The sequence below is a fragment of the Euryhalocaulis sp. genome (genome assembly GCF_013911995.1).
In the GTDB taxonomy this organism is placed as follows: domain Bacteria; phylum Pseudomonadota; class Alphaproteobacteria; order Caulobacterales; family Maricaulaceae; genus Euryhalocaulis; species Euryhalocaulis caribicus.
In genome coordinates this window covers 1-51,115 of record NZ_JACESD010000017.1, presented here as the reverse complement: position 1 = coordinate 51,115, position 51,115 = coordinate 1, and the positions used below count along the sequence as shown (strand labels likewise).

The following is a 51,115-nucleotide window of genomic DNA, read 5'->3' as shown; positions in this document are numbered from 1 at the left end:
CGATATCGACGCCCGTCAGATCGAACGGATGAAATCTCTGCTGGCCGGTCAGCAGGACGCTTTTGCGCGTGATCGCCACCGCCCGCTGAACGAGCGCAAGGCGGACCTTGAGGCCGTCCAGACCCTGACCGCCGCCCATGCCGGCGAAATCGCTGACGCCATAGCCAGCGATTACGGCGTCCGCTCGAAAGCGGAGACACAGCTGGGCGAGATCGGCTTCGTTCTGGCGTCCGCCAAGCACGCGCTGAAGAATCTGGATAAATGGGCGAAGCCGCAAAAGGCCTCCGTCCCGATGACGCTGGCCCCCGGCAAGGCCTATGTCCGGCGCGAGCCGAAGGGCGTGGCGGGCATCGTTTCACCCTGGAATTATCCCTACCAGCTGGCCATCGCGCCGCTGATCGCCGCGCTGGCCGCCGGGTGCCGCGCCATGATCAAGCCCAGCGAATACACGCCCGCGACGGCGGAGCTGATGAAGCGCCTGCTGGGCGAGCGATTTTCCGAAGATCAGGTGGCGGTGGTCACGGGCGGGCCGTCCGTGGGGGAGGCCTTTACCGCCCTCCCCTTCGACCACCTCTTCTATACCGGCTCCACCCATGTCGGCCGGATCGTCGCCAAAGCGGCGGCGGAAAACCTGACGCCGGTGACGCTGGAACTGGGCGGAAAATCGCCGGCCATCGTCACCGAGTCCTATGAGACGAAGGACCTCATGAAGCCGCTGGCCTGGGGCAAATTCTTCAATGCCGGCCAGACCTGCGTGGCGCCGGACTATGTGCTGGTCCCCAATCGCCGGGTCGAGGAAATCGGGGAGGCGCTGATCGCGACGGTTTCGGACTTCTATCCGGACCTTTCCAGCGATGACGACTACACGGCCATCGTCTCCCAAAAACATTATGACCGCCTCAGCGGCATGATCGAGGAAGCGCGGGCCGCCGGCGCCCGGATTCTTCAGCCCGAACATGACGCCGAGGCCGCAAAGGCGGCGCGCAAGATTCCTCCGACGGTCATCCTGAACCTGCCCGAAGACAGCCCGCTGATGCAGGAGGAAATCTTCGGTCCGGTCCTGCCGGTCCTTGGCTATGAGCTGCTGTCCGGGGCCATCGATTTCGTGAATGGCCGCGACCGGCCGTTGGCCCTCTATGTCTTCTCGAAAGAAAAGAGCCAGTCCCGCCGCGTGCTGGAACAGACGATGTCCGGCGGGGCCTCCGTGAACGCCACCATGCTGCACCTGTCGGTCGAGGACATGCCCTTTGGCGGCGTCGGAAAGAGCGGCTATGGTGCCTATCACGGCGAACGCGGCTTTCTGGAATTCACGCATGAGCGGTCCGTGTTCGAAGCGCCGGTCTGGCATCCTTCGCGCCTGATCGCGCCGCCTTACGGCAAGATGTTCGACTTCATCGCGGGCCTGCATAAGCGCTGACGCGGCGCTTCCGGCACGCCCGCCCTAACGGTTCGGGGAGGAACCCATGGGACGCGCCCTGCTCTGGCTTTTCGCGATCCTGATCGTCATTTGCGCGGTCTGGTATCTGTGGCCCGCAAAGGCCGATCCCGCTTATTGGGATGAGCCGGAACCGCCGGAAATGACCGGCGTGCTGGAGCCGCGCGGCCGTCTTGCCCAGGCCGAACAGATCGGCGCGGGCGCGGTTATGAGTTCAGAGGATATCGCCATTGGTCCCGACGGCGCGGTCTATGCCGGGCAACCGGACGGACGGCTGGTGCGCTTGCGTCCGGGTTCCGACACGGTGGAAACCGTCGCCGATGTCTCCAACTATCCGGTTCTGGGCCTGCAATGGACGCCGGAGGGCGATCTGGCCGCCATGGCGCCGGACGGGCTTTACCGCGTGAATGTCGCAACCGGCGAGAGCGAACTTCTGACCAACGCCTATGACGACGAACCCTTCGGCTTCGGCGACGATCTGGATGTGGCGGACGACGGGACGATCTATTTCACCGACGCCACATCGAAATGGGGCGCGGGATCGGAAAGCGGCCCGGACTACGTGATGGACATGGTGGAGAACCGGCCCTGGGGCGCGCTTTACGCCTATCATCCGGATACCGGCGAGACGGCGCTGTTGTTGGATGACCTCTATTTCGCCAATGGCGTCGCCATGGCGGCGGACGGACGCTCGGTCTTCGTGGCGGAAACATTCCGCTATCGCATCCAGCGATACTGGCTGGATGGCCCGAACGCCGGCGCGGCGGAGATAATCGCCGAAAACCTGCCCGGTATTCCCGACGGCGTGATGAGCGACCGGCAAGGCAAGCTCTATGTCGCCATGGACACCCAGCGCTCGCCCGTCCTCGCCTTCCTGCATGAAAACCCGTTTCTCACGAAGATGATCACCAAGCTGCCGCGCGGCCTGTGGCTGCGCGCAGGGCCGTCCAGCGGATTCGTGCTGGTGATGAACGAGGAGGGAGACTACCTGGATTCCTATCATGACCCGGACGGCCGCTTCGGCATGATCGCCAACGCGGTTCCTGAAGGCGAATATATCTGGATCGGCTCGCTCACCGCCCCGGTCATTGGAAGATACCGCGCCCCCGACCGCCAGTAACGCCGGCGCAGGCTGAAGAACGCTCCAGTCCTGCAAGGCGAGTTTTGCGAATATACAACCTGTATATTTAACCGCTTTAAAACACGTCTCCCTTATAGATCCGCGCTATTCAGGCCCGGTTGGATACGATGATGCTGGCGCGGTTTTTCAATGATCCGGCGATTGCCGATGCGGCCACGGGGTCCAATTCCCTTTGGATAAGCCGGCTATTGCTGGTGGCCATCCTGGCCCCGCTGGTTGGCCTTTCATTGGGCTGGCAATCCATGGCCATCTGGCTTGCCCTGATCATACCCATCGAAATCTATTCCAAATGGGCTTCCGACACGCTGCTGAAGGCCTCTCCCGCAACGTTCAGAACGCGCATGTTTTTTCTGGCCGCGGCGGTGGCGGCGGTTTCCGCCTGGCTGACCCTCAGCCTCATGCTGTGGTTTACCGATACGCCCGCCTACCAGATGGCGGCGGTCTGCTTGTGGGCGGGCACCCTGATCTATGTGCAGGGCTTCATGCACGGCTCGCATGTCACGCTGCTGGCCGGGGGCGGGCCGACGACCCTTGTCCTGATCGGCGCGCCGCTTGTGGATCCGCCTTTTTCCGGCGTCGAACAGGTCATGCTGATGAGCATGCTGATCCTGATGACCGGCTTCGCATGGCGGGCCTCTCAGGTTTATTACCGGACGCGCCAGGATTTGCGTGAAACCACCCACTCGCTGGAAGACCAGAAGCGCGCCGCCGAACAGGCGAGCGACGCAAAATCCGCCTTCCTCGCCACAATGAGCCATGAAGTTCGCACGCCCTTGAACGGCATTCTCGGCATGGCGCGGCTGCTGGAGCGCGGCGCGGAAGACCCGGCGCAACAAAAACAGATCAGCACCATCATAGCGTCCGGCAATCTCCTTACCGCTGTCCTCAACGACGTGCTGGACCTGTCGCGGATCGAAGCCGGCCGGATGGAAATTTCACCGGTCGAAGCCGATCTCGAAGCCACGCTCGCCCAGGCGGTTTCCCTTTTCGAAGGCGCGGCGCGCGAGAACGGGGTGACGCTTTCGCTGGACGTCGACGAAACCTTGCCCCGTCAAATCGTCTTCGATCCGCTGCGCGTGGGGCAGTGTGTTTCCAATCTTTTGTCGAACGCGGTGAAATTCACGGAGACCGGCTCGATCACGGTCAGCGCCAGATCGCAGCCCGCCGAAGCGGAGGAAGACGGCGATTTGCGGGTATTTGTCGCGGTCACTGACACGGGCATCGGCATCAGCCCGGAAATGGCCGAGCGGCTTTTCACGCCCTTCACCCAGGTCGACAGCTCCATATCCCGGCGTTTTCAGGGCTCCGGACTGGGGCTCTCCATTGTCCGGCGGCTGGCGAACCTGATGGGCGGCGACGCGAGCGTTGAAAGCGCGGCCGGCCAGGGCTCCAGTTTCTGCATCGATTTCCTCGCCCGTCACGGCGCGGCCCTGCACGAGGCCGCCAATGACGAGGCGGAGCTGTCGCAATACAGATCGCGCGTGCGCGAGAAGCGCGTTCTGGTGGTGGACGACAACGCCGTGAACCGTCAGGTCGCCTCGATATTCCTGGCCGATTTCGATTGCGAGATCATGGAGGCGGAGAACGGGCAGGACGCGCTGGACCTGCTGGCGGACGGTCCGTTCGATCTTGTTCTTCTGGATGTCCACATGCCGGTCATGGACGGCTTCAAGACGGCCTCCGCCATTCGCGAATCGCAAGAGGCCTGGTCGCAAATTCCCATCGTCGCCCTGACTGCGGACGCGATGACCGGCGACCGGGACAAATGCCTGCAGAACGGCATGGACGCCTATGCCAGCAAGCCGCTGGACCCGCGCCAGATGCTGGGCGCGATGGTTTCCGCCATGGAAAGCCGCCGCGGCGACGCTCCGCGGCCCGCCTGACCCGGACGCTTCCCGGCTGATGTATGCAGGATGAACCGGGGTTTCAGGGCCGGCTCACGCCCGGCCCTCTAAAACGCCTCCATGGTCACTAAACAGGACAATGGAGCGGCCCCGATGAAACACGGACTTCTGATTGCCGGCGCAGCGGCGCTGACGGCCCTGGCGGGCGCTGCGGGCGCGGCCCCGGCCAATCTCGCCTCCGCCCCCGATGGCTGCGCGATTCAGGTGGAACGCAACGCAAAGGGCGTTTCCCTGCGCGCCTCCGCCGATCGCGGCGTTACCGGCGAATATGAGATGATCGCCGACATCTATACGCCCACCGGCTCGACCTCCGCCCGTCTGACCGGCGATTTCGGCGGCTATGGCTGGCGCCGCGGCGGGCTCAGCCGCATCGATGTGGAGCGCGAGAACAGCTTCCGCGCGACGCTGCGCGTCTATGCCCCCGATGGCGGCCTGATCTGTCAGGACGTCATGCGCGGCAACGCGGCGCGCGTGGTGCGGTCCGATCTGCGCTCGCGCAGCGGCTTTCCAGGCGAGGGCCGCCGCTTCTAGTTTCCACGGATCAAAATAGCCGTTTTCGGGTTTTACCTGCGGGGGACGCGCAATCTCCCCCGCAGCAAGCCGCCGGAGAATAACATGACCAGCCCGCTATCCGCCCAGCCGCTCCTCTGCCTTCTCGCCTTTGGCGTTATCGGCGCCACGGGCTGCGATCCCGACCGCGCCGCCCCCGCGGCAGAGACGGAGACGGCCATGACCCAGGACAATTCCGACCGCCCCACAACGACGGCCGGCGAAGGCATCCGGCAGAATGAAGACTCCGCCGAGACCACCGCGCCGGATAGCGATGAAACCGCCGGAACGCCGCAACTGACCGCGATCGGGCAGGAGCCGGGCTGGTCGCTGACCATCGGCGCTGAAGAGGCGGAATTGCTGACCGATTACGGCCAGAACCGCGCCACTTTCAAAGCGCCGGCGCCAGAGCCCGTCAATGGCGGCGTCCGCTATGCGCTTTCCGATGACGTCGTGGCCACGGTCCGGGACACGCTCTGCCAGGATCCGATGAGCGGCATGAACTATCCAAAATCGGTCACGGTGGAGACGCCGGACCAGACGCTTGAGGGGTGCGGCGGCGCGCCGGAAGACCTGCTGACCGGCCCGGAATGGGTGGTCGAGGATATCGCGCAGGGCGGCATTATCGACTCCTCCCGCGTGACGCTGAATTTTCAGGAAGAAGGCCGGGTCAGCGGCATGGCCTCCTGCAACACTTATAACGCCTCATATTCGATCACGGGCGAAGGGCTGAGCTTCGAACGCGCCATGTCGACCAAGAAGGCCTGCGCCCCGGCCCTGATGAATCAGGAAAACCGCTTCCTGACCGCGCTATCCGGCATCGACCGTTTCGAGATTTCGGAGACCGGCGCGCTGGTGCTCTATTCCCGCGATACGCCGGCGATCACCGCCCGCCGCTAGGCGAATGTCTTGTCCGCCATGCGCCGGATGAAGCTTTCCGTCTCTTCCGGCGCGGCAGCCAGCGGCATGTGGCCGGTTTCCGGCAGGGTCACGATTTCGATTTCCGGCAGCGCCGCGCGTAACGCGTCCAGATGGGTTTGCGCGTCCAGAACGCGGTCCTGCGCCCCATAGAGAACCCCGGCGGGAACCGATATCTCGCCATAGCGCGGCGCGATCCCCGGCAAGTCCATCGGCACGGCGTGCAGATCGGTGGAGGTGGCGTAGAACGCGTCCGGCCGCAGCGACAACAGCCCCCCGCCCTTCACTCCGAAATCCGCAGGCGGCCTGTCCGGCGCGAACACCAGCGCCAGCGTCTTCGCGCCGCGCCGTATCGCCATCGGAACGGCGATGGTCTCCGCGATCAGGCGGCGGATAAGCGGGCTTGAAATATCGATGCTCCTGAACATCGGCGGCGCTTCGTCCTGCGGCTCGACCAGGGGCGAGACGAGCGCCAGTCCGCCAATCCGTTCGGGGTGATTGACCGCCAGGGTCAGCGCCACGGCGCCGCCCAGCGAATGCCCGACGATCAGCGGCTTCTCGATGCCTTCCTTTTCAACAAATTCGGCGATCATGCGCGCCTGTTCGGGAATCCGCGCCAGATCGTCCCGGTCCCGCGTGGAATAGCCGCAACCGGGCCGGTCAACCGCGATGACGCGGTAATCGGCCGCCAAGGGCTTGGCCGTGGCGTAAGTGAAATTGTGCAGATTGCCCGACAGGCCGTGGATCATCACGACGGGCCGCCCCTCCCCCTTTGACAGCCAGTGAATGCGTCCGCCTTTCACATCGGTGAACTGCCCCGCAGGCGGCATCCCGGCCTCAACCTTGGCCGCCATGCGCCGGGAAAACAGAAACAACCCCAGCAGCGGCAGGGCGATTATCGCAATCAGTATCGCCAGAACGATCAGAAAGGCGGTCATGGGCGTCTCCGTCTAAATTCTTTCCGCGCGGCGATTGATCAGGGACCAGTAGCCGCCGGGGCTCAGCCGCTCGAACAGGGCCGCCAATTTTGCGTCCCGTCCGACCAGCACGCGGGGTTTGCGCTTTTCAACAGCCTTCAGGATGATTTCGGCGGCTTGCGGCGGCGGCATGGTCAGCAGACGGTTCGCCTGTTCCCGCCGCGCCGCGATCTCTTCCCCGCTCGCTCCGGCCGGGACACGGGCGCTATTGGCAATCTGCGTGGCGACGCCGCCCGGATGCACGGTGGTCACGCCGACAGGCGATCCCGCCAGCTCATGCCGCAGCGCATCCGAAAAGCCGCGCACCCCGAACTTGCTGGCGCTATAGGCGGTCTGGCCGGCCGGGGCGATGACGCCGAAAATGCTGGAAATATTGGTGATATGCGCGGCGTCCGCTTCCCGCAGCAGAGGCAGGAAAGCGCGCGTCATGCGCACCACGCCCCAGAAATTGATGGCGAACAGCCACTCGAAATCCTCCGGCGCAATCTCTTCGAACATCCCGCCGACAGCGACTCCGGCATTGTTAAACAGCAGATGCGCCCCGCCATGTTCGTCCCTCACCGCCTTGGCGAACGCCGCGATGGCGTCGGGTTGGGAGACATCGATCGCGTGAAGGGTGATCCGTCCCTCCCCCGGCAGGGATTTCCGCACCGCCTCCAGACCGGCCATATTGATATCGGCCAGCGCCAGATGACAGCCGCGCGCGGACAGCGCCCCGGCCAGTCCCGCGCCAATGCCGCTGGCCGCCCCCGTGATCACGGCTGTCCGGCCCGCAAAGTCCATCCGGCCGCTCATTCCGCCGCCTTCGCGGGAGCATTGTCCCGGCCCGTCATTGCATCGCCCGCTTCCCCGAAATGCACTTCCCCGTCTTCCAGCTTGCCATAGCGGATCGCCAGCATGTCCTGGATATAGTTCTGATAGGCCCGCCACGGCGGACGCGCGCCCTGTTTCGGAAACTCGGCGATGGAGCGCTGTACATAGCCCGACGAGAAATCCAGAAGCGGCTCCGCTTCCAGATCCGGCGGCGCGACGGGTTCTACATAGTCATAGCCCTTGCGTTTCATGTGATTGAGCAGACGGCAGACCCGCTCGCACGTCAGGTCCACTTTCAGCGTCCATGACGCGTTGGTGTAGCCGAAGGCCAACGCCAGGTTCGGCATCCCGCTCAGCATCATGCCGCGATAGGCGAACGAATCCTTCGCCACGAACGGCGCGCCGTCGACGCTGAAATCGACGCCGCCCAGCAGCAGCATCTGCAGGCCGGTGGCGGGGATAATGATGTCCGCTTCCACCACTTCCCCCGATTTCAGCTTCAGCCCGTCCGGCGTAAACCGGTCGATATGGTCAGTCCTGATGGACGCCTTTCCGTCTTTCAGCGCCTGGAAGAAATCGCCGTCCGGCGCCAGGCAGAAACGCTGGTCCCAGGGATTATAGCTCGGGTTGAAATGCGTCCCGACATCGGCGCCCTCGCCCAGCTCCTTCTCGATCGCCTTCATCACCTGACGTTTCACGAATTCCGGAAAACGCTGGGAGAGCTGGTAAAAATAGATGGTCAGCAGCACGTTCTTGGCCCGGGTCAGGCGATAGGCCAGCCCGCCCGGCAAGACTTTGCGCAATCCGTCGGCGATACGGTCCCGCATCGGCCGCGCCGCGATATAGCTGGGCGACCGCTGCACCATCGTCACGTGCGCCGCCGTTTCCGCCATGGCGGGGACCAGCGTCACCGCCGTCGCGCCGCTGCCGATGATCGCCACCCGTTTGCCGGCGTAATCCAGATCCTCCGGCCAGTGTTGCGGATGCACGATGCGGCCCGTGAAATCCTCCATCCCCTCGAACGCGGGCAGATAGCCCTTGTCGTAGCGATAATAGCCCGAACACATCATCAGGAAGCCGCATGTATAGACGGCGCGCTCGCCGCCCGCCCCGCGCTCCACGGTGACGGTCCAGCGCGCCGACTTGCCATCCCAGTCGGCGGACACGACGCGATGCCGGTAGCGGATATGGCTTTCGATATCGTGGCGCTCGGCCGTGTCCTTCACGTAGTGGCGGATGGCCGGGCCGTCGGCGAACACCTTGCCGCTGGTCCAGGGGCGAAAAGCGTAGCCGAACGTGTACATGTCGGAATCGGAGCGTATGCCCGGATAGCGGAACAGGTCCCAGGTTCCGCCCATCGCCTCGCGCGCTTCCAGAATGGCGTAGCTACGGTCCGGGCAGCGTTTCTGCAGGTGATACCCCGCCGCAATGCCCGAGACGCCGGCCCCCACGACCAGCACGTCGAAATGCTCTTCGGCCATAATCTCCACTTTAAAGGCGGATCTGACGCCGCCTCTCCCTCACGTCAGCGTAAGCATGCGCCCGCCGAATGCGAGGGGCAAAACCGCGCGGCCCGCGTTTTCTTTTGGTTCAGCTGTTCGCCCCTTTGCGCTACAAGCGTGTTGAGCGCCGCCATCGCCATTCCCGAGTCATCATTCTTGGTCGTCTCCGCAATCATTTCCGCGCTAGTCGTGCTGGGCGCCCTTGGCGCGGCGGCCCTGGCGCTGACACGGCTGGCCGGGCCGCGTAACGGCGCGGCCTTCGTGGCCGGTTATCTGATTGCGTTTCTCGCCATCACCGCCGCCTTCACGGAGGCCGTGGGCCGGATTTCCTTTACCCGGCCCGCCTATGTCGCCGCCGCGCTGGCGCTGCTGGCCGCCGGTCTCGCCACACTCTATTTTTTGCGGGGGCAGGCGCGCTTACCCAGGCCCAGCCTTCCCTCCCCCGGCGCCATTCCCGCCATTGTCTGGCCGTTTGCAGCGGCGTGGATCCTGTTACTGCTCTATGGCGCTTACGCGCAGATCGTGACGCCCGCGAGCATCGGGGATGCGTTGCGCTATCATTTCGCCGCCCCCGTCAGCTGGGCGGCGATGGACCAGATCGCCTATGCCCCGGAAGCCGATTTTAGGATCAATCACTTCCCCCACGTCACGGGATTGCTCTGGGGCTTGCCGCTGGTCCTGACCGGCAGCGACATTCTCTCCGGCCTGTTTCCATTGCTATGCGTTTTCGCGCTCTGGCCCGCGGTGACCTATTTCATCGCGCGCAGTTTCGGCGCGGACGCCGCGCCGGCTTTCATTCTGTCCGTCACGGCCTCGTCCGCGCCGCTGGTCCTGTTGCAGGGCATGAATCACGGGGCCGATATTCTGTTCTGGGCGGCGTCCCTGACGGCCATCTTCACCGCGCTCCGTCAGGATCAGTTCAGACTGAACTGGATCATCTTCGCCGCCGCCGCGGGCCTTGCGCTGGGGACCAAGAGTTTTGGCGTCGTGACCGTCGCCTTCGCCGCCCTCATATGGTTCGTCCAGCGCATCCGGCTCAGCGATCAGACCGGGCGCTTTGCCGCGGTCGGCTCCGAAACGCTCGCCGCGGGCGCTGTCATACTCGTGATTGGCGGCGCGGTCTATCTGGCGAACCTGACAGGCTTCGGAAACCCGCTCTATCCTTATGACTTTCCCATAACGTTCGGGGCGAACCCGCTGCCGGAACAATTCTATGACAAGGGGGTCATCAGCACAGAGGCGTCCCATTGGAACGCGTTTCTGGCGATCGTGAAACTGGCCCCGCACCTGCTGCTGTCGCTTCCGCCCCTGGACCGGGATTTCATGGCGAATTCGGGCGGTTTCGGCGTCCTTGCGCCGGTGCTGACGCTGTCCTTCGCGGCGGCCACCGCCGTGTTCCACGCAAGGACCGGCTTCCGGGGACAGCCGGAAGCCGGGCGTTTTTATATTTTCGCCGCCGCCATCCTGGCGGCCAACGCCATCCTGATCACGCAATGGGGGTTTCAGGTCGCCCAGGAAGCCGCCGACAATTACTCGTCCGTGGGCCGCTATCAGGTGTTCTGGCTGGCGCTGCTGGCGGCGGGGCTGGCGCTGATGGTCACGAAGCTGCCGCGGGCGCGCCCCGGGCTCTATGTGCTTCTGGGCATTTGCATTCTTTATAACGCCCAGATCGTGACCCGCGGCCACGCGGTCTCTCTCGACTTTATAGACCGCCGTCTGGACGCGTTTCCGGACCGCACCGCGCAGGGCCTGCAGAACGAATATATGTCAGCCATGGTCATCCAGCTGCTGAAGCAGTTTCCGGAGGCCAATCTGCTTCTGATCAATTCCGGGGAGCACACTTACAGCTTTCATTTTCCGTCTTTCGAGCGGCGGGTCTTCGTGTCTCCCCTCAACAGCCCCAGCAAGAACATCCTGCGCCCCCGGTCCGGCGACCGCCGTATCTATGATGCTATTCTCGGCCGGGCGGAAATACCGGAGCAATGTGTCGGCATCGTCGCCCGGGCGCATCACATCGCCGGCCGCAACCCGTACCGCGCCGCCAATTACGCGCTGATCGACCAGACGGTTTTTGAAAACCGGGTCCGGTTCATTTTTGAATATCGCGGGGCGGCTTTCCTCGGCCAGGACACGCGTTTCCGGCTCATTCACACAACAACGCACCGCCGTCACCCGGCCAATGTCTATGAAGTCAGGGAAGACGCCGCGCCGCTCTGGCGCAGATTCGCCGATTGTCTGGAGAGCGGGCCAGACGCTGATCTTCAGTGAGGAAAATGGTGCCCGGGGACAGAATTGAACTGCCGACACGCGGATTTTCAATCCGCTGCTCTACCAACTGAGCTACCCGGGCCCCGTCGCGAATCCCGTTTGAGGGACAGCGTTCGCATGGGCGAGAGGCGCGCTTATAGGCGAGGCGAAAAGCCAAGCCAAGACCGCGCGGCGCCTAATTTCCATCCTCTTCCGTTTCGAGGCGGCTGCGCGGGTCCACAGGCTCCCCCGGTATGGCGTATTTGCCCTTCAGCCAGCGGCCAAGGTCGACGTCCGCGCAGCGGCGCGAACAAAACGGCTTGTAGCTCTTGTCGGCGGGATCGCCGCAGATCGGACAGGCGGGACTGGCTGTTTTACGGGGCATGCGGACCTTTTCTTATCGTTGCGGCAGGCTGACATCATTCTCGAAGCTGGAGGCGCTGTGCGTCCTGAACGCCAGGCTCGCCTCCGCCGGCGGCTGGATGCCGCCCTCATGCAGCTCCCCGCGCACCAGGCGCATCCCGAATTCGCCGATATCGGCGTCGCGCGTCGGCGCGCATTCGGCGCTGGCGGCGTGCATGGTGATCACCCGCCGGCGGCGCTCTGACCGGTTGCCAAGGCTCTTGTGCCAAGTGCGGGAATTGAACAGCACCGCATCCCCGGCCTTCACTTCCAGCACTCTCGCGCCTTCGGCCTCGTCCGCGCCCGGAATATGGAAACTGCCCATATTCACCAGCCCGTCCGGATATTCGTGCGCCGCCACCCCGTTCTTGTGAGACCCCGGCACCACGACCAGCGTGCCGTTCGACTCATCGGCGTCATCCAGCGGAATCCAGCAGCCCAGCACTTTCTCGTGCGGGCCGAACGGAAAATAAAAGGCGTCCTGATGGAAGGGATGCACCGCGTCGGCCACCATGGGCGGCTTGTAGATCATCATCATCAGGAAGGCGATCAGGTCCGGCCCCAGCAAGTCCTCCACCGGGTCCAGAAGCTTCGGCGTATAAGTGAAATCGCGGAAGGTCTGGTCGAACCGGTCCGGGTTCATCAGCTTCCACAGCCCGTCTTCGGGGTCTTCCGGCGCCGGAACAACCCCCTTGGCGATACGCACGTCGCGCATGATGCGGGACTTGGCCTCCGGCGGATATTCGCCGTGCGCCACCGCGCGGGCGCGCGCCTTGTAGGTCTCGATCTCGTCCGCAGAAAGCACGCCGGGGATGACGATATAGCCATCCTCCCAATAACCGGCGATCTGTTCAGCGCTCAGCACCTTGCCGTCTTCCATGATGTCCTCCCTCCCTAGCGGAGTTTCACGTCCGCCCTGTCGCGCGCGGCCTCCGGATCGTTCTCGATCACGAAGCGCGGGCCGAGTCTCTCGGTCATCGCGGCGCGCCAGCCGATTGTATCGCGCTTCAGCCAGCCAATCACCTCCGGCGCTGCGCGTAGCGTCAGTTGCGCGCCGCGATTGGCCGCCCCTTCCCGCTCCAGCGCCCGCAGCGCGGCCAGCGCCGCGCTCTCCACGCTCAAGGCCCCGTCCTCGTTCAGCATGATCTCCGCCAGCGGCCGTTCGGCCCGCTCGCGCGCGATTTCCATGATCCCGAAGCGCGACAGCCCGGCGAACTCCACCCGGCGCGGATCGTTCGCGAACGCCTTGCGCATGGCCGCGTCCGCCTCCTTGCGGGCCGGGCGCGGCAAATGCGGCAGGTCCACGGCCAACAGGCCGCCCAGCCCGCGCAACCGCGTCTGGAAAGCGATTTCCGCGGCGGCGTCGACAATCAGCGATTTGGTCGCGCGCGCCTTGCCGCCCTTCATTTCGCGTCCGCCGGAATCCACATCAATGGCGGTCAGCGCCCGCGTCGGCTCGATCCAGAGCGTCCCCCCGCCGGGGATCGCCGCCCGCGCGCCCAGGGCCGCATGGATCGTGTCGTCAATATCCGTCCGGTCCACGATTTCCGCCTGCCGGACGACAATCTCGTCCTCCGGAAAACGCGCGCCCCAGCTCGCCTCGCCGGACAACAGCTCCGGGGCGTTCGCGCCCGGCTCCGCCAGCGCCTCGAACACCATCAGCGGGCCTTTATCCGCGTGCGCCTCGGCCCGCACGCGCGCCTCCACGGCAGCGCCCTCGGTCACGTCTTTTCGGTCTTTCGAGAGCGGCATCCAGCCCGCAGGCCCCACGCCCAGTTCCACGAAGGCCCCGCCCCGCGCCCGGTCGATGCTGGCGACGCGGACGCGATAGCGAACCCCGGCGGCGGCGAAGCGGCCCGCCTCGCTCCAGCGGTCAACATGAATCTCGGCAATGCGGCCGCCTTCGATCAGGGCGGTGCGGGTCTCGCCCACCGCCGCGTCGATCAGCAACTCACGCATCGCCGTCATCGCCGGCAAGAATCGGATAGCCCCGCCCGCTCAACAGGCTGGCGGTCTCGTATAGCGGCAGGCCCACCACCGCCGAATGAGATCCATTGATATGGGTGACGAACATTTCGGCCATGCCCTGCACGCCATAGCCGCCCGCCTTGCCCCGCCATTCCCCGCTTTTCAGATAGGCGGCGATTTCGGCCTCGGTCAGGCGCTTGAACTTCACCTGCGTCTCGACACAGCGTTCAGACGCCGCGCCATCGGGCGCGATCAGGCAGATGGCCGTGATCACCGTGTGGCGGCGGCCCGACATCAGGGTCAGGAAGCGGCGCGCCTGCGCCTCATCTTCCGGCTTTTCCAGAATCCGCCGTCCCACCGCCACGACCGTATCTCCGGCCAGGGTGAAAGCGCCCTCTTCCGCCACGGCCCGCGCTTTCTCGCGCGCAAGCCGCTGCGCATAGGGGCGCGGCAGCTCAGCCCTGGCGGGCGTTTCATCAATGTCGGCTGGGCTGATCCGGTCCGGCGTGACGCCGATGCGGGCCAGCAGCTCCGCGCGACGCGGGCTGGCGCTGGCCAGGATCAGGGGCGCGTCCGCACGCATGCCGACGCGCGGCTTACTTGAAGCGATAGGTGATGCGCCCCTTGGTCAGGTCATAAGGCGTCATCTCGACCAGCACCTTGTCGCCGGCCAGCACGCGGATGCGGTTCTTGCGCATCTTGCCCGCCGTGTGGGCGATGATCTCGTGGTCGTTTTCCAGTTTCACCCGGAAGGTCGCGTTGGGCAGAAGTTCGACAACCTCGCCCGGAAATTCCAGCAATTCTTCTTTCGCCATGCGGCTCCTCTAACTCGGTAATTTTGCGTATTTGCGCCTGTATATGGCGCCTCAAAGCGGATTCGTCGATAGATCGGCGAAGCGCGCTGCAATCCGGCGGTCCAGATCGTCCCGCAGGGCGCGGAACGCCTCCAGCCGCCGCTCGCGCGATCCGGCCTCCATCGTGGGGTCGGGAATGGGCCAGAATTCAGTCTCGACCGACAGGCCCTTGGTGATTTCCTTCGCCCGCAGGTCGGCTTCCTGCGTCAGGCTGATAATCAGGTCGAAATTATTCTCTTCCAGGTCCTCGAACGCCTTGGCCTCGTGCCCGCTCATGTCCACGCCCAGCTCGTCCATCACGAATTCGGCGAAAGGGTCGGCCATGCCCGCCATGACGCCGCAGGATTCCACGTGCAGCCATTTGCCGAACCGCCGCCGCGCCAGCGCGGCCGCCATCGGCGAGCGGATGGAGTTCATGTTGCAGGCGAACAGCACGGCGGCGGGTCTGGAAGCGCTCATGTCACCACGCCCCGGCGCGACAGCGCGCAGATCAGCGTGAACAGCCGCCGCGCGGTGTCGAAATCCACCTCGACCTTGCCCGAAAGCCGCTCCTGCAACAGCTCCGACCCCTCATTGTGCAAACCCCGGCGCCCCATATCGATCGCCTCGATCCGGGAGGGGGCGGCAGTGCGGATCGCTTCGTAGTAGCTTTCGCAGATCATGAAATAGTCCTTGATGACGCCGCGAAAGGGCAACAGCGAAAGAACAAAGGTATGGACCGCCTCGCCTTCGGGCCGGCTGACCGCCATGACCAGCCGCTGGTCGGCCAGCGACAGATCCAGCTCGTAAGGGCCGGCGTCGCTGTCTTTGGGCTTGAAGCTGTTTTCTTCCAGCAAGTCATAGATCGCCACGCGCCGCTCATGCTCCGCGTCAGCGCTGGAGGCGGCCAGCGACGCCTTGTCCAGCCGCACCGCGACCAGCTTGTGCTCCGCGCTATCGCTCATGAACGCCTAGTCATCGGCGTGTTCGGGCGCGCGCCGCGTCGGCCAGGGCGCTGAGACATCGGCCAGCAGCGCATCGATACATTCTACCTCCAGCCGCATTTCACCGCCGCCGGAAAAGATCAGGCGCAAGGCCCCGCCCGGCGCTTCGCCCGGCTCGAACTCGATGGCCAGCAGCTCGACCACCGCCTCGGCGGCGTCGCGTTTCAGGTTTCTGGCCTTTGTATCCATCACGTCGTGGAAGCGCACGGCGCTGCGGACGCGCTGCTTGCGCCCCTGCTCCGCCGCTTCCCACTGGAAACGGTTGAACTCGGCGGTGAAATGACGCTCGGTCCGGTCATAGCGAAAATCGCCCAGCCGTCCGATCGCATCCTGAAGCGCGGCGGAGATGATCTTCAGATCCTCCGCATCCTCGGCCTTCAGCTTCAGCGGCTTGGGTTTCGCCATGGAATATCCTGTCCCTATTCGCCCGGGGCGCGCCGCACCTCGGCGCCCACCCGGCCCAGCTTTTCTTCCAGCCGCTCAAAGCCGCGGTCAAGATGATAGACGCGATTCACCTGCGTCTGCCCCTCGGCGACCAGCCCCGCAATCACCAGCGAAACCGAGGCCCGCAAATCCGTCGCCATGACCGGCGCGCCGACCAGGCTTTCCACGCCGCGCACCACCGCTTCGTTGCCATCGACGCGGATATTGGCGCCCATGCGGTTCAGCTCCGGCGCATGCATGAAGCGATTCTCGAAGATGTTTTCGCGGATGACCGAAGCCCCGTCGGCAATCGTCATCAAGGCCATGAATTGCGCCTGCAGATCGGTCGGAAACCCCGGATAGGGCTGGGTCGCCATATCGACCGAGTGCGGCCGGGCGGACGGATCGCGAGAGATCGTTACGCTGTCCCCGTTCAGCCCGATTTCCGCCCCCGCCGCTTCCAGCAGCGGCCACAGGGCGTGCAGATGCTCTTCCCGCACGCCGGTCAGGCGCACCTTGCCGCCGGCCGCGGTTGCGGCGATGGCGAACGTGCCCGTTTCGATCCGGTCCGGCACCACGGCGTAGGTCCCGCCCGACAGGCGCTCCACGCCCTCGATCCGGATCGTGGACGTGCCCGCGCCTTCGATCTTCGCGCCGAAACTGTTCAGGAAATCGGCCAGATCGACGATTTCCGGCTCCCGCGCCGCGTTCTCCAGAACGCTCTCGCCCTTGGCCAGCGCGGCGGTCATCATGGCGTGCTCGGTCGCGCCGACGGAAACGAACGGGAAGTTCACATGCCCGCCCCGCAGCCCGTCCGGCGCGAAGGCGTGGACATAGCCCGCTGACAACTCGATAGCCGCACCAAAGCGGCTGATCGCCTGCAGGTGCAGGTCCACCGGCCGCGCGCCGATGGCGCATCCGCCGGGCAGGGAGACTTCCGCCTTGCCCGCGCGCGCCAGAAGCGGACCCAGCACGTTGAAGCTGGCGCGCATCTTCCGCACCCGGTCATAGGGCGCCACGGTCGAGGTAATATGCGGCGCGTGAAGATGGGTGACATTGTCGCCCTCTTCATCCACCGCCATTCCCAGATCGCCCAGCAGATCGGCCAGAAAGCGCGTGTCGCGCAGCCGCGGCATGTTGGTCAGCGTGACCTTTTCGTCGGTCAGCAGCGCCGCCGCCATCAGCTTCAACGCCGAGTTCTTGGCGCCGGAAATCGGAATGTCGCCGTTCAGCGGCTTGCCGCCGCCAATGATAATGGAATCCATGATGCTCCGCGGGCGTTACGGGTTGAGAGTTTCGGGCCTTATGGCGTGATGAGGCGAAAACACAACGGCCAAGTGAAGGCGCGGTTCAGGCGTCTTTGCGGTTTTTTTCCTTTACCGCCTTGGACGCCTGCTTCCGGCGGCGGAGGTTTTTGCGCAATTCCTCCGCCAGCCGCGCCTCGCGCTCTTCCTTTTCCGTTTTTCCGTCTCCGGCCATGGTTCGACCCTGCGCCTTGCTATTTGCGGTAATCAAGCGGCGGCTCGCGGTCGCCCAGCAGCGCGTAATACTCGAAGTCCGGCCCGATCAGGGACTGGTACTCGTCCTTGGCGGACTGCAGCAGCGCCTCGTCCGTGTAGAGATCGGTCGCGGTCATCGCCAGCACCTTGGCGGCGTTGATCATGCCCTTGTGGCCGATGCTCATGCCGCCCGCCGCAATCGCCTGCCAGCTATGGGCCGACGTGCCGGGCACCCAGGTCGCCGTGCGCAGGCCCGCCGTCGGCGCGACCCAGCTGACATCGCCCACATCGGTGGAGCCATAGCTCTGCTCCATCTCGTAGGGATAGACCTCTTCCTGAGAGCCCAGCTCGATTTCCGGGCTGTCCAGGGATTCGCGGATTTTTTCGGCGAAGGCCAGTTCCTCGGCGTCATATTCCACGCCGCCGACTTCCTGCAGGTTTTCATGCATGCGCTTTTGCAGCGATTCATTGGCCAGAAGCGGACGGTTGCCGTGCATCACTTCCACGTCCACCTCGGTTCCCGTGCCGGTCGCGGCCCCTTCGGCGGCCTTCAGAACGCGCGCCCAGACCGCTTCCAGTCCGTCCACCTCGGGATTGCGGACATAGTAATAAACCTGCGCGGAATCGGGCACCACGTTCGGGGCTTCGCCGCCTTCGGTGATCACGTAATGAATGCGGGTTTCCTGCGTCACGTGCTCGCGCAGCATGTTGACCATCATGTTCATGGCCTCGACGCCGTCCAGCGCGCTGCGGCCCTTTTCGGGCGCGGCGGCGGCATGGCTGGAAACGCCCGTGAAGGTGAAACGTCCCGAACGGTTGGACAGGTTCGATCCCGGATTGGCCTTGTTCTGGTCCGAGGGGTGCCAGTGCAGCACCGTATCGACATCGCCGAACAGGCCCGCGCGCGCCATATAGACCTTACCCGAACCGCCCTCTTCGGCCGGCGTGCCATAGACGCGGATGCGGCCCGGCGTGCCGGTTTCTTCCAGCCAGTCGCGCACGGCCAGCGCCGCGGTGACCGAGGCCGACCCGAACAGATGATGGCCGCAGGCCTGGCCGGCGTGCTTGCCGTCAACAATCTCCCGCGTCGGCGAGGCGGATTGCGAAATCCCCGGCAGGGCGTCCATCTCGGCCAGGATGGCGATGACCGGACCGCCCTCGCCCCATTCGCCGATGAACGCGGTCGGGATGCCGGCCACGCCCTCCTCGATCTCGAACCCTTCGCTCTCCAGCCGCGATTGCAGCAGATCCGTGCTCTGCGTTTCCTGATAGCCGACCTCGGCCCAGTTCCACAGCTTCTCGGCGGTATCGACCGCCATATCTTCGCGTGCGTCCACGCGCTCGGCGACATAGTCATGGGCGTCCTGCGCAAAGGCGGGCGCGGCCAGAAGGGCGGCGGAAAGGGCTGTGGTGACAAGGCGCATGCGGTCTAACTCCCCGAAAGATTCATCTCTTCGATTTCGGGAGTCACGCTAGGGCGGCGCGGCGCGCTTCGCAATGCGGCGGGGACGTTCAGGCGCTAGCCGAAATACTCGCGGTCCAGCAGCCCGTAGAAAAGCGAATCCGACCAGCGCCCCTCCGACCAGTGGGTCTCGCGGTGCCGCCCCTCCAGCTTGAAACCGAGGGCGGGCAGGAAATCGCGCTTGGCGGAATCGAAGTCGTAAATCTCCGCCCACACCCGGTGCAGGTTCAGCTCCTCGAACCCGTAGCGCAGCAGCAGGCGCGCGGCGTCCGGCGCGAAAGTGTCGTCGATATAGAGATCGTCCGCGCCCAGATAGATGGAGAAATCGGCGGAGCGGCGCAGCCAGTCGATATAGCAAAGCCCGCACGCGCCCAGCAGCCGCCCGCTCGCCTTCTCGGCAATGGCGAACATGCGCACCCGGTCGTCCCTGCAGACCGTGTTCTCGTACCAGCCCTTCTGCATGGAAGGCGTGATGTCGCGATACTCGCGGAAATAGCGGCGCTGATCCGGATTGTTCCGCCAGACGCGCAGCGCCTCCAGATCCTCTTCAAGGATCTCCCGCAGCGCCGTATGGGTCCCGCTCATCATGCCAAATCGTCCCGCAGCAGGGCGGAGCCTTTCAGCTTGTCCGCCGTCAGCGTCGTCCCGACCACGTTGCCCAGCTCGAAGGGTTCGATGGAGCCCTCGGGGCGGGGCCGCAAAGCCTCCAGGTCGTCCTCGCCAATCGTCTCCCCGGCTTTCATCGCGCGGGTCAGGCGCAGGCAGCGGCGTTGCACCACCGCGCTGTCATGTTCGTTCGGCTCGATCCGCTTCACCCCGTCGCCCAGCGCCAGCTCCAGCTCCCGCGTGCGGTCCACCATTTCACGCCAGCTTTGCGGGTTCATGGAGAAGGGATGGTCCGGCCCGTCGCGATCATTGTCGTCGGTAAAATGCTTTTCCACCGCGCAGGCGCCCAGCGTGATCGCGCCCAGCACCGCCGCATGGCCCGGCGTGTGATCCGACAGGCCCAGCGGCAGACCCGGCCAGCGTTCGGCAAACCCCTTCAGCACGTTCAGATTCACATAGCCGAAATTCTTCGGATCGCCCGTGTAATTGGTGTTGCACTGCATCAGACAGATCTGCCGGGTCTCGGTCAGCGCCGCGTCCATGGCGCGCTCGACATCGCTCATGTCAGCCGCGCCCGTGGCGATGAAAACCGGCTTTCCGGTGCGCGCCACCGTGCGGATCATCTCCGTCCAGGCGATATCGCCGGAGCCGATCTTGTAGGCCTCCAGATGCGGCGCCATCAGCTCCACCGCCTGCAGGTCGTAGGGCGTCGTCATGTAATCGATGCCGGCCTTGCCGCATTCGGCGACCAGCGTTTCGGTCCAGTCGCGCGGCGTCTGGTATTTCTCGAAAATCTCGTAGACGGACTGTTTCCACTCGGACTGGTGGGCCATCTGACCGCCCAGCGCCTTGAAGCCTTCGTCGGAGACGATGTCGCGGGCCAGAAAATGCTGGAACTTGGCGCAGTCCGCCCCGGCTTCCTTCGCCAGGTGGATCAGCGAGACCGCGCGGTCTAGCTGCCCGTCATGCGAAGAGGCAATATCGGCGATAAAATAGGCCGGCGCGCCCCGCGCGACCGTCCGGCCATTGATTTCGAATTGTTCGTCCCATTCCATTCGGGCGCATTTCCTTCAATCGTGTCGGCCAGCGCCGCGCAGACCTCCAGAAGGTCCGGCAGCGGGCGGCCCAGTATGGCTTCGGCGCGGCGCACATCCAGCCCCAGGCTCAAGGCGCGCGGCGGCGTCATCCCCCGCGCCGTTCCGCGCTCCGCCCAATCAAGAACGATTCCCATCGCCGCGGCGAGGTCGTGAACGAACTCCCATTTGGAGGACACGTCGCTGGACGCCACGTTCAGCACGCCCGACGCCCCCGCCGCGTGCAGGTCCAGCACGGCCGCGGCCAGCGACTCCGCATCAATGGTGGAGGTGAAGAAATCCTCGAAAAGGGTCAGGCGGCGGCGCTCGCGGATGGAGGCGGCGGCCCAGTCGGCGAAAGTCGGCGTCTCGCGGCCCGGATTATGGCCGGTCACATTGGTCCGCACGACCAGCGCGCCGGGCGCTTCCAGCGCGTATTCCTCGCCGGCGAATTTCGATCGCGCATACTCGTTCAGCAGCGTGACCGGCGCGTCCTCGTCATGGGCCGCGTCGCCATCGCCGTCGAAATAATGGTCCGTGGAAATCTGGATCAGCGCCCCGCCGGTCTCCCGGCTCCAGCGGGCCAGATCGCCCACCGGCGCGGCGTTCACCGCATGCGCCAGCTCCGGGTCCGCCTCACAGGCTTTCAGGTCCACAATAGCGGCGGAATTGATAATCCCGTCTGGCTTCACCGCCTCCAGCGCGCCGGAAAGCCAGTTCGTCTGGCGTATATCGACGGGAAGGTCCGCGCCGCGCCGCGCCGCGGTGACCACGGAGTCGCCGCGCTGGCGGATTTCGGCGCTGATGGCCCGGCCAAGGGTCCCCGACCCTCCAAGGACGAGCCACCGCTTCACGCCGCCGGCTCCAGCGTCTTGCGCGCCGTGGTCAGGGTCGCCTTGGCGCCGGCCGTCAGCCGCGCCTCGTCCACCCGGCCTTCATTGGCGTTCAGCAGATGCGCGTTATCCATGCAGAAGCGGATCAGGGCCGGCGCGCTGACCGTCGCCGCCGCCTCGCCCAGCGCCGCGTAGATGTCGCGGCACAATTGCAGGTCTTCCGGGTAATCCAGCGTCCAGCGCAGACGCTCGGCCCCCTCCCCGGGGCCGAGCAGCGCGGCGCGGACCAGATTGGGATTGGTCCGCAGCCATGGCGTTACGTGTTCGCGGTCATAGGGGTCATGCGCTTTCCGGTCGGCCTCATGCAGAAGCGCGGCCGGAAAGATGTCGCAGTCCAGCCCGTGCGGAAATCTCGGCGGCATGTTGTTGCAGGCGTAATCGGCGCGGGAGCTGGCCAGCAATTGCGCCGTCTCGCCGCAAATCTGCGGATCGATGAACGGACAGTCGGAGGTCACGCGCATCACGGTCTCCGCCTCCGCCTCGCGCGCCGCTCTGGCGTAGCGGGACAGCACGTCCTTTTCGGACCCGCGGGAAACAAAATAACCCTTGTCGGCGGCGAACTCGGCCAGCTCGTCATCATCTTCGATGTCGGGAATGGCGGCGACCACCAGGTCCGCGCCGGGAATTTGCCTGCAACGGTCGAGACACCGCTCCAGCGCGGTTTTCGCGCCCAGCATTTCCAGAATCTTGCCCGGAAGCCGGCTGGACCCCGTGCGGGCCTGAACGATAACGGCGAAGCTCACGTGTCTCGCCCCCCTTGGTCTGGAGACGAAACAGACATTACAGGCGTGCGGCCTAATGAGCCGTTAACCAAAACCGGTCAGTTTCGACCCTGAAAACGAATCCGTCGAAGGGACGACCCGATCCATGACCGCCGAAACGGACCAGGCCAGCGCCGAGCGCAAGCTGGAAGCCCTCATCTCGCGCCGCGATTTCCGCGCCCCGCGCGCCGACCTCAACGGCAAGACCATTCTTGTCACCGGAGGCACCGGCTCTTTCGGGCACAAATTCGTCGAGACCGTGGTCTCTGAATACAAGCCGAAGAAACTGATCATCTTCTCCCGGGACGAGCTGAAGCAATACGAAATGGCTCAGCGTTTCCCGGTCGAGACCTATCCCTTCATGCGCTATTTCATCGGCGACGTGCGGGACGTCTCGCGCCTGACGCAGGCGATGCGCGACGTTGATATCGTCGTCCACGCCGCGGCGCTGAAACACGTCCCCATCGCCGAGTACAATCCGTTCGAGTGCATCAAGACCAATGTCATGGGCGCGGAGAACGTGGTCCGCGCCGCCATTCAGGCCGGCGTGAAACGCGTCTGCGCGCTGTCCACGGACAAGGCCGCCAACCCGGTCAATCTCTACGGCGCCTCGAAACTGGCCTCGGACAAGATCTTCACCGCCGCCGAGCATATGGGCGGCGCCGGCGGACCAGTCTTCTCGGTCGTGCGCTACGGCAATGTCATGGGCAGCCGCGGCTCGGTCGTGCCATTCTTCCGCAAGCTGATTGCGGAGGGCGCGGACTCCCTGCCCATCACGGACGCCCGCATGACCCGTTTCTGGATCACGCTGGAGCAAGGGGTGAACTTCGTCCTCTCCAGCCTGGAGCACGCCAAGGGCGGCGAAATCTTCGTGCCGAAAATCCCGTCCATGACCACGGTGGAGCTGGCCAAAATCCTCGCCCCGTCACTGGAGCAGAAAATCATCGGCATCCGCCCGGGCGAAAAGCTGCACGAAACAATGGTGCCGGAAGACGACGGGCGCTGGACCGTGGAGATCGAGGACCGCTACGTCATCCTGCCGGCCTTCTCGCCGGAGAAGAAACAGGCCTGGCTGGCCGACGGCGCCACGGAAACGCCGGAGGATTTCTCATACTCCTCCGACACCAACCCCGAACGCTTCGACGCCCGCGCCTTGCAGGCCATGGTCGAGAAAAGCTACGCGGCCTGAGCGGCCTTCATACGGGCGGCTACATCCAGCGCCCGCCAGCCGATCCCGATGCCCATAACCACCCGGACGGGGAAATAGACCAGCGCCGGCAGGCCAAACGGCCGGCGCACGAACCCGTCCGGCATGACCGCGGCCGCGTTCAACCAGCCGAAGATCACTAAAGCCCTGCGCATCATCTGCCCCCGCCATGCGGCGCCAGCCCTATTGCGCCCGGACGCCCGGCCACCTCAATGCGAAAAGCCCGCCGTTTCCGGCGGGCCCTTCATCATGACTACGCTGTCTGTTGAGCGGACTATCCGCCGCCGAACAGGGACAGGATGATCTGCGGCTGGCTGTTGGCGATGGAGAGCGCCTGAACGCCCAGCTGCTGCTTCACCTGCAAGGCCTGCAACTTGGCGCTTTCCTTGGCCAGATCCGCGTCGACCAGATTGCCCACGCCCACTTCCAGCGAGCCTTTCAGCTTGTCGACGAAGGAATTGTGCGCCTCGATCTTCTTCAGGTCGGAGCCGAGATTGGCCAACGCCTGGTTTACATTGTCCAGGCTCGCCTTGATCTGGGAGACCGCCTCGGTCGCCAGCGTCACGGTTCCAAGACTTGCCGAGGAGGACAGGGAAATGATGGAGCCGGAGAAGGTGAAGTCCTGCGTCTTCAGCGTCAGCGTGCGCGCCGCGTCCGCATCCGCCAGGAATTCAATGCCGCCGGAGATCGACCCGTCCAGAATGTTCGCGCCGTCAAACTCGGCGTTCTGGATGATGACATTAATCTGGTCGATCAGCGCCTTGAAATCGGCGTTATAGGCTTCGCGGCTGAACGTATCCAAGGACGGGTCCATGGCGGCGGTCGCCTTTTCCCGCATCTCCACCAGCAGGTCGGAGATGCTCTCCCCCGCAGCCAGCGCAATATCGGAGATCGAGTTGGCCCGATCCAGGCTCGTCGAAACGGCGTTTAGCGCCCCGGTATCGGCGCGCATGCCCTGCGCGACGGCGTAAACGGCGGCGTTGTCTTTCGCGCCGGATACTTTGAGGCCCGTATTGATGCGGTTTTGCGCCTGCTCAAGATGGACATTTGTCTTGTTCAAATTCTGCAGGGCGATCAGCGCCGACTGATTTGTGTGAACGCTAAGTACCATGGTCCTGCTCCCACTAAAGGCGAACGTAGTCTTCCCGCCCACGGAGCAATGGCCGTGCCAAGGTTAATCGATATCCTTAATGTCAATAATTTCAGTAACTTGGATAAAACAACGCCGCGCATTGCCAGAATGCGCGGCGGTCAGTGCGGCAATAAATGTCTGCTGATCCGGCAGTTTTGACCGACCCGGCGGCCTTGACCGTCAGACTTTCCGGTCGACGATCTGCCCGTCCAGCCCGCGGAAAAACTCCGACAGCTTCAGCATGTCTTCCCGCGGCCACTGGCGAAGCTGCTCGCCCGTCTCGCGGTTTATGATGCGATAGACGAACGCGCCTGTCGCTTCGTCTTCGTCGATCATCAGCTGGGCTTCGAGGTTCAGCGCGGCCCGGATTTTCTCCTGGAACTCGCGGTGACGGCGCTCCTGGTCCTGATCGTCCGCCCGGCGGACAATCTCGACATCAGAGGCGTAACGCGGCGGAACGATCCGCTTGTCGTCGCCCTGGGCCGTCTCTTCACGCTTTTCGGATTTCGCCGAAGGCGCGGCAATCAACGGCGTAACGGGTGATATTTCGCCATTCATGACACCACACGGCCGGTCCCGGACCGGCTCCTTCCACTTGTCAAAGCGCTAGGGGTCACTTCGTACGCGGCCGGCTTCGGCCCGGAAAAATGGAGTCGGCGGGAGCTGGACCCCTCTAGCTCCCGCCTCTCCGTGGAGCTTCCGTCTAGCGGAAGAGACCCAGAAGCGTCGACGGCGCCTGGTTGGCGATCGACAGGGCCTGAATGCCCAGCTGCTGCTTGACCTGCAGCGACTGAAGCTTGGCGCTCTCTTTGGCCAGGTCGGCGTCCACAAGGTTGCCGATACCGGTTTCCAGAGAGTCGGACAGCTTGCCTACGAAGGTGGAGTGGATCTCCAGGGACTTCGAGCCGGTGCCCAGACGCGCAAGCGCGTTATTGAGGTTGTCGAGGGAGGTCTCGATCGCGGTGACGGCGGCCGAAGCTTCCGTAACCGTGTCGACGTCAGCGGCGGAACCCAGCGTGACGACCGAACCCGACAGGGACAGGTCCTCGGAACCGACCGTGATCGTGTTCGTGCCGTCGGCGTTCGCAAGCGCGATGAAGCCGTCGGTTTCAGAACCGTCGATCAGGTTGGTGCCGTTGAACTGAGCGTTCTCGACAATGGTGCCGATCTGGTCGCGCAGTGCCGTGAAGTCTTCGTTCAGGGCGTCGCGGCTGGCCGTGTCCAGGGACGCGTCAGACGCGGCCAGGGCTTTCTCTTTCAGCTGGATCAGCAGGTCAGAGATGGCTTCGCCGCCGGAAAGCGCGACATCAACCGTGGACTGCGCACGGTCCAGCGACTGCTGGACAACGCCCAGACCGGCCACTTCGGCGCGCTGGGACTGGGCGATGGCAAAGATGCCGCCATTGTCCTTGGCCGAAGCGACTTTCAGACCGGTATTGATCCGGTTCTGAGTGGTCGAAAGCTCAGCGTTGGTTTTGTTGAGGTTTTGCAGGGCGACGAGCGCGCCCGGATTCGTATTGACAGTAACCATTCTTGGTTTCCCTTCCGTCGTTTTGACAGTTCCCCGCGCATTTTGCGCAGGGCAAGGGCGTTTTGCCCCCGAACCCTTTATCGCAATGACGGCGCCGTTTTCTTTTCGGGAAAGGTCTGATTAACCAAGAGCTTATAAATGTATGAGTATATTGCGGTTTATATCGCGCTCTCACTGAAATTCAGACATGCGTCATCGGCGGGTCGGTAAATTCGACCCGGCAAAAATTGCCTGCCCGGCAAGATTTTCTTGTTAGCGGACCCATTTCAAAAAAGGCGGCGGGGCCGCCGCGAGGGCGGCCCCGGCCAGTCGCGAACTTACTGGAAGAAGCCCAGGATTGATTGCGGCGCCTGGTTGGCGATCGACAACGCCTGGATGCCCAGCTGCTGCTTGACTTGCAGCGACTGCAACCTTGCGCTCTCTCTCGCCAGATCGGCGTCGACCAGGTTCCCGATGCCCGTATCCAGCTCGTCGCTCAGCTTGTTGACAAACGTGCTGTGGATCTCCAGCGCCTTCGACTTGGTGCCCAGCCGCGCGAGCGACTCGTTCACGTTCGTCAGGGAGGCGTCGATTTGGGTCGCGATTGTGCTGGCCTCGGAAGCGGTCCCGAAAGACGCCGTGGACGACACCGTCACGATGGAGCCCGAGAGCGTAAGGTCCTCGGATCCGACCGTAATGGTGTTCGTGCCTTCGGCGTTTGCGAGCGCCACGAAGCCGCCAGTTGACGAACCGTCGATCAGGTTGACGCCGTTGAACTCGGCGTTCTCCACGATGGTCGAAATCTGGTCGCGAAGCGCCTTGAAGTCCTCGTTGAGCGCGTCACGGCTTTGCGTGTCCAGCGACGCGTCCCCGGCTCCAAGGGCCTTTTCCTTCATCTGAATCAGGAGGTCGGAGATCGCCTCTCCCGCCGACAGCGCCACGTCCACAGTCGACTGGCCGCGATCGAGCGACTGCTCGACCACGCCATAGCCTGCGACTTCGGCGCGCATCTTCTGGGCAATGGCGAAGATGCCGCCATTGTCCTTCGCGGAAGCGACTTTCAGGCCGGTATTGATCCGGTTCTGCACTTCTCCGAGTTCCACATTCGTCTTGTTCAAATTCTGCAGGGCGATAAAGGCGCCCGGATTTGTGTTTACAGAATTGCTGATTGCCATTTTTGGGGTCCTTCCATTCTGGAATACGAGACCGGGACGCTTTTGCGGCCGGTTAGGGCATTTTGCCCCGGCCGGAGGATCGCAAACGCCATGCCGGTTTTCGCGCCGGAAAACCCGAAACAAGCAATTGAATTATTTGTGGAATTCAGATGCGCCAGATACAGGCGCAAGGGCGCGCGGCATCTCTTGCCGGGCGCGCGGGGAAAACCTGCCGGGCTGTGTCTAGCCCTGGCCGGCGCTGGAGCCGGGGGCCAGGCCCTGCATGATGGTGCGGTTGATATCGATCAGCGGCTCGAAATCGGCGCCGCTCTGCATCACCTCGCGCGAATATTTCCGCACGAACATGGACAGCGAGATAATCCCGGCCCGCAGTTCCTTGGGCAGGCCGTTGCCCTCCTGGGCGCAATCGGTGGCCAGCGCTGACCAGACGCTGCGGTTCCAGGCCAGCGCCGCGGCGCGTTTCTGCATTTCCTCGCGCGGCGCCTGCGACGCCTCGATCAGCGACCGCGTCACCTGTCCGAACAGCCGGTATTCCGTATCGCGCGGGTTTTCGCTGCGCGTCGTGCTCGACTGGTACGCTTTCTGATAGGCCTGAAGAGTCATTCCCTACCCCTTGAGCCGCTCGTCTTCGTAGGTGATCAGCTTGCGGCAGCGCAGCAGCGCCTTGTACAGCTCGCCCGCCATCACGTCGCGGCTGACGGAAACGCACTCGGCGAGGATCTCCGGATTGCTGAGCGCATTCATGAACTCGGTCATGCGCAGCACGAAGTCGTCGTAATATTCGCCGCTGTTTGTGCTCTGGTTCAGATACATCATCATCACCGGGAAATAGATGCGCCGCGCCGGCGAGGTCGCCTCGCCCTGCTGCATGATGTCCTTTTCCCGAAGTACGGACGCCTTGTTCTGCAGAACCAGGTTCGCCCGGCGGTCCCCGTTCTGCACGACCGCGCCGTTGAGAACGAACTTCTCGCCGGGTTTCAAAGACAGTTTCAAAGGCATTGGCGGGGTCTCGGGTCTTTCTAGCCCATACGGGCTTTCTGAATTGCAATTCTGATCAAGAGGAATGAATGAAAACTTTAGACGAATTTGGAATTTACACGAACCCTCATGGTTAATTGCGCCTTAACCGCCCGTCTCCAGTCTGGCCTTCGATTTATGATTCCATCCTAGTTTCGCGCCAGACGGGGCCGCTTTAAATGACGCCACAACAGGACCAGCCGGAGGGCCGCGCCCTCAAGGACGCCGCCGACCGCCGCCTGATGCCGGAAGTGGAGGCGGACAACGCCGCCCAGCGCAAGACGGTCGCCATCCTAAAGCGCGCCCTGAAAGCGGCGGAAACCCATAATGAAAAGGCGGTGGACCTGGCCCTGAAAGCGGTCGCCGCCGATCCTTCCAGCGGCCTCGCCCACCATGTCGCGGGCGTGACGCTGGACCGCGCCGGCCGGCTTTCGCAAGCGTTGCAGCATTACGAAAACGCCTGGCGCCTGACCCCGGAAAACGCCGACATCTACCAGAATCTGGGTCTGGTCGCCTGGAAGCTGGACATGGTCGACGCGGCGGAGAAATTTTTCCGCCTCTACCGCAAGATGCGCCCCAACTCGACAGACGGCGCGATCAATCTGGCCGGGGCCCTGCGCGACAAAGGCCAGTTCGACGACGCCGCGCAAATTCTCCAGACCTCGGTTTACGCCAATATGGCGGAGCCGACCCTGTGGAACGCGCTGGGAACCGTGCTGCTGGAATCCGGCGATCCGGGGCAGGCCGTCACCTTCTATAATGAAGCGATCCGCCTGGATCCCGATTTCGCGCGCGGCTGGCACAACCTCGCCTACGCGCTGGACCTGATTGGCGATCTTCCCGGCGCCATCTCGGCGTTCGAGAACGCGCTGGAAAGCCCGGCCTCCACCGGCGACGCGGCGGAGATGCGTCACGGCCTCGCCCATACGCTGCTGGCCGACGGTCAGGTGGCGCGCGGCTGGGACGAATACGCCGTCCGCCTGACCCGCGACTACAACAAATCCACCGTCTTCCTGATCAAGGCCCCGCGCTGGGAAGGCGATACGGGAGAACTGAAAGGCAAGCGCGTGCTGCTGGTGGGCGAGCAGGGCCTGGGCGACGAGATCCTGTTCATGAACGCCGCCCGCGACCTACAGGACGCCATCGGCCCGGACGGCGAACTGATGATCGCCTGCACGCGCCGCCTGGTCCCGCTGTTCCAGCGCTCCTTCCCGGACGCCCATGTCGGCCAGCACGGCACGTTCGAGGCCGAGGGCAAGAAATTCCGCGCCGTCACATGGCTGGAAGAGCACGGCGGCTGCGATGTCTGGCTGCCCATGGGCGAGCTGGCCCGCGCTTTCCGCGGCGAAACCGCCGCCTTCCCGGACCGCAGCGGATACATGACGCCGGACCCCGAACGCGTCGCCGCCATCAAGGCGCAGCTGGACGCCATCGGCCCCGGCCCGAAAGTCGGCATCGTGTGGAAATCCATGCTGATGACCACCCAGCGCTCGAAATTCTTCTCACCGTTCGAGCAATGGCGCAGCGTTCTGGAAACGCCCGGCGTCAGTTTCGTCAGCCTGCAATATGGCGACACGGCGGACGAACTGGCCCGCGCCGAAGCCGATTACGGCGTGAAGATCCACCAGCTCGACGATCTGGACCTCAAGGATGATCTGGACGGCGTCGCCGCCCTCGGCGCGGCGCTGGACCTGTCCATCGGACCGATGAACGCCTCCACCAACCTCGCCGCATCCACCGGCGCCGATGTCTGGTTCATCGCCTATAAGTCGCACTGGCCGCTTCTCGGCGCGGGCCGCCTGCTCTGGTATCCGCAGACGCGCGCCTTCTCCCCGGAAAACTGGGGCGACTGGAAGTCCACGATGGGCGATATCGCCAGCGCCCTCAAACAGCGCCTTTCAAAAGAAAAGGCGGCCTGACGGCCGCCTTTTCCTACCCCTCTACCGCGTCGAGCCGATCGGGCTGCCCGGCGGCGTTTCCGGGCCCGCAACCTGCGGGTCGGCCGCGCTGGCGGGGCGCGCCAGATGCGCCTCCACCCGGTCGGCCAGCCACGCCGCCGCCTCGCTGTCGGCCACCCGCAACCGTCCATAGACCCGCTTCAGCCGCGCCCGCGCTTCCGACCGCACGGAAAGCGAGGCCGCCATGTCCTGGTCCAGCGCGATCAGCGCGGAAACATAACGCCCCTGCACCGCATGACGAATCCGGGTCTGCCGCGCCGTTTCCTCTTCCCCCGGCGTGAACAGCGCCGCGTCCGCGGCGTCCAGCACCGCGCCAAAGTCCGGCGCGCCGCCTTCCGCCTGCGCCAGACGCTCCGCCCGCCGCGAATCCAGCAGCGACCCCAGCGTGATGTCCGCCGCGCTTTCCGCCGCCGCAATCAGATCGAAGGCCGGGGCGCTGCGATTCTCGAACAGCTCCCCGCCCGCCAGCTCCCGATCCGGATTGGCCGGCGCCAGTACGCCCAGCACCGCGTCATCCACGTCCAGCGCCTGCGGCGACAGCGTATCCAGCACCGCCGACAGCGCCCGGCGCTGATCCGCCGCGCCCACCGGCCGCGGCGGCTCCGCCCCGTCCCCGCGCGCCGCATAGGCGTAATCATAGCCGCCCATCATCTTGGCGGCCGCCGCGGTCTGGAAGCGGTGATACAGATAGATCGGCACGAACACCTCGCGCAGATCCGCCATCGGGTCGCCGGCCTGGATGCGGTCTGCGGCGAAACTGTCCAGCGCGATGCGGCGCACCCGCATCACATTGTTCAGCTCCCGCGCCGCGTCCGCGCCATTGTCCCAGACGCTGGTCCTGGCGTGGCCCGTCCCGGGCGCGCGCCCGTCGCCATCGGCGATATAGACCAGGCCCTGCTCCCGCGCGTCCTCGACCATATTGTCCAGGAACGCCCGCTCGTTCTCGCCCTCGGGCGCGTCGTCATAAAGCCAGGTGATCGCGAACTTGTCCCATTCGCCGATCCCGACGTCATAGGCGTCGGAGAAATCCAGCGTCCCGTCGCCGCGCGCCTTCACCCACGGCGCGGGATAATCCATCACCGATTGCCGGTCATAGGCGCTGGCCGCGAAATTGTGATGCACGCCGATCGCGTGCCCGACCTCGTGCGCCGAAAGCTGGCGGATGCGGTCCAGCGCCAGCTCCACCGGGTCGTCGTCTTCGCCGGTGCCGACCTTCGCGGTCCCGGCCAGCCCTTCGAAAATCATCCGGTCCTGCCGCACGCGCTGGGAGCCGAGGATCACATGACCCTTAATGCGCTCGCCCGTGCGCGGGTCCACCACGCCGCCGCCATAGGACCAGCCGCGCGTCTGGCGATGCACCCACTGAACCACGTTGTAACGGGCGTCCAGCGGATGCGCGCCTTCCGGCAATTCTTCCACCACAAAACCGCCGGGATAGCCCGCCGCCTCGAACGCCTCGCCCCACCAGGACGCGCCCTCGATCAGCGCGCTCTTCACCGGCTCTGGCGCGCCCGGATCGATATAATAGGTGATCGGCTCGCCCTCGGTCTGGCGGTGCCGCACGGCGTAGCGTTTCACCACAGCCTCATCCAGCGGCGCGGAATAATCATAGAAAGCCGTATGGATGGTCCCGACGCGCGGGTCGAATTCCCGCGGCTCGAACCCCTCGCCCGGCAGCCGCACAAAGGAATGATGCTGGCGCAGCGTCACCGCGTTCGGGTTCGCCGCCGTCGCCCGCACTTCCGGCCCCGGATTGGCGGAGGCGAAGGTCAGGAAGGAATCCAGCTCGACATTGTCGGGGAATGTCAGAACCGATCCCGGATCGACCATCGACCGGCCCGCGTCCAGCGCAAACCCGGCCCCGTCCTCGTCCATCGCCCCGGCCAGCTGCAGCCCGTCCTGGCTCACCATGCCGCTGATATCGGTCAGCACGGCCCCGTCCGGCCCGCGCCCGATAATCTCGCCCGACCACAGGAAAGAGTCCGCGAAGGATTCATCCACCGCATCCTGCTCCAGCGGATTATCCGCGGTGGCGCGATAGCGGGTATTCTCGGCAGCCACGACCAGTTTCGGCCCCACCACGCGGAACGTCACCAACTGTCCGGAATCGCCCCAGCCCCGGTCCAGCCCCAGCGGGTTGGAGCCCAGCCCGGCCGACAGCCGCTGCGCATAGATGGCCGTCAGGGCCACGCCGTCCTCGCCGGGCGCGGGCAGTTGGGCCAGCACCCGGCCCTCCTCCGCATCCACCCAGACGTCAAAGAACCCGTCCTGCTTCTCCAGCCCCGCAACCGCCTCGTCATAGGCGCTTGCGCTGTCGGCGCCCGTATCGTCACAGGCCGCCGCCAGAACCAGAACCGCGCAAATTACCGCTATTCGCATGTCGCTCCCCGAAACCGTCAAAACTTCGACGCGCACCTTGGCGCAGCGTTCCGGTCCGCGCAAATCGCATCTGGGCTGACGTTTACGTCACCCGCTTGCGGCCTTGCCGCGCGCGGTCTCCGCCCCTAGCTTCGCTGCAATTGCGAAGGTTCGGAAACAGGCAAAAGGCAAGGCTACATGGCGCGTTTCGAGGGCACGGAAAATTACGTCGCGACCGAGGATCTGCGGGTCGCGGTCAATGCGGCGGTGGCGCTGGAGCGCCCGCTTCTGGTGAAGGGCGAACCAGGCACCGGCAAGACGATGCTGGCCATAGAGATCGCCAAGTCCCTCGGCTGTCCGCTGCTGGAATGGCACATCAAGTCCACCACCAAGGCCGCCCAGGGCCTCTATGAATATGACGCCGTGGCCCGCCTGCGCGACTCCCAGCTCGGCGATGACCGCGTCCACGACATTTCCAACTATATCCGCCGCGGCAAGCTCTGGCAGGCTTTCACCTCGGAAGAGCGCCCGATCCTGCTGATCGACGAAATCGACAAGGCCGACATCGAATTCCCCAACGACCTCTTGCAGGAGCTCGACCGCATGGAATTCCATGTCTACGAGACCGGCGAGACGATCACGGCGAAACAACGCCCCATCGTCATCATCACCTCGAACAACGAGAAGGAGCTGCCGGACGCCTTCCTGCGCCGCTGCTTCTTCCACTACATCGCCTTCCCGGACGAAGAGACGATGAAGGACATCGTCGAGGTGCATTTCCCGGACATCAAGCCGCGCCTGGTCTCCGAGGCGATGAAGGCCTTCTTCCAGCTTCGCGAGGCGCCGGGCCTGAAGAAGAAGCCCTCCACCTCCGAACTCCTCGACTGGCTGAAACTGCTGGTGGTCGAGGATATCGACCCCGAGACCATCCGCGAGAAGGAACCGAACAAGCTCCTGCCCCCGCTCTACGGCGCCCTCCTGAAGACCGAACAGGACGTGGAGCTCTTGCAGCGCCTGGCCTTCATGGCCCGCCGCGAAAGCCGGACGCAGTAGTCACGCAATCGCCATTTGACCGCGCCCGGCGCGGCGCCGTCTAATCGGCACCGGGGCGCGCCGCCGCGCCCGGACCAGGGGGACTTCATGACCAGACTTTCCAGCCGCATCGGCCTGCTCGCCGGCTTGACCGCCATCCTAGGCCTCTCGGCCTGCGCCATGATCGACGAGGATTCGCAACTCGACCCGGAAGTCATGGAAGACCCCTGGATGGACGAAGCCCGCGACAACTCCACGCCCCAGGGCGTGATGGGCGACAACTATTAGGGAATTTCCTCCGAATTTGCGGGGGAAGTTTGCGCTTCCCGGACCCCGCCTTCGAGACGCCCTTTCGGGCTCCTCAGGCTAATGCTTGGGAGTATGAAACGGTTGTTCCCCCCTCCCTATCACCTCACCCTGAGGAGCCGCGCCAACGGCGCGGCGTCTCGAAGGGCCGTCACAGAACAAAACGCGCCCTCCCCATCACCCAGCATTGTCATCCCGGACTTGATCCGGGATCCCGGCGAACAAGCACGCAAGCTCCGCTGAGACCCCGCATCTCCGCTTCGCTCCGTGCGGGATGACAATTTAGGGGGATGAATCGAAAACAATCAGACCGGGTCCCCGCCTGCCCCATACTTCTCCCTGTTCGCTGCCGCGAGGGACCATGAGCTCGGGTCGCATGGGGCGGGGAACGGCGCCGGAGGTGTCGCGGGAGGAGACCTTGCCCGATGACCGCTCCGGCCTGTCGGAAGGGACTGCGAAGGAAAAACGGTCGCAAGGCCAACTTCAGGCAGGTTCAAACGTCAGCGGCGCGCAGCTTCGGTTCGCAAAGCACTCAATAATAAATACGGCCAGCGTCCGAAACGCGCGCCGCTTCCCTCACCTTACCCAACCCTCCGAGGTCACAGGACCTGCGGAGCTTTCGGCGCATGTCGCCACCCTCGCCCACCGACAGTCCCCGGAAATCGCGAAGCGATTATCCGGGGTCCAGAGATGGCGGGACCGTCGCAGACTGGATCCCGGATATCCGCTCACGCGGATTCCGGGAGCTAGAAAAGAGAAAAAGAAAAGAAGTCCCCTCGCCCCCGAGAGGGGGAGAGGGCTTGAGGCTCCAAATCTGGAAGATTTGGTCAGCCGAAAGGGTGAGGGGGTGGCTCTCAGAACAAAGCGCAACACCTCCAACGCCTCCCCTCATCCGGTCCTTCGGACCACCTTCTCCCCTCCATAGGGGAGAAGGGACTTTGAAATCGGAGTCGCCGCGCTACTCCTCCCGCGCCAGCGGGTGCGCGTCTTCGACCAGCCGTCTCAGCCGTTCCTCCAGAACGTGCGTGTAAATCTGCGTCGTCGAGATATCGGCATGACCCAGCAGGGTCTGGACGCTGCGCAAATCGGCGCCATGCGCCAGAAGGTGGCTGGCAAAGGCGTGCCGCAGCACATGGGGCGAGATTTTCGAGGCGTCGAGGCCGGCTTTCAGCGCCAGCGCCTTGAGAATTTGCGCGAACCGCTCCCGCGTCAAATGCCCGGCGGCCGCGCGCGAGGGGAAAAGATATTTCTCGGCCTTGTCGAACTGTTTCGTTCCCTTGGGCGGCAATGTGCGGTCCCGCACCGCGCGCCAGGCAACGATGGCGTCCAGCGCATCGGGGTTCAGGGGGGCCAGCCGCTCCTTCCCGCCCTTGCCGCGGATCATCAGGCAACGCTCGCGCCGCGCCACCGCAGAAACCGGCAGCGACACCAGCTCGCTGACCCGCAGGCCGGCGGCGTACAGGACCTCGATCAGGCAGCGCGTGCGCAGGCCCGCCGTGCTTTCGTCGGACCGCGCCGCCTCCAGCAGAAGGTCGACATCGCCCTCGCTCATCGTCTTGGGCAGCGGGCGGCCCCGGCCGGGCGAATCCAGCGTCTCGGTCGGATCGTCCTTGCGCTGCTTCTCGGCGCGCTGGAAGCGGAAGAATTGCCGCGCGGCGGAGAGTTTCCGCGCCTGCGTCGTGGCGGCCAGCCCCTCGCCCGCAAAGGCGGACAGGCATTTCGCAACGCCGTCCGCATTGGCCGATTTCAGGCTCTGCCCGTCTGCGCCCAGCCGGACCGAGAAATCTTCAAGGTCGCGGCGATACGCCGAAAGCGTGTTGGCGGAAGCGCCCCGCTCGGCGCTCATCATCTCGAGAAAGGCTTCGATCGCGGCGGCGTCCGCGCCCCTCATCTGCGCCGGACGAGCACCGCGGCCACCGCGATCTCCGCCGCGCTGTCATTCAGCCCGGCCCGGCGCAAGGCCGACACCGCGCTGTACAGATCAGCATCGGAGGCCGCCGCCGGGCTGTCGCCCAGCAGCGCCGCGGCCAGCAGCCCGGTCTCGGCCTTCGCGCCCGCTTCCGCCGCGGCCGCCAGCGTCAGGACCAGCGCCCCGCTCACCGCGCCGCCATCGGCTTCCAGGAACGCCGCGCGCATGTCCGGGGACAGCGGCTCGCCGCCCATCGCCGAGAGCATCAGCGCCTCGAACCCTGCATTCGCGCCGCCCTCATCCAGCCGCCGCTCGACGGCCAGTTCGCCGCGGGCGGAGGGATAAAGATCAATCAGCGCGTTCAGCCGCGCCAGATCCGTGTCCGACGGCGGATCGAAACTGGCGCGTTGCGAAGCCGGCGTGGTCAGGGAAACCGGCTCCGGCGCGCCATCGCCATCCGCATCCAGCGGCGCGCTCAGCGAGGAGGCCGCCGGCGGCGGCGGCGGGGTCGTCGCCCGCTCGCGCCACAGCTCCGCCAGTTCCGGATCGCCGCCCGCCGCGGCGGCGCGGGCGAACAGCATGGCGTGATCGCCGGACCGCTCGATATTGGCCATCACCGGGCGATAGAGCCGGGCGGTCAGCATGAAATCCTCCGCCGTGCGGGCGCCGTCCAGCGCCTCGGCCACCGCGTCCGCTTTCATCGCCGGATCGGTCAGGCTCTCTGCGGCGCGGAACATCAGCGCCTCGCGCGTCTCGCCCTCGGCGTTCATCGCCGCGGCCATCAGGTCCGCGGCCACGCCCTCGGTCTCGGGCGGCTGCACGCTGCGATAGATTTCAGCCAGCGCCCCGGCGGAGATCAGGCCCATCCCGGCCGCCTTGCGGGCCAGCACGGGTTTGATTTCTTCCGGCCCCTCGCCCAGCGTCAGGGCGGTCAGGACCGGCGGCGAAAGCTCGTCCAGCTTCAGGCGGATCGTCGTGTTGCTGTTCAGCGCCATGGCCAGAAGAAGCGGGCTGGCCGGCTCCACTTCCTCAACCTCGTCGCCATAGGCCAGCGACATGGCGGTGTCGAAATTCTCGTCCGGTCCGGCGGCGCGCGCCAGATCCTCGGTAAGGCGGGCGGCGGAATCATTGGCGCGGGTCAGGCAGACCGCGCGAAGCTGCAGCCAGTAAGCCTCGTCCCGCCCGTCTTTCAGGCGGTTCGCCGTCTGGCAGGCCTGGTCCATCTGGCCCAGCGACAGTTCGGCGTCCGCTTTCAGGCGCGACAAATCTGGCGCTTCCTCGATGGCCGGCGTGCGGCGGCCCAGCTCGGCCACGTCCTCGGCGAAACCGATATTCCAGGCGGTCTCCATGCGCAGCGCGGCCAGCGCCTGATCGCCCGCCGCGCCATCGGGCGGCGCGCCGCCGGACAGCAGAGCCCGCGCGGTCAGCCGGTTCACGGCCGCCGATTGCGACGGCGCCGGGGCGCGTTCGATCGCGGCGCGCGCCGTGGCGGCGTTGGAGCCGCGCCACAGCGTCTCGGGCAGCGCCCCTTCGCTGCGGTCCAGCGCGCTGACATCGAACGGATCGACCGGGCGCAGCGGCTCGGACGTGATGGACTGGGCCAGCGCCGCGCCGGCGCAGGCGGCCAGCGTCAGGCCAAGCGCGCTATTCTTCAGCAGGGACTTCAATTTCAACGCGAACCTCCTCATCGCCCGGATCCATGCCGTTCGCCACCGCCAGCAGCCATGCGAAGCCGCCGATGAAGATCACCAGGATTGCGATGATGGCGAACAGGGTCAGACGCATCTTTGTCTCCAGAACTTATCTCAAGGCGTGCGCCAGCAAACAGCGGCGCCGCGAAAATATCCACCCCGCCTTTCTGCGCCTTGCGGCGGGCGCGGGCTATCCCTAAAGCTCGACATACATGACTCATCAAACTGGCGGAAGTTCGGCGGACAAGCCCCGCCGCGAAAAGACAATCGCTCTGGTCGGATTAATGGGCGCGGGCAAGACCACGGTCGGCCGGCGTCTGGCGAAACGGCTGCGTATGCCGTTCTATGACGCGGACGAGGAAATAGAGAAGGCGGCGGGCCGCACGGTGAGCGAGATTTTCGACGAATTCGGAGAGGCGCATTTCCGCGACGGCGAACGCAAGGTCATTGCCCGTCTGGTCGATGACGGTCCCTGTGTTCTGGCCACCGGCGGCGGCGCGTTCATGAACGACCAGACGCGCGGCCTGATCAAGGATCGCGCCGTGTCCGTCTGGCTGCGCGTCGATCTGGATATCCTGGCCGAACGCGTCTCCCGCAGGAACACGCGGCCCCTGCTGCGAGGCAAGAATCCGCGGGACGTTCTGGAAAAACTGGCGGAAACCCGCGACCCGGCCTACGGACAGGCCGATATCGTGGTCGATTGCGGGCCCGGCCCGCATGACACCGCCGTGCGCGCCATCCTGCAATCGCTGGAACAGCACGGATACGCGCGGACATGAGCGGCCATGACCTGACCGTCGATCTGGGCGACCGGTCCTACCCCATCCTGATCGGCCCTGATGCCCTTGACCGCTTTGGCGAAAACGCCGGGGAATATTTCCCGCGCGGAACCGCCAGCGTGATCAGCGACCGCACGGTCTGGGGACTGCACGGCAAGGCGCTGACCGATGCGCTGGCGGCGGCGAATGTCGCGGTGGAGCCAATCCTCATCGAACCGGGCGAAGCGCAGAAATCCTTTGCGGAGCTGGAACGCGTGCTGGACGCGCTGCTGGAGCGCCGGACCGAGCGCGGCGACGCGGTGATCGCGTTCGGCGGCGGCGTGGCCGGCGATCTGGCCGGGTTCGCCTCAGCCATACTCAAGCGCGGAACCTCCTTCATCCAGATCCCGACAACCCTGCTGGCGCAGGTCGACTCCTCGGTCGGCGGCAAGACGGGGATTAATACGGCGCGCGGCAAGAATCTGGTCGGCGCATTCCACCAGCCCAAACTGGTGGTCGCCGATACCCGCTTCATCGCCACCCTGCCCGGCCGCGAGCGCCGCGGCGGTTATGCGGAAGTGCTGAAATACGCGCTGATCCGCGACGCCGGCTTCTTCGACTGGCTGGAGGCGAAGGGACAGGACGTCCTCGCCGCCGAGCCGGAGGCCGTGGCTGAAGCCGTGCACCGATCCGCGGCCTGGAAAGCCCGCATCGTGGCGGAGGACGAACGGGAAACCGGCGTCCGCGCCCTCTTGAATTTCGGCCACACATTCGGCCACGCGGCGGAAGCGGAGGCCGGCTATGACGGCGGCGTCATTCATGGAGAGGCCGTCGCCTGGGGCATGGCGGCGGCGACGCGCTATTCCGCGCGGCTGGGATTGTGCGCAGAAGACGCGGCGGACCGCCTTGCCACGCATCTTTCCGCACACGGGCTTCCGCACAGTCTTCAAACGCTGGGCGGCGGGCCCTATGTTGCTGAACGGCTTATGCAGCGCATGGCGGACGACAAGAAAGTGTCGGGCGGACGCATCACCCTGATCCTGACCAAGGGGCTGGGCGAGGCGTTCATAGAGCCCGACGCCGACCCCGGGGCGCTGGCGACTTTTCTGGAGGATGAAACCAAGCCCTGATGATTTTCGGCCTGACTGCCACCCTGATCGCCATCGCCTTCCTGCTGATGCTGTCCGGATTCTTTTCCGGCTCCGAAACCGCCCTGACGGCCGCGTCCCGCGCCCGACTGCACGGCTGGGAGAAGCAGGGAGACGGCGGCGCGCGCATCGCCAATGTCCTGATCGCCGACCGGGAGCGCCTGATCGGCGCCATCCTGCTGGGCAACAACCTGGTCAATATCCTTGCCTCTGCGCTGGCCACGGTTGCCTTCGTGCAGATGTTCGGCGAGGCCGGCGTTGCCTACGCCACAGCGGCGATGACCGCTCTTGTGGTGATCTTTTCCGAGGTCCTGCCCAAGAGCTATGCCCTGTCCAACGCCGACCGGTTCGCCACCACGGTCGCGCGGCCTATCCAGATCATCGTTTTCCTGTTTGCCCCGATTGTCGCTGCGGTGCGTTTCATCGTGCGCCTGACGCTGGGCATTTTCGGCATCAAGGTGGAAGGCGACGCGCTGGACGCGCATGAGGAAATCCGCGGCGCGGTCGACCTGCACCACCATGAAGGCGGCGTGGTCAAACATGACCGCGACATGCTGGGCGGCGTTCTGGATTTGCGCGACCTGACGGTCGAGGACGTGATGGTCCACCGCAAGAACATGAACATGCTGGACCTGGCCAAGACCGCCGAGGAACTGGTCGACGAGGCGCTGGACAGCGCCCATACCCGCCTGCCCGCCTATGAGGACGACGCCGAGAACATTGTGGGCGTGCTGCACGCCAAGGACCTGTCGCGGGCGCTTCGCGCGGTCGGCGGCGACCTTTCGCAGATCGAGGTTCGGGATGTAACGCGCGAGCCGTGGTTTGTGCCGGAGACGACGTCCCTGCTGGAGCAGTTGAACGCCTTCCGCCGCAAGCGCGAGCATTTCGCGCTGGTGGTCGACGAATATGGCGCGCTGATGGGCCTGATCACGCTGGAGGATATTCTTGAAGAGATCGTCGGCGAGATCGAGGACGAGCATGACGAGCGCGTGCAGGGCCTGAAAACGCAGGGCGACGGCTCTGTCATCGCGGAGGGGTCCGTCCCGATCCGCGACCTCAACCGCGCCATGGACTGGAACCTGCCGGACGAGGAAGCGGTCACCATCGCCGGTCTGGTGATTCACGAGGCGCAAACGATCCCGGAAACCGGCCAGATCTTCGCCTTTCACGATCACCGTTTTGAAGTGCTGAAGCGCCAGCGCAACCAGATCACGCTGTTGCGAATCTCGCCCGCCCCGGAACCCGATTTCTCCGTCCCGGAAGGCGTTTAAGGCGCTACTCCGCCTCTTCCGGCGTCAGGGCGCGAATGCGCAGCGCGTGCAGCCGGCCGGAAAATTCCGCGTCCACCGCCGCATTCACCGCGCGGTGACGGGCGACGCGATTCATGCCCTCGAACCCGTCCCAGACGACGGCGGCGGCGAAATGGCTTTCGCCGCCATCGGGCGCGCCGGCATGGCCCTCATGCAGGGCGGATTCGTCCTGCAGCGCGATATAAGCGCCCGGAAATGCGGTCTCCAGCGCCGATTGAATCCGTTTCGCTGTCTCGCCCATAGCCCTATCTGCCTTTCACGCGTGTCAAGTCGTTGCCCGGGGGGCGGACGCTGCCCATAATCTCTGCGTTATGTCAGGCGCGTTCCAATATCGCCCCAAGTTTCGGGACATACGGGTCAAACCGCCCGGAAAGGAAGAGGCGCGTACAGGCGAGCAGACCTGCGAGTGGGCCGGGTGCGTGCGCAAAGGCGAATGCCGCGCGCCGAAATCGCCCGAGGACCTGAAGCATTTCTACTGGTTCTGCGCCGAACACGCGGCGAAATACAATCGCTCCTGGGACTTCTTCGACGGCATGAGCGAGGGCGAGATCAAGGCGTTTCAGGAAAGCGGCTATTACGGCCACCGCCCGACCTGGGATTTCAAGAACGGCTCTCGCCGCGGCGATGCGGCCTCCCGCGCCAGCCGCGACTGGACGACGATCTTTTCCGACCCGCACGGCCTGTTCGGCGGCGCCAAGCCGGGACAGCCGCAGCCCCAGACCCGCCGTCTGACCAAGCTGCAGAAAAAAGCGCTCGAGGAAATGAATCTGAGCGAGGCGGCCTCAGCCGGCGATATCCGCCAGCGCTACCGCGAACTGGTCAAACGCCTACACCCGGACGCCAATGGCGGCGACCGGTCGCTGGAAGACCGCTTGCAGGCGGTTATTCGGGCCTATGAGACTCTGAAGACGACGGGTCTGACCTAGACTCCCCGTTCATGCGGTCGCGGACCGCCTTTTCGGCCGCGTCGGCGGCGCGATTGCGGCGATCCCGCGTTTTCCTGCCGCCCCAGAAGAAGAACGCCGCCACGGCGGCGCCGACCAGGATCAGGGTGATCAGGCCGGTTCCCATGCCCTAAAGCCCGAAACGGGAATAGGCGGCGCGGTGTTCGACCTCGGCGGCGAACGCGCTGGCGCCGCCGGAGAGCAGCTTGCCGACCAGGGATTTCTTCGGTCCGCCGAACGGCTTGACCCGGACGTCATCGCCGAACTTTTCGCGCAGGATGGCGCGCACCGAACCGGTGGCGTCGATCAGGCCCAGTTTTGCCGCTTCCTCGCCCAGCCAGACATCGCCATTGAACAGCGTCTCGTCATCGGCGGTCAGCTTGCTCTCGCGCCGGGATTTTACCAGCGCCTTGAACTGGGCGTGCATGCCTTTCTGGATGGTCTTCAGCCGGTCGATGTCCTCCGGGTTTTCCGGGGAGAACGGATCCAGCATCGATTTGTTTTTGCCGGCGGTATAGAGCCGCCGCTCCACGCCCGCCTTCTCCATCAGGCCGGTGAAACCGAAACTGGCCGAAATCACGCCGATGGAGCCTACGATGGAGCCGGCGTCGGCATATAGCTCGTCGCCGGCCAGCGCGATCCAGTATCCGCCGGACGCGGCCAGATCCTCGCAGAAGACCAGCACCTGCTTGTCGTGCTTGTCCGCCAGCTCGCGGATGCGGCGATGAATCAGGTTGGACTGCACCGGCGCGCCGCCCGGCGAATTGATGACCAGCGCCACGGCTTTCGCCTTCTTCACCGTGAACGCCTTGTCCAGCGCATCCCCGACCCCGGCGAGATTCAGCGCGCGGTCGAAGCGTGAGGGCGTGGCGGAAATCGCCCCTTCCAGCCGCACCAGCGGCACGACGGGCGAAGATTTCAGGAACGGAAGGCGGAAACGGGACTTATCTGACATGGGCAAACACCTAAGCCCTTGGCACGGAACTGCAAGCGCCGGAATGACGGGCGATATAGGGGAGGCTGGAAATGATTGAATGGTTTGCGCCGTCAGACTGGACGGCGGCATGGCGGGTGGCGCTGGGCGCGCTGACCGGTTTTGCAGGGCTGATCCTGCTGGCGCGCATCGCCGGGCTTCGCAGTTTTTCGCAAATGTCGGCGTTCGACTTTGTCACCACCGTCGCCGTCGGCTCCATGCTCGGCACCATCATCCTGACGCCCAGCCTGCCCATCGCGCTGGGCCTGATCGGGCTGGCGGCGCTGTTTGCAATTCAGGAAATTTCGGCGATGGCGCGCAAACGCTGGCGCGGCGAGGTGGTGATGGACAACAAGCCGCTGCTGTTGATGGAGCGCGGTGAAATCCTGTTCGAGAACCTGAAGGCCGCCAAAGTTACCGAGCACGACCTCTACGCCAAGCTGCGGTCGGAAAACATCCACCGCCTGGAAGAGGTCCAGGCGGTGGTGTTCGAGACAACCGGCGACGTGTCGGTGCTGCACGGCAAGGATATGGAGATCGAACCGGCGCTGCTGGACAATGTCCGGCGAAGCGGCAGCGCGATCCCGACGTCCGGCTAGCCCGCCATGCGGGATCCGGCCTCGTCCAGTTCGTCGTTTTCGGATTTCTGGGCGGCGGCGCGGTCCCGCGCCTTACGCCTTTCCTCCAGAAGTTCGTATTTCTTCAGTTCCTCGAAGGCGGCGCGCAGGTCGGCGCGCATCGCCTCGGCCTGCTCGTCGACTTCGTTGAGAGAGCGCTTGATATTCTCGCGGCGCTCGATCACCGCCTTGGCGTAGGCGCCATAGGCCGCGCCCGATTGCGGGTCGGCGGCGGCGGCTTCCTGCTCGCGCTGGACGTCCTGTTCCAGCTCGTCCGCCTTGCGGCCGAGCGAACCGCGCGCGCGGTCCAGTTCGGCCATCTGCTTTTGCAGACCCTCAACCTTGAACCGCGCCAGACGGATCAGGGATTCATGAGATCTATTCATTGTTATCCTCTTGGTTCATACCCCTGCCACTCAAAATTCCCTGCAGGCGCGCGAAGCTTTCCTCCATCGAGGTCGCCTCGTTCTTGTCCTGCGCCAGGAACGCTTCCAGCTCCGGATTGAGCGCGATGGCCTGATCCAGTTCCGGGTCGGATCCGCGCTGATAAGCGCCGATCCGGATAAGTTCTTCCATGTCCGCGTATGAAGAGAGCATGCGGCGGGCCTGCCGCGTGATCTGCTGCTCCTCCGGAGTCTGACAGTCCGGCATGGCGCGCGAGACCGTCTTCAAGACATCGATCGCCGGGAAACGGCCGCGTTCGGCGATGTCCCGGCTCATGACCACGTGGCCGTCCAGCACGCCGCGCACGGCGTCGGCCACCGGCTCGTTCATGTCGTCGCCCTCGACCAGGACGGAGAACAGGCCGGTGATCGTGCCGGTCTTGCCGCCATTGTCGTATCCGGGGCCCGCGCGCTCCAGCAGGCGCGGAAGCTCGGCGAAGACGGACGGCGTGTAGCCGCGGGTCGTGGGCGGCTCGCCCGCGGCGAGGCCGATTTCGCGCTGCGCCATGGCGAAACGGGTCACGGAATCCATCAGGCAGAGCACGTCCTGCCCCTGATCCCGGAAATATTCGGCGACCGCCAGCGTGGTCCAGGCCGCCTGGCGGCGGGCCAGCGCGCTTTCATCGGAGGTCGCCAGCACGACGACGGAGCGGGCCAGCCCCTCCTCGCCCAGCACGTCCTCGACAAACTCGCGCGCTTCGCGGCCGCGTTCGCCGATCAGGCCAATCACGGCCACCTGGCTTTCGGCGCGGCGCGCCAGCATGGACATCAGAACCGATTTGCCGACGCCCGAACCGGCGAAAATGCCAAGGCGCTGGCCACGGCGGACCTGCGCGAACGTATCCAGCGCGCGAACTCCGGTGGTCATGCGTTCGCCCAGCCGCGCGCGCTCGCAAGCGCGCGGCGGCGTGGCGCGCAGACGCACCGGCAGGTCGCCTTCGTCCAGCGAGCCCTTGCCGTCGGCGGGACGGCCGAACGCATCCACCACCCGCCCCAGCCATGCGGCGTTGGGGCGGACAGAGGGGGACGCCTCGGCCAGGCGCACATCGGCGCCGGCGCGCGCGCCTTCCAGTGAACCGTAAGCCATCAGCAGCGCCTTGCCGTCGCGCACGCCGACAACTTCGCATTCCAGATCGCCCTCGCGCGCGCCGGTGAGCGCACGCGCGCCCAATGGAAAGGCGCCGGACGGGCCGGACGCCTCGATCACCAGCCCGCCGACAGAGCGGGCGCGGCCGCGCCAGTGGCGGGGCTCCAGGGCTTCGATATCTGCAATTGCGCTGCGCATTGGGTTTAAAGGGCCTGTCCGGGCTGCAATTTCTTCGTTGCCCGGCAAGATATGCCCGGGTGCGTTTCCCCGGCGTTAACGCTACAAATTGAATTTGCTGATTAACCCGTCATTAAACGGGAATAGCCGCCCGGAACCGGGTTGATCCCCGCCATGAGAATCGGGAACGCGCGCGTTACTGAGTCGCCCCTGACAGGAGGTTGTGCGAATCGCCGTAATTTCGCCCCGGCGGTTAACCTTCTTTAAGGATTTGTCCTTAGCGTCGGGAAAGCGTTAACCATCGGTAAGTCCGGCGCCACCACGATTCGCGCCAAAAACATTCGGGGGATCATCAATGCGGGTCTTGTTAATCGAGGACGACAGCTCCACGGCTCAGTCCATCGAGCTCATGCTCAAATCCGAAGGATTCAACATCTACACAACCGATCTCGGCGAAGAGGGCGTCGATCTCGGCAAGCTGTATGATTACGACATCATCCTTCTGGACCTGAACCTGCCGGACATGCCCGGCTATGACGTCCTGAAGACGCTGCGGGTCGCCAAGATCGGCACCCCGGTCATGGTCCTGTCCGGCACGGCCGACGTGGACGCGAAGGTTCGCGGTCTGGGCTACGGCGCCGACGACTACATGACCAAGCCGTTCCACAAGGACGAGCTGGTCGCCCGCATCAACGCCATTGTCCGCCGCTCCAAGGGTCACTCCCAGTCGGTCATCAAGACCGGCGACATCACGGTGAACCTGGACGCCAAGACCACCGAGGTCAGCGGCCAGCGCGTGCACCTGACCGGCAAGGAATACCAGATGCTGGAGCTGCTCTCCCTGCGCAAAGGGACGACGCTCACCAAGGAGATGTTCCTGAACCATCTCTATGGCGGCATGGACGAGCCGGAGCTGAAGATCATCGACGTCTTCATCTGCAAGCTCCGCAAGAAGCTCGCGGCCGCGACCAACGGCAACCACTATATCGAAACCGTCTGGGGCCGCGGCTATGTGCTGCGCGATCCGGAAGAAGGCACGGTCACGGAAAGCGAATCCGCGGCCGCCTGATACGCCGTTTCACCAGACTTACCCCGAACGCCAGGAAAGGGCGGCCCGCACGGGCCGCCCTTTTCTTTTGCGCGTCCGAAAACCCGGAAATCGGACGGTCCGCCAAAGTCCCGTCACTTTTTAGGCGGATCCTGAATCCTGATCGTCCCTGTGACGGTTGATAGCGGCTGACAGGTTCCAGCCGGGCGATCCCGGCATGGCGGTTGTCGCAGGCGTATGAAGCCTGTTACCCATGCCCCATGGAAACTGGAACACTGATTACGCTCGCTCTGTATTTTCTTGGAATGCTGGGCATCGGGCTGTACGCGTGGAGGAAATCGACCTCCGACGTGTCCGGCTACATGCTTGGCGGCCGTAACCTTTCCCCGGCCGTTGCCTCGCTGTCCGCTGGCGCCTCAGACATGAGCGGCTGGCTCATGATGGGCCTGCCGGGCGCGATGTTCGTCTCCGGCCTGCCGGCCGCATGGATCGGCGTGGGGCTGTTTGTCGGCGCCTATGCGAACTATCTCATCGTTGCGCCGCGCCTTCGCGTCTATACCGAAGAGGCCAACGACGCGATCACCATCCCGGACTATTTCGGCGAACGCTTCGCCGACCGCGGCCATTTGCTGCGCGTCCTGTCGTCCGTGGTGATCGTGATCTTCTTCACGCTCTACACCTCCTCCGGCATGGTGGCCGGAGGCAAGCTGTTCGACAGCGCGTTCGGCCTGGATTACCGCTGGGGCCTGTGGATCACCGCCTCGGTCGTGATGGCCTATACGCTGTTCGGCGGCTTTCTGGCCGTCAGCCTGACCGACTTCGTGCAAGGCTGCATCGTCTTCGTGGCGCTGGTCGTTGTGCCCATCGTGGCGCTGACCGATGTCGGCGGCCCGTCCGGCGCGGCCCAGACGCTCAACAGCATCGACCCGACCCTGCTGAACCTGTTCTCAGGCGTGACGCTGCTGGGCCTGATATCCTCACTGGCGTGGGGACTGGGCTATTTCGGACAGCCGCACATCATCGTGCGTTTCATGGCCGTGCGTTCCGTGAAGGACGTGCCTGCCATGCGGCGCATCGGCATGACCTGGATGGGCGTCTCCATGATCGGCACGCTGACCACCGGCATTGTCGGCCTGGTCTACGCGACCCAGAACAATGTGCCCGTGGACGATCCCGAGACCATCCTGATCATCCTGTCGGAAGTGCTGTTCCATCCGCTGGTGCTGGGCTTCCTGCTGGCCGCCATACTGGCCGCGATCATGAGTACGGTGTCGTCGCAATTGCTGGTCTCCTCCAGCTCTCTGACCGAGGACTTCTACCGCATCTTCCTGCGCAAGAACGCCAGCGAGAAAGAGCTGGTGACGGTCGGCCGCATTTCCGTTCTGGCCGTGGCGCTGGCCGCCATCGCCCTGGCCTATGACCCGGAAAGCAATGTGCTGAACCTGGTGTCCAACGCCTGGGCCGGCTTCGGCGCGGCCTTCGGTCCGGTGGTTATCCTCAGCCTGACCTGGCGGCGGATGACGCGGAACGGCGCGCTGGCCGGCATGGTTGTCGGCGCGGTGACCGTCCTGTTCTGGATCTACGCCCCGGTTCTGGCCGATGGCGCGGCCTTGTCCAGCGTGTTGTACGAAATCGTCCCCGGTTTCATTCTCAGCTTCGCTGCGATCATCGCCGTCAGCCTGATCGACACGCCCCCCTCCCCGGACATGGTGGAAACCTATGACCGGGTGAAGGACGAGTTGAAGAGGAACGGCCCGAAATCGGTCATCTGATCCGTCCCGGCTCCGGCCGATGACGCACATATAGCCAAAAAGGAAAACGCCCTCCCCGGTCTCCCGGAGAGGGCGTTTTTTATGCGCGGCGGCGTCAGCCTGATCAGTTAGACGCCGTCCGGATTTCGGCGGCGCTTTGCGTCTGCCGGTCGATGACCTCGCGGGCCTCGGTCAGCGCGGCCTCGGTCGTCATCTCGCCTTCCTCGACCTTTCCGGCCAGTTCCAGAACCGGCATGTAGAGGCGTTCGCCCTCGGCATTGTCGTCGATGGCGAGCGCGCCGGTTTCAATCAGCGCGTTCCATTTATCCCGGACGCCGGCCCAATAGTCGGCCGTCTTGGACCAGTAGACCTCGCCCGCATCCGGCGCGAACCCGTCCGTGCGGTAGTAGGAGTTGATGCCCACTTCGCGCACCAGTTCTTCCGGGCCGTTTTCGGTCAGCACCAGCTTGTGGTTGTCCTGCTCGTGCCACCAGCCCCACGGCGCGACCGTGTGCCGGTTCACCGCGGCCAGAACGTCATAATCGTCGCGCGTGGTGGCGTCGCGGCGCGGCAACGGGCGCCAGGACACTGGCGGCTCCCAGGTGGAAATCTCGCCCTCATGCTCCCACGGGGCGACAGCGGCGTAACGCGGACCGTCATCAACCTGGTAGACGGTCTGCGACCAGGTGCCCTGACGCTCGGCCCTGTTCAGCGTCTTCGCCTCCCAGCGGTCATGCCCCTGATAGGCCAGGATCGATTCCGGCTCATACGCCCAGTCCTGACGCCAGTGCTTCACGACGATGTCCTTGCCGCCATGATTCATCACAAGGATATGCTGCAGGCTGATGAAGCCCGGCTCATCCTCGATCACCCGGACGATCTCGGTCGTCGGCGTGACCTTTTGCGGCTTCAGCTCATAACCATCCTGCAGCGGCACGGTTTCGGTGAAGTCGAACGTCACGTCGAAATCGCCGGCCATCTCCAGAATGGCCTGACGGTCGCGCTCGTAATCGGCCTTCTCCGCGCCCGCGTAAGGCTGGACGGAAGACGCGGCCTCTCCGGTCTGCATCTGCATGGCGGGCTGTGCGGCGCATGCCGAAACCGCCAGCGCAAGGCCGGCGGCGGACGCCCAGATCTTTTTCATTAAATTCCCCTATTGCGCTCTTGCGACTCATTCTCAATGTCGGTACAGCCTCTTTGTATCGCAACTGAGAATTACTCGCAATAAGGAAAGCCGCCATGCTGATCCGTTCATCCCTCCTCGCCGGCGCCTGTTTCGCCGCCCTTACAGCCGGGGCCCATGCCGACGACGATCTGCCGGAGGCCGATGAAGACATGGACGTCGTCACGGTTTACGGCACGTCCAATCCCCTGCCCGTTTTCGACTATCCGGGCATGGTCAGCGTGGTGACGCGCGAAGATATCCAGAAGCTGGGCGCCAGCTCGATCTCCGACCTGCTGGAAGACACGCCCGGTATGCAGTGGTTCGGCGGTCCGCGCCGCACCGGCGAAGGCCCCGCCATCCGGGGCCTGAGCGGGGGCAATGTCCTGATCCTTCTGGACGGCGCGCGCCAGACCTTCCGTTCCGGCCATGACGGCCGGTTCTTCCTGGACCCGGCGCTGGTGAAAACCGCCGAGGTGGTTCGCGGCCCAGCGTCCTCACTTTACGGCTCCGGCGCGGTCGGCGGGGTTCTGGCGTTCGAGACGCTGGACGCCGAAGACCTGCTGGAAGACGGCGAGACCTATGGCTTCCGCGCGCGCACCGGCTATCGCGACGTGAACGAGGAATGGCTGGCCGGCGCCACGGTGTTTGGCCAGACCGGCCCGGTCGATGTTCTAGCGAGCCTGGCCTATCGCGACTCTGGCGATATTTCGCTGGGCAGCGGCGACACCCTGCCTTCCGACGACGATATCTGGACGGGCCTTCTGAAGGGCAATGTCGATGTGACCGAGGCGCTGAACCTGGAGCTGTCCTGGCAGAGCTTCAAGAATGACGCCTTCGAACCCAATAACGGACAGGGCCTGAATGAAGTCGACCCGACGGACGTGCAGTTCGCCAATGTGGAGAAGGAGATCACCTCCGACACGCTGCGCGGGCGACTGAGCTTTGATCCCGCCACGCCGCTGATCAACGCCAGCGCCACGCTGTACCGCAGCGAAAGCGGCGTCGACGAATACGACCCCCAGACCGGACGCACGACCGAACGCGACGTGGAGACCACCGGCTTCCGCGCCAGCAACGCCGCCACGTTTGAATTCGGCGCCAACGAGATCCGCGTGACCACCGGCGTCGACTGGTTCGAGGACAAGCAGACCGGCCGTGACAGCGACAGCACCAACGGCGTGCGCGCCGGGGTGCCGGATGGAAAGTCCGAATTCCTGGGCCTGTTCGCACAGGCGGAAGCCGCCTTCGACCGGCCGCTGGGCATACCGGGCGAGTTGCTGGTCGTGCCCGGGATCCGGTTCGATAATTACAAGAGCTCGTCCAGCGTCGACCCGGAAGAGAACGACGACGAAGCGGTCTCGCCCCGTATTGCGGCCAGCTACGGGCCGGTGGAATGGCTGCGCGTGTTTGGCGGATATTCCGAAGGGTTCCGCGCGCCCTCGATCGACGAGCTGTATCTGGACGGAGTGCATTTCCAGCTGCCGCATCCGATTCTCGGCGCGCCCGTTTTCATCAGCAACCAGTTCATTCCCAACCCGGACCTGGTCCCGGAGAAGACCGAGACCGTGGAATTCGGCGCGGGTCTTGATTTCCGCGATGTCGCCGCGCCCGGCGACCGGTTCCAGGCCAAGGTCTCGCGTTTCGAGACGGACGCCACGGATCTGATCAATCTGGCCGTGGACTTTGCTTTCCCGCCGACCTGTTTCGCGCCGCCCTTCCAGCCGTGCAACGCCGGCGTCACCATCAGCGACAATGTCGATGCGGCGGAGCTGTGGGGCTGGGAAGCCGAGGCCCGCTATGACACGGACCGCATCTCGCTCAGCGCCGCCTTCTCCACCGTGGATGGCGAGAATTCGGCCACCGGCAACAAGCTGGGCGTGCTGACGCCGGCCACCCTGACCCTGGACGGATCCTATCTGTTCGAGGCGCTGGCCCTGCGGCTGGGCGCGCGGGTTCAGGCCGCAGACGAGTTCGACAAGGTCAATGACC

The 51,115-nt window shown here is 64.8% G+C and carries 51 protein-coding genes and 1 tRNA gene; 18 read left to right on the top strand and 34 right to left on the bottom strand.

Annotated features, from left to right (window positions below; all coding sequences use genetic code 11):
* The 5 genes from H2040_RS06500 to H2040_RS06480 all read left to right on the top strand — a co-directional run.
* On the top strand, positions 1–1,417 hold a 1,417-nt coding region (locus tag H2040_RS06500; protein ID WP_353844812.1), incomplete at its 5' end, for a coniferyl aldehyde dehydrogenase.
* 46 nt (positions 1,418–1,463) lie between these two features.
* Positions 1,464–2,555, top strand: a complete 1,092-nt coding sequence (locus tag H2040_RS06495; RefSeq protein ID WP_287156108.1) for an SMP-30/gluconolactonase/LRE family protein — start codon at positions 1,464–1,466, stop codon at positions 2,553–2,555.
* A 131-nt stretch (positions 2,556–2,686) separates the two neighbouring features.
* Positions 2,687–4,459, top strand: coding sequence for an ATP-binding protein (locus H2040_RS06490; RefSeq protein WP_287156105.1), 1,773 nt, complete (start codon positions 2,687–2,689; stop codon positions 4,457–4,459).
* Between the two features lie 114 nt (positions 4,460–4,573).
* Entirely contained in the window at positions 4,574–5,011 is a 438-nt protein-coding gene (gene csgH / locus H2040_RS06485) for a curli-like amyloid fiber formation chaperone CsgH (RefSeq protein WP_022697157.1), read from the top strand.
* A gap of 84 nt (positions 5,012–5,095) precedes the next feature.
* Positions 5,096–5,929 (top strand): META domain-containing protein, encoded by an 834-nt coding sequence (locus H2040_RS06480; protein WP_287156091.1) that lies wholly within the window; start codon positions 5,096–5,098, stop codon positions 5,927–5,929.
* On the opposite strand, the gene H2040_RS06475 is transcribed toward H2040_RS06480, so the two are convergent.
* Genes H2040_RS06475 through H2040_RS06465 form a run of 3 tightly spaced genes read right to left on the bottom strand, consistent with a single transcriptional unit; the run spans position 5,926 to position 9,218 of the window.
* Entirely contained in the window at positions 5,926–6,885 is a 960-nt protein-coding gene (locus H2040_RS06475) for an alpha/beta fold hydrolase (RefSeq protein ID WP_287156082.1), read from the bottom strand. The two genes, H2040_RS06480 and H2040_RS06475, sit on opposite strands and share 4 nt — an antisense overlap.
* Before the next feature lie 12 nt (positions 6,886–6,897).
* Positions 6,898–7,719 (bottom strand): SDR family NAD(P)-dependent oxidoreductase, encoded by an 822-nt coding sequence (locus H2040_RS06470; protein WP_287156078.1) that lies wholly within the window; start codon positions 7,717–7,719, stop codon positions 6,898–6,900.
* Complete coding sequence (locus tag H2040_RS06465) at positions 7,716–9,218, bottom strand: flavin-containing monooxygenase (RefSeq protein WP_287156076.1); 1,503 nt, start codon at positions 9,216–9,218, stop codon at positions 7,716–7,718. The genes H2040_RS06470 and H2040_RS06465 overlap by 4 nt, the downstream gene beginning before the upstream one ends.
* A 177-nt stretch (positions 9,219–9,395) precedes the next feature.
* Between H2040_RS06465 and H2040_RS06460 the strand changes: the two genes are divergently transcribed.
* Positions 9,396–11,507, top strand: a complete 2,112-nt coding sequence (locus H2040_RS06460; RefSeq protein ID WP_287156074.1) for a hypothetical protein — start codon at positions 9,396–9,398, stop codon at positions 11,505–11,507.
* Positions 11,508–11,513: 6 nt separating this feature from the next.
* Here the strand turns inward: H2040_RS06460 and H2040_RS06455 are convergent.
* From H2040_RS06455 to H2040_RS06385, 15 genes are all read right to left on the bottom strand, one after another.
* Positions 11,514–11,589 (bottom strand) — tRNA-Phe (locus H2040_RS06455).
* Positions 11,590–11,682: 93 nt separating this feature from the next.
* The gene (locus tag H2040_RS06450; protein WP_022697163.1) at positions 11,683–11,871 is read right to left on the bottom strand and encodes a DNA gyrase inhibitor YacG; all 189 of its coding nucleotides are present in this window, start codon (positions 11,869–11,871) and stop codon (positions 11,683–11,685) included.
* Positions 11,872–11,883: 12 nt separating this feature from the next.
* Positions 11,884–12,768 carry a phytanoyl-CoA dioxygenase family protein gene (locus tag H2040_RS06445; RefSeq protein WP_287156073.1) on the bottom strand — a complete coding sequence of 295 codons (885 nt, stop codon included), beginning with the start codon at positions 12,766–12,768 and terminating at the stop codon, positions 11,884–11,886.
* Positions 12,769–12,782: 14 nt separating this feature from the next.
* A complete protein-coding gene (locus H2040_RS06440) occupies positions 12,783–13,847 on the bottom strand; it encodes a ribonuclease E/G (protein WP_287156072.1) in 1,065 nt (354 codons plus the stop codon).
* Entirely contained in the window at positions 13,840–14,439 is a 600-nt protein-coding gene (locus tag H2040_RS06435) for a Maf family protein (protein ID WP_022697166.1), read from the bottom strand. The genes H2040_RS06440 and H2040_RS06435 overlap by 8 nt, the downstream gene beginning before the upstream one ends.
* 13 nt (positions 14,440–14,452) lie before the next feature.
* Positions 14,453–14,671 carry a translation initiation factor IF-1 gene (infA, locus tag H2040_RS06430; protein ID WP_022697167.1) on the bottom strand — a complete coding sequence of 73 codons (219 nt, stop codon included), beginning with the start codon at positions 14,669–14,671 and terminating at the stop codon, positions 14,453–14,455.
* A gap of 51 nt (positions 14,672–14,722) precedes the next feature.
* Positions 14,723–15,169 (bottom strand): arsenate-mycothiol transferase ArsC, encoded by a 447-nt coding sequence (locus tag H2040_RS06425; RefSeq protein WP_022697168.1) that lies wholly within the window; start codon positions 15,167–15,169, stop codon positions 14,723–14,725.
* Complete coding sequence (locus H2040_RS06420) at positions 15,166–15,654, bottom strand: UPF0262 family protein (RefSeq protein ID WP_287156070.1); 489 nt, start codon at positions 15,652–15,654, stop codon at positions 15,166–15,168. Before H2040_RS06420 ends, H2040_RS06425 begins: the two co-directional genes overlap by 4 nt.
* A 6-nt stretch (positions 15,655–15,660) precedes the next feature.
* On the bottom strand, positions 15,661–16,098 hold the full coding sequence (locus H2040_RS06415) for a DUF2948 family protein (RefSeq protein ID WP_022697170.1): 438 nt from the start codon (positions 16,096–16,098) through the stop codon (positions 15,661–15,663).
* 14 nt (positions 16,099–16,112) lie between these two features.
* A complete protein-coding gene (gene murA, locus H2040_RS06410) occupies positions 16,113–17,381 on the bottom strand; it encodes a UDP-N-acetylglucosamine 1-carboxyvinyltransferase (RefSeq protein ID WP_287156066.1) in 1,269 nt (422 codons plus the stop codon).
* A gap of 233 nt (positions 17,382–17,614) precedes the next feature.
* Entirely contained in the window at positions 17,615–19,039 is a 1,425-nt protein-coding gene (locus tag H2040_RS06405) for an amidohydrolase (RefSeq protein ID WP_287156062.1), read from the bottom strand.
* A 95-nt stretch (positions 19,040–19,134) separates the two neighbouring features.
* Positions 19,135–19,662, bottom strand: a complete 528-nt coding sequence (locus H2040_RS06400; RefSeq protein ID WP_287156061.1) for a GNAT family N-acetyltransferase — start codon at positions 19,660–19,662, stop codon at positions 19,135–19,137.
* Positions 19,662–20,738, bottom strand: a complete 1,077-nt coding sequence (locus H2040_RS06395) for an N-acetylneuraminate synthase family protein (RefSeq protein ID WP_287156060.1) — start codon at positions 20,736–20,738, stop codon at positions 19,662–19,664. The genes H2040_RS06400 and H2040_RS06395 overlap by 1 nt, the downstream gene beginning before the upstream one ends.
* Complete coding sequence (locus H2040_RS06390; RefSeq protein ID WP_287156058.1) at positions 20,636–21,610, bottom strand: SDR family oxidoreductase; 975 nt, start codon at positions 21,608–21,610, stop codon at positions 20,636–20,638. The genes H2040_RS06395 and H2040_RS06390 overlap by 103 nt, the downstream gene beginning before the upstream one ends.
* Positions 21,607–22,392, bottom strand: a complete 786-nt coding sequence (locus H2040_RS06385) for a cytidylyltransferase domain-containing protein (RefSeq protein ID WP_287156056.1) — start codon at positions 22,390–22,392, stop codon at positions 21,607–21,609. The genes H2040_RS06390 and H2040_RS06385 overlap by 4 nt, the downstream gene beginning before the upstream one ends.
* 124 nt (positions 22,393–22,516) lie before the next feature.
* On the opposite strand from H2040_RS06385, the gene pseB reads away from it, so the two are divergent.
* Positions 22,517–23,599 (top strand): UDP-N-acetylglucosamine 4,6-dehydratase (inverting), encoded by a 1,083-nt coding sequence (gene pseB / locus H2040_RS06380; protein ID WP_022697178.1) that lies wholly within the window; start codon positions 22,517–22,519, stop codon positions 23,597–23,599.
* Here the strand turns inward: pseB and H2040_RS06375 are convergent.
* The 7 genes from H2040_RS06375 to flbT form a co-directional block, all read right to left on the bottom strand.
* Positions 23,587–23,772 (bottom strand): hypothetical protein, encoded by a 186-nt coding sequence (locus H2040_RS06375; RefSeq protein ID WP_287156055.1) that lies wholly within the window; start codon positions 23,770–23,772, stop codon positions 23,587–23,589. The two genes, pseB and H2040_RS06375, sit on opposite strands and share 13 nt — an antisense overlap.
* A 119-nt stretch (positions 23,773–23,891) precedes the next feature.
* Complete coding sequence (locus H2040_RS06370) at positions 23,892–24,728, bottom strand: flagellin (protein ID WP_287156054.1); 837 nt, start codon at positions 24,726–24,728, stop codon at positions 23,892–23,894.
* 201 nt (positions 24,729–24,929) lie between these two features.
* Positions 24,930–25,307, bottom strand: a complete 378-nt coding sequence (locus H2040_RS06365) for a flagellar protein FlaG (RefSeq protein ID WP_022697181.1) — start codon at positions 25,305–25,307, stop codon at positions 24,930–24,932.
* 145 nt (positions 25,308–25,452) lie between these two features.
* Positions 25,453–26,280, bottom strand: a complete 828-nt coding sequence (locus tag H2040_RS06360) for a flagellin (RefSeq protein ID WP_287156053.1) — start codon at positions 26,278–26,280, stop codon at positions 25,453–25,455.
* A gap of 317 nt (positions 26,281–26,597) precedes the next feature.
* A complete protein-coding gene (locus tag H2040_RS06355) occupies positions 26,598–27,434 on the bottom strand; it encodes a flagellin (RefSeq protein WP_287156052.1) in 837 nt (278 codons plus the stop codon).
* A 222-nt stretch (positions 27,435–27,656) separates the two neighbouring features.
* Positions 27,657–28,037, bottom strand: a complete 381-nt coding sequence (flaF, locus tag H2040_RS06350) for a flagellar biosynthesis regulator FlaF (protein WP_287156050.1) — start codon at positions 28,035–28,037, stop codon at positions 27,657–27,659.
* A gap of 3 nt (positions 28,038–28,040) precedes the next feature.
* The gene (gene flbT / locus H2040_RS06345; RefSeq protein WP_022697185.1) at positions 28,041–28,433 is read right to left on the bottom strand and encodes a flagellar biosynthesis repressor FlbT; all 393 of its coding nucleotides are present in this window, start codon (positions 28,431–28,433) and stop codon (positions 28,041–28,043) included.
* 197 nt (positions 28,434–28,630) lie between these two features.
* Here flbT and H2040_RS06340 point away from each other — a divergent pair, with 197 nt between their 5' ends.
* Entirely contained in the window at positions 28,631–30,370 is a 1,740-nt protein-coding gene (locus tag H2040_RS06340) for a tetratricopeptide repeat protein (protein ID WP_287156046.1), read from the top strand.
* Positions 30,371–30,391: 21 nt separating this feature from the next.
* Here the strand turns inward: H2040_RS06340 and H2040_RS06335 are convergent, their stop codons facing one another.
* Positions 30,392–32,788 carry a zinc-dependent metalloprotease gene (locus tag H2040_RS06335; protein WP_287156044.1) on the bottom strand — a complete coding sequence of 799 codons (2,397 nt, stop codon included), beginning with the start codon at positions 32,786–32,788 and terminating at the stop codon, positions 30,392–30,394.
* 177 nt (positions 32,789–32,965) lie between these two features.
* On the opposite strand from H2040_RS06335, the gene H2040_RS06330 reads away from it, so the two are divergent.
* Both H2040_RS06330 and H2040_RS06325 read left to right on the top strand, forming a co-directional pair.
* The gene (locus H2040_RS06330) at positions 32,966–33,820 is read left to right on the top strand and encodes an AAA family ATPase (protein ID WP_287156041.1); all 855 of its coding nucleotides are present in this window, start codon (positions 32,966–32,968) and stop codon (positions 33,818–33,820) included.
* 87 nt (positions 33,821–33,907) lie between these two features.
* Complete coding sequence (locus H2040_RS06325) at positions 33,908–34,087, top strand: hypothetical protein (RefSeq protein ID WP_152485816.1); 180 nt, start codon at positions 33,908–33,910, stop codon at positions 34,085–34,087.
* A 976-nt stretch (positions 34,088–35,063) separates the two neighbouring features.
* Here the strand turns inward: H2040_RS06325 and H2040_RS06320 are convergent.
* From H2040_RS06320 to H2040_RS06310, 3 genes are read right to left on the bottom strand one after another with little or no spacing between them, the layout of a single operon-like run.
* Entirely contained in the window at positions 35,064–35,996 is a 933-nt protein-coding gene (locus tag H2040_RS06320; protein WP_287156037.1) for a site-specific tyrosine recombinase XerD, read from the bottom strand.
* The gene (locus tag H2040_RS06315; protein WP_287156033.1) at positions 35,993–37,687 is read right to left on the bottom strand and encodes a hypothetical protein; all 1,695 of its coding nucleotides are present in this window, start codon (positions 37,685–37,687) and stop codon (positions 35,993–35,995) included. Before H2040_RS06315 ends, H2040_RS06320 begins: the two co-directional genes overlap by 4 nt.
* The gene (locus H2040_RS06310) at positions 37,659–37,799 is read right to left on the bottom strand and encodes a hypothetical protein (protein WP_022697198.1); all 141 of its coding nucleotides are present in this window, start codon (positions 37,797–37,799) and stop codon (positions 37,659–37,661) included. Before H2040_RS06310 ends, H2040_RS06315 begins: the two co-directional genes overlap by 29 nt.
* 118 nt (positions 37,800–37,917) lie before the next feature.
* Between H2040_RS06310 and H2040_RS06305 the strand changes: the two genes are divergently transcribed.
* From H2040_RS06305 to H2040_RS06295, 3 genes are read left to right on the top strand one after another with little or no spacing between them, the layout of a single operon-like run.
* Positions 37,918–38,484 carry a shikimate kinase gene (locus H2040_RS06305; protein ID WP_287156032.1) on the top strand — a complete coding sequence of 189 codons (567 nt, stop codon included), beginning with the start codon at positions 37,918–37,920 and terminating at the stop codon, positions 38,482–38,484.
* The gene (gene aroB, locus H2040_RS06300; RefSeq protein ID WP_287156031.1) at positions 38,481–39,593 is read left to right on the top strand and encodes a 3-dehydroquinate synthase; all 1,113 of its coding nucleotides are present in this window, start codon (positions 38,481–38,483) and stop codon (positions 39,591–39,593) included. The genes H2040_RS06305 and aroB overlap by 4 nt, the downstream gene beginning before the upstream one ends.
* Positions 39,593–40,882 carry an HlyC/CorC family transporter gene (locus tag H2040_RS06295; RefSeq protein WP_287156026.1) on the top strand — a complete coding sequence of 430 codons (1,290 nt, stop codon included), beginning with the start codon at positions 39,593–39,595 and terminating at the stop codon, positions 40,880–40,882. Before aroB ends, H2040_RS06295 begins: the two co-directional genes overlap by 1 nt.
* Before the next feature lie 4 nt (positions 40,883–40,886).
* On the opposite strand, the gene H2040_RS06290 is transcribed toward H2040_RS06295, so the two are convergent.
* Positions 40,887–41,162 carry a BolA family protein gene (locus tag H2040_RS06290; protein WP_287156019.1) on the bottom strand — a complete coding sequence of 92 codons (276 nt, stop codon included), beginning with the start codon at positions 41,160–41,162 and terminating at the stop codon, positions 40,887–40,889.
* Positions 41,163–41,232: 70 nt separating this feature from the next.
* Between H2040_RS06290 and H2040_RS06285 the strand changes: the two genes are divergently transcribed.
* A complete protein-coding gene (locus H2040_RS06285; protein WP_287156017.1) occupies positions 41,233–41,847 on the top strand; it encodes a J domain-containing protein in 615 nt (204 codons plus the stop codon).
* 148 nt (positions 41,848–41,995) lie between these two features.
* On the opposite strand, the gene H2040_RS06280 is transcribed toward H2040_RS06285, so the two are convergent.
* The gene (locus H2040_RS06280; RefSeq protein ID WP_287156014.1) at positions 41,996–42,820 is read right to left on the bottom strand and encodes a S49 family peptidase; all 825 of its coding nucleotides are present in this window, start codon (positions 42,818–42,820) and stop codon (positions 41,996–41,998) included.
* Positions 42,821–42,891: 71 nt separating this feature from the next.
* Here H2040_RS06280 and H2040_RS06275 point away from each other — a divergent pair, with 71 nt between their 5' ends.
* Positions 42,892–43,437: a DUF421 domain-containing protein gene (locus H2040_RS06275; protein ID WP_287156013.1), complete on the top strand. Its 546-nt coding sequence runs from the start codon at positions 42,892–42,894 to the stop codon at positions 43,435–43,437.
* Here the strand turns inward: H2040_RS06275 and fliJ are convergent.
* The gene (gene fliJ / locus H2040_RS06270; protein WP_022697206.1) at positions 43,434–43,841 is read right to left on the bottom strand and encodes a flagellar export protein FliJ; all 408 of its coding nucleotides are present in this window, start codon (positions 43,839–43,841) and stop codon (positions 43,434–43,436) included. The two genes, H2040_RS06275 and fliJ, sit on opposite strands and share 4 nt — an antisense overlap.
* The gene (gene fliI, locus H2040_RS06265; protein WP_287156007.1) at positions 43,834–45,183 is read right to left on the bottom strand and encodes a flagellar protein export ATPase FliI; all 1,350 of its coding nucleotides are present in this window, start codon (positions 45,181–45,183) and stop codon (positions 43,834–43,836) included. Before fliI ends, fliJ begins: the two co-directional genes overlap by 8 nt.
* Before the next feature lie 334 nt (positions 45,184–45,517).
* Here fliI and ctrA point away from each other — a divergent pair, with 334 nt between their 5' ends.
* Positions 45,518–46,231: a response regulator transcription factor CtrA gene (ctrA, locus tag H2040_RS06260; RefSeq protein ID WP_022697208.1), complete on the top strand. Its 714-nt coding sequence runs from the start codon at positions 45,518–45,520 to the stop codon at positions 46,229–46,231.
* A gap of 239 nt (positions 46,232–46,470) precedes the next feature.
* Entirely contained in the window at positions 46,471–47,982 is a 1,512-nt protein-coding gene (gene putP, locus H2040_RS06255; RefSeq protein ID WP_022697209.1) for a sodium/proline symporter PutP, read from the top strand.
* Positions 47,983–48,085: 103 nt separating this feature from the next.
* Here putP and H2040_RS06250 read toward each other — a convergent pair whose 3' ends face one another.
* On the bottom strand, positions 48,086–49,105 hold the full coding sequence (locus H2040_RS06250; RefSeq protein WP_287156005.1) for a DUF6607 family protein: 1,020 nt from the start codon (positions 49,103–49,105) through the stop codon (positions 48,086–48,088).
* A gap of 95 nt (positions 49,106–49,200) precedes the next feature.
* On the opposite strand from H2040_RS06250, the gene H2040_RS06245 reads away from it, so the two are divergent.
* The coding region (locus tag H2040_RS06245; protein ID WP_287156004.1) for a TonB-dependent receptor domain-containing protein at positions 49,201–51,115 on the top strand (1,915 nt) is incomplete at its 3' end.

Excerpts from the sequence above, each read along its gene's own strand:
- H2040_RS06405 (WP_287156062.1), bottom strand. The coding sequence starts at position 19,039 with ATGCGCCTTGTCACCACAGCCCTTTCCGCCGCCCTTCTGGCCGCGCCC.
- H2040_RS06290 (WP_287156019.1), bottom strand. The coding sequence starts at position 41,162 with ATGGGCGAGACAGCGAAACGGATTCAATCGGCGCTGGAGACCGCATTT.
- flbT (WP_022697185.1), bottom strand. The coding sequence starts at position 28,433 with ATGCCTTTGAAACTGTCTTTGAAACCCGGCGAGAAGTTCGTTCTCAAC.
- infA (WP_022697167.1), bottom strand. The coding sequence starts at position 14,671 with ATGGCGAAAGAAGAATTGCTGGAATTTCCGGGCGAGGTTGTCGAACTT.
- H2040_RS06475 (WP_287156082.1), bottom strand. The coding sequence starts at position 6,885 with ATGACCGCCTTTCTGATCGTTCTGGCGATACTGATTGCGATAATCGCC.
- putP (WP_022697209.1), top strand. The coding sequence starts at position 46,471 with ATGGAAACTGGAACACTGATTACGCTCGCTCTGTATTTTCTTGGAATG.
- fliI (WP_287156007.1), bottom strand. The coding sequence starts at position 45,183 with ATGCGCAGCGCAATTGCAGATATCGAAGCCCTGGAGCCCCGCCACTGG.
- H2040_RS06310 (WP_022697198.1), bottom strand. The coding sequence starts at position 37,799 with ATGCGTCTGACCCTGTTCGCCATCATCGCAATCCTGGTGATCTTCATC.
- H2040_RS06375 (WP_287156055.1), bottom strand. The coding sequence starts at position 23,772 with ATGCGCAGGGCTTTAGTGATCTTCGGCTGGTTGAACGCGGCCGCGGTC.
- H2040_RS06490 (WP_287156105.1), top strand. The coding sequence starts at position 2,687 with ATGCTGGCGCGGTTTTTCAATGATCCGGCGATTGCCGATGCGGCCACG.
- H2040_RS06470 (WP_287156078.1), bottom strand. The coding sequence starts at position 7,719 with ATGAGCGGCCGGATGGACTTTGCGGGCCGGACAGCCGTGATCACGGGG.
- H2040_RS06370 (WP_287156054.1), bottom strand. The coding sequence starts at position 24,728 with ATGGTACTTAGCGTTCACACAAATCAGTCGGCGCTGATCGCCCTGCAG.
- H2040_RS06495 (WP_287156108.1), top strand. The coding sequence starts at position 1,464 with ATGGGACGCGCCCTGCTCTGGCTTTTCGCGATCCTGATCGTCATTTGC.
- H2040_RS06365 (WP_022697181.1), bottom strand. The coding sequence starts at position 25,307 with ATGAATGGCGAAATATCACCCGTTACGCCGTTGATTGCCGCGCCTTCG.
- H2040_RS06295 (WP_287156026.1), top strand. The coding sequence starts at position 39,593 with ATGATTTTCGGCCTGACTGCCACCCTGATCGCCATCGCCTTCCTGCTG.
- H2040_RS06415 (WP_022697170.1), bottom strand. The coding sequence starts at position 16,098 with ATGGCGAAACCCAAGCCGCTGAAGCTGAAGGCCGAGGATGCGGAGGAT.
- murA (WP_287156066.1), bottom strand. The coding sequence starts at position 17,381 with ATGGATTCCATTATCATTGGCGGCGGCAAGCCGCTGAACGGCGACATT.
- H2040_RS06340 (WP_287156046.1), top strand. The coding sequence starts at position 28,631 with ATGACGCCACAACAGGACCAGCCGGAGGGCCGCGCCCTCAAGGACGCC.
- flaF (WP_287156050.1), bottom strand. The coding sequence starts at position 28,037 with ATGACTCTTCAGGCCTATCAGAAAGCGTACCAGTCGAGCACGACGCGC.
- H2040_RS06400 (WP_287156061.1), bottom strand. The coding sequence starts at position 19,662 with ATGAGCGGGACCCATACGGCGCTGCGGGAGATCCTTGAAGAGGATCTG.
- H2040_RS06420 (WP_287156070.1), bottom strand. The coding sequence starts at position 15,654 with ATGAGCGATAGCGCGGAGCACAAGCTGGTCGCGGTGCGGCTGGACAAG.
- H2040_RS06320 (WP_287156037.1), bottom strand. The coding sequence starts at position 35,996 with ATGAGGGGCGCGGACGCCGCCGCGATCGAAGCCTTTCTCGAGATGATG.
- H2040_RS06250 (WP_287156005.1), bottom strand. The coding sequence starts at position 49,105 with ATGAAAAAGATCTGGGCGTCCGCCGCCGGCCTTGCGCTGGCGGTTTCG.
- H2040_RS06465 (WP_287156076.1), bottom strand. The coding sequence starts at position 9,218 with ATGGCCGAAGAGCATTTCGACGTGCTGGTCGTGGGGGCCGGCGTCTCG.
- H2040_RS06450 (WP_022697163.1), bottom strand. The coding sequence starts at position 11,871 with ATGCCCCGTAAAACAGCCAGTCCCGCCTGTCCGATCTGCGGCGATCCC.
- H2040_RS06435 (WP_022697166.1), bottom strand. The coding sequence starts at position 14,439 with ATGCGTGCGGACGCGCCCCTGATCCTGGCCAGCGCCAGCCCGCGTCGC.
- H2040_RS06285 (WP_287156017.1), top strand. The coding sequence starts at position 41,233 with ATGTCAGGCGCGTTCCAATATCGCCCCAAGTTTCGGGACATACGGGTC.
- aroB (WP_287156031.1), top strand. The coding sequence starts at position 38,481 with ATGAGCGGCCATGACCTGACCGTCGATCTGGGCGACCGGTCCTACCCC.
- ctrA (WP_022697208.1), top strand. The coding sequence starts at position 45,518 with ATGCGGGTCTTGTTAATCGAGGACGACAGCTCCACGGCTCAGTCCATC.
- H2040_RS06360 (WP_287156053.1), bottom strand. The coding sequence starts at position 26,280 with ATGGTTACTGTCAATACGAATCCGGGCGCGCTCGTCGCCCTGCAAAAC.
- H2040_RS06395 (WP_287156060.1), bottom strand. The coding sequence starts at position 20,738 with ATGGAATGGGACGAACAATTCGAAATCAATGGCCGGACGGTCGCGCGG.
- csgH (WP_022697157.1), top strand. The coding sequence starts at position 4,574 with ATGAAACACGGACTTCTGATTGCCGGCGCAGCGGCGCTGACGGCCCTG.
- H2040_RS06330 (WP_287156041.1), top strand. The coding sequence starts at position 32,966 with ATGGCGCGTTTCGAGGGCACGGAAAATTACGTCGCGACCGAGGATCTG.
- H2040_RS06280 (WP_287156014.1), bottom strand. The coding sequence starts at position 42,820 with ATGTCAGATAAGTCCCGTTTCCGCCTTCCGTTCCTGAAATCTTCGCCC.
- H2040_RS06325 (WP_152485816.1), top strand. The coding sequence starts at position 33,908 with ATGACCAGACTTTCCAGCCGCATCGGCCTGCTCGCCGGCTTGACCGCC.
- H2040_RS06335 (WP_287156044.1), bottom strand. The coding sequence starts at position 32,788 with ATGCGAATAGCGGTAATTTGCGCGGTTCTGGTTCTGGCGGCGGCCTGT.
- pseB (WP_022697178.1), top strand. The coding sequence starts at position 22,517 with ATGACCGCCGAAACGGACCAGGCCAGCGCCGAGCGCAAGCTGGAAGCC.
- H2040_RS06440 (WP_287156072.1), bottom strand. The coding sequence starts at position 13,847 with ATGCGTGAGTTGCTGATCGACGCGGCGGTGGGCGAGACCCGCACCGCC.
- H2040_RS06305 (WP_287156032.1), top strand. The coding sequence starts at position 37,918 with ATGACTCATCAAACTGGCGGAAGTTCGGCGGACAAGCCCCGCCGCGAA.
- H2040_RS06480 (WP_287156091.1), top strand. The coding sequence starts at position 5,096 with ATGACCAGCCCGCTATCCGCCCAGCCGCTCCTCTGCCTTCTCGCCTTT.
- H2040_RS06355 (WP_287156052.1), bottom strand. The coding sequence starts at position 27,434 with ATGGCAATCAGCAATTCTGTAAACACAAATCCGGGCGCCTTTATCGCC.
- fliJ (WP_022697206.1), bottom strand. The coding sequence starts at position 43,841 with ATGAATAGATCTCATGAATCCCTGATCCGTCTGGCGCGGTTCAAGGTT.
- H2040_RS06425 (WP_022697168.1), bottom strand. The coding sequence starts at position 15,169 with ATGAGCGCTTCCAGACCCGCCGCCGTGCTGTTCGCCTGCAACATGAAC.
- H2040_RS06445 (WP_287156073.1), bottom strand. The coding sequence starts at position 12,768 with ATGGAAGACGGCAAGGTGCTGAGCGCTGAACAGATCGCCGGTTATTGG.
- H2040_RS06275 (WP_287156013.1), top strand. The coding sequence starts at position 42,892 with ATGATTGAATGGTTTGCGCCGTCAGACTGGACGGCGGCATGGCGGGTG.